A 42,548-nucleotide genomic window follows, 5' to 3' on the forward strand; every position below is an offset into this window, starting at 1 on the left:
CCTGTCCGTGCTCTTCCTGACGGCCGCCACGGCCTGGCTGCTGGGCGGCCTGTGGAGCGAAATCCTGCTGCGCACGGATGCCACCACGCAACTGAACCTGCTCACCGTCAGCGCCCTGAGCGTGGCCGCCCTGCTGGCGGCGCTGGCGCGGCGCGAACAATGGCATGCGCCGCGCGCCCTGCTGCTGGCCGTGCAGGTGCTGGCCGGCATGGTCATGCTGAGCCGCGCCAGCTGGGCCTGGGACCAGCACCCGGCCAACCTGTTCGACGGTTCCTTCCTCAGCGCCCTGCTGCTGGGCGCCGCCGCCTTTGCCAGCGCCCGTTTTCTGGCGCAGCGCGCGCGCGGCGGCGACGAACTGCTGGCCCTGGTCGCACGGCCCCTGCTGATCTGGAGCGGCTTGCTGTGGTTTGCCGCCATCCTCGTGCCGCTCGTCAGCTGGCTGCTGCGCCTGATCGACGGCGACTTGGAGCTGCAAGCGCATGCGGGCGAGCACTGGCTGGCGCTGTACCTGATCGCCGTGTCCATCACGACGCCCGTGTTCGCCATCCTGGCGCGGCGCCTCGATTGGCCGCAGTTGCGCTGGTTCAGCGTGGCCGCCTGGCTCGGCCTGGGCCTGTGGAACGCCAACCTGCTGCTGGCGCTATACCTGCGCGACTACCTGCCGACGGGCTTGAGCTGGCTGGCTCTGGCCTGCGCCCTGGTGGCCGGCGAATACTTGCTGCGAGCCTGGCCACAAGCGGGCTGGCAACTCGACGTGCGCGCGCAGCGTCTGCTGCATACGCTGCGCACGGCCGCGCCCTGGCTGATGCTGTGGCCCGTGGGCGCCATGCACGTCAACGCCTGGCTGGCTGGCCACGAAGGCAGCGTCAGCTCCGCCTGGGCCCGCTACTTGCCGGCCTGGAGCATGATGCTGGCGCTGGCCTGGCTGATCCGCCGCTGCGGAACAGGAGCCTGGCCGGTGGCGCCGATTGCCGCGTGGTACCGGCGCACCTTGATACCGCTGGGCGCGCTGTGGTCGCTGCTGCTGATCGTCGCGTGGAATATTGTCGACGACGGCGCCATGGCGCCCCTGCCCTATGTACCACTGCTCAATCCGCTGGACTTGAGCACGGGCTTTGCCATCCTGCTGGCCATCGCCAGCTACCGTTTATTCCCGGCCGGTCAGATCCCGCTGCCCGCCCTGTGGCAAGCGCGCTTGCCGGCCGTGGCCGCCTGCTGCGCGTATGGCTGGTTCAACCTGATGCTGCTGCGCACGGTCTCGCACTATCTGGGCGTGCCATACACCTTTGACGCCATGCTGGCCTCGCAGTTCGTGCAAGCGATGCTGTCGCTGGTGTGGAGCATCACGGCCCTGCTGCTGATGCGCCACGCGGCCCGCCAGCAGCGGCGCCAGCAATGGAGCATGGGGGCCGTGCTGCTGGGGCTGGTCGTCGTGAAACTGTTCCTGATCGACCTGTCGAACGTGGGCGGCATCGAACGCATCATCTCCTTTGTCGGTGTCGGCTTGCTGATGGTCTTGATCGGCTACCTGGCGCCCTTCCCCAAGGCTGCCGCGCCCGCGCCGGCCGAACCGCAACAAGGAGCCGCATGAAAGCCTTATTGATCTGTTGCAGTCTGCTGCTGGCAGGCGTCGCGCTGGCAGCGCCCGGCCAGGACCGGCCGCAGGACTATCGCTGGAGCATGCCCATCCAGGCGCCGGCCGGCGCGGGCATCGTCCAGCTATCGTTGCCCAGGGAAGTCTACCTGCACGCCAGCTCGGCCAGCCTGGCCGACCTGCGCCTGTTCGACGCCGACGGCAAGCGCCTGGCCTATGCCATCGGCGCGCCACCGGCGCAATCGGCCACGCAGCGCACGAACATTCCAGCCCGCATTTTCCCCGTGACGGGCGCGCCGACAACTGGCGATGGCTTGCAAGGCATCGACATCCGCACGGCCGACGATGGCCGGCTGCTGTCGGTCAGCACGCGGGCTGGCACGGCAGCGGCCACGACAGCGCTGCAGGCGCTGATACTCGACCTGGGCAAGCAAGCGCAAGACAAGCGTATCGCCGCCTTGCGCTTCACGCCGCCGGCCCGTACGGACAATTACAGTGCGCAAGTGCTGCTGGAAGTGAGCGATGACCTGAAGCAATGGGACGCCATCGGCACCACCACCCTGAATTGGCTCAGCAACAGCGACACGCAAACGCTGGCCAACGACAGCATCGCCTTTGCGCCGCGCGCGTTTCGCTATGCACGCTTGAGCTGGCAAGCGGGCGAACCGCTGGCCTTTGCCGCGATCACAGCGCAAGCCGTCAGCGAAACGGACATCGCCGCGCCGCGCGCCAGCGTCGTGCTGCAAGGCTTGCCCGGCAAGCAGGCGAATGAATGGCGCTACGCCACGCCCCTCGCCATTCCCGCCGACAGCATCGCCCTGCAATTGACGCAGACCAATACGGTACTGCCCGTGACTCTGGGCGTGTATCGCCAGAACAGCTATGTTCCCCGGCACCGGCTGCACCTGCGCCAGCAGGCGCGCCCCGCGCAAGGCGCCTATTTCGATCCCCTGCTGAGCACGACGTTTTACCGCATCGCCCTAGATGGCAAGGAACGGATCTCGGGCGACCTGGCCATGCCCGTGACGCAGACCGGAGAATGGGTACTAAAGACATCCACGGAACACCCGCTCTCCGCCGACAATGCACCCGCCTTGCGCCTGGGCTGGACACCAGCCACTGTCGTCTTCCTGGCCAGCGGCAAGCCGCCCTACCAGCTGGCATTCGGCAACAGCGACGCCGCCGCCGTGGCGCAGCCGCTGTCGCAGGTGGCGCCCGGCTTCAAGGCGGACGAGCTGCTGGCGCTGAAGACTGCCAGCGCCGGCCCGCTCAAGCCCAACGGGAGCGTGGCGGCGCCAGCCCCCGTCACAAAGGATGGGGCACCGTGGCGCCTGGCCGCGCTGTGGGCCGCGCTGCTGCTGGGCGTGGCCGTGCTGGGTTTTTTTGCCTGGCGCTTGCTGTCGCAGATGAAAGAGGAACAAGGAAGTGCCGACAAGCAGGAGCATTAGCCTGGCCGCGACATCGCCACCGCTACTGCCGCAGCAGCGCCTTGAACGTCTGCGGCATCCACGGCCGCGCCGCCAGCATGAAGCTGATGGCCAGGCGCTCATCGCCAGGCAGGCGCGCGTCTTCCTGGTGCTGCTGCGAAAACTCCACCGCCACTTGCTTCAAGCGCTCCAGCAAGGCCACCGTGGATTTCTTCGACAACATCACGTTCACCAGACGCAGCAACTCTGTTTCGCCATCGAATTGCGCATTGAGATAATCGCCATACGCTTCCTTTTTGAAATAGGTATGAATCGGGCCATTCGGTATCCACGCAAACGTACGTGCCACCAGCAGTTTGACCCGGTTATTCGGCAGCAGTTCCAGGAAACCGATCTTGTCGAGGCGCAGCAAATATTTGACGGCTTGCGCCTCGCTGATATCGTAAGTGGCAACGATCTGTTCCAGCGGCAACAGGTTCAGGGCGGACACGGCCACCACGAACAAGCGGGTGTCGTCGATGATTTCCTTTTCCTGCGCATACGTCAGCCCCGTGATCAGGGTGGGCGCGGCCTGCGCCGTCTGCACGGCCAGCGCCAGCTGCTGGAAATCGCTGCCGATGGCGACCAGTATCTGGTCCAGGCGCTGCAGGGTAAATTGCTTTTGCGAAAACATCCGCTTGACGCTGGCTTCGGACACGCCGATGCGCTGGGCCAGCTCGGCATACGTGACGGAGCGCGCTTTCAACAGGCGTTTCAAGGCTTCGATCAAGGCGTGGGTTTGCGGCATGCACTTCCTTTATAAAAATAGCATCGGTTCCAGCGGCAAAAAAAGTAGCGTTATACGCTACCTGCGGTATGCCTGCCCGCTACGAGTAGCGTTTTCATTGACCAATTGCCCTCAGTCTACAATGATGGCGTTGCCACTTGGCACACTTGAAGGAGAAACACATGAAACGCCTGATGCCCCTCTGCCTGTCCCTGTCGCTGTTGACGCTCTCCGTGGCCGCTCCCGGCCTGGTCCATGCCGCCGCCTCGGAGAACCTGTCGAAAGGCTCGCAAAACCTCAGCCAGGGTTCCGCCGTCGTCGTCGCAGGTTCCATGTCGATGCTGGTCGCTTCCGGCCAGGTGGTCGTCGCCAGCGTGGAAACGGTGGGCGAAGGCATCGTCATCGTGCTGAAAGGCGCGTCCGAAGCGGGCGGCGCTTCCATCCAGATGAGCACGCAAGCAGCCAAGGGCCTGTCGCTGGCGGCCGGCACCGTGGTCAACGTGGTGGCGCTGTCCACCGGCCATATGCTGGTTCTTTCCGGCAAGGCCATCGCCTTTATCCCGAACGAACTGGGCAAGGCCCTGCTGCACCACTCCAAAGTGTAAATCACCGATGAAAAGCCACTATCCCATGAAACATCTGCTCGCCATCGCCGTGCTGTGCGCCGCCACTCTGCATGTCCAGGCCGCCAACTCCGACACCACCAATGCCTCCGACAACGCCAGCATGGCCTCGGCCATCGTGCTGGTCGGCTCCATGTCGGTGCTGGCCGCCGCCGGTGAAGTCGTCATCGACAAGGTGGAAGACGTGGCCGACGGCAGCATCCTCGTGCTGAAAAGCGCGGCCAGGGGCGCATCTTCCGCCGCCACGGCCTCCGTCAAACTAAGCCAGAAGGCCACGCAAGGACTTTCGCTGGCAGCCGGCACGCTAGTCAAGGTGGTGGCCGTCTCGACGGGCCACATGTTGCTGCTGTCGGGCAAGGCCATCGCCTATGTGCCGAACGCGACCGGCAATGCCATCCTCCACCATTCGAAAGCGTGAACCCATGAAACGCCTGACCGTGATGATCATCAGCCTGGCCCTGGCCGGCGCCGCCCATGCGGGGCGCTCGTGCGAGGAAAAACCAACGGATGCGAGCACCCTCGTCAAATCGATGGAGCTGGCGCAAAAAACCCTGCAGGCGCTCGATGCCTCCGGCGCGCAAGTGGCGCTGGTGGCGCGCGCCGGCCAGGACCTGTCGAAGTATAATTTACGCTATTCGCACATGGCGCTGGCCTGGCGCGACCACCCGAAAGGACGCTGGCTGGTGGTGCATGAACTCAATGAGTGCGGCACGGCGCAATCGTCGCTGTACAACGAAGGCTTGGGCAATTTCTTCATGGACGATGTGTTCATGTATGAAACCCTGATCCTGGTTCCCGGCCAGGATACGCAGCAGCAACTGGTGCGCCTGCTGACCAGCAACACGCCCAAGCGCCTGCATGAGCCGCACTACAATATGCTGGCCTACCCGTTTTCCACCAAGTACCAGAATTCAAACCAGTGGGTGCTGGAAACCCTGGCCGCGGCCAGCAACGAGCCTGGCAAGATCGAAACGCGCGCCGAAGCGCAAGGCTGGCTGCGCAGCGCCAGCTACGCGCCGCAAACGCTGAGCATCCCCGCCGCCACGCGCCTGGGCGCGCGCATGTTCCGCGCCAATATCGCTTTTGACGATCACCCGTTCGAGCGCCGCATGACGCGCCAGATCGACGTCGTCACCGTCGACTCCATCGTGCGCTTCGTGCGCCAGCGCGAACCGAAGGCGCAGGAAATCGTCGTGCGGGGGAATTAAGGACGTTGCAGCACGGAAGAGGTGGCCAGGATGGCCACCTCGTCACCGTTAAAACACCCAGAGTTTATCGGCCGGCATGTGCAGCCAGTACTTGCCCGCTTCGAGCTTGTGGCGCGAATACGCGCGCAGGCTGATGTTCTCGGCACCGCCGCGCTCGAACAGGCATTCCCAGCGGTCGCCCAGGTACATGCAGGTCAGCAGCGGCAGTTCGATGGCGTTGTCCACCTGCGTGGCGCTGATCTTCACCTCCTCGACGCGGATCATGGTCGTCACTTCCGTGCCCACGTTGGCGCCGCGCGCCACGCCCTGCATGGAGGCGCCATCGATGAGCAGCCGCACCTGGTTGCCATCGCGCTGCACCACCTTGCCGGGCAGGCGGTTGTTACTGCCCATGAATTCGGCCGTAAACAGGGTGTCGGGCGTTTCATACATGCTTTGCGGCGTGCCCTGCTGCTCGATCTTGCCGTTATTGAGCAGCAGGATGCGATCCGAAATGGCCATCGCCTCACCCTGGTCATGCGTCACCATCAGGGCCGACAGGCCCAGGCGCACGATCAGTTCGCGCAGAAAGGCGCGCGCTTCCTCGCGCAGCTTGGCGTCCAGGTTCGACAGCGGTTCGTCGAGCAGTATCACGGGCGGGTTGTACACCAGTGCGCGGGCGATCGCCACGCGCTGCTGCTGGCCACCGGACAGCTGATGCGGATAGCGTTCGCCCAGGTGCCCCAGTCCCAGCTGCGTCAGCACTTCCTTGATGCGCGCGGCGATCTCCGCGCTGCCCATCTTGCGCAATTTGAGGCCGTAGGCGACGTTGTCGAACACGGTCTTGTGCGGCCACAGCGCGTACGACTGGAACACCAGGCCCAGGTTGCGATGCTCGGCCGGCATCTCGAAGTGTTTCGCGCCATCGTAGACATTGCGCTCGCCGATCTGGATGGTGCCCGCCTTCGGGCTTTCCAGCCCCGCGACGGCGCGCAGCAAGGTGGTCTTGCCGCTGCCCGAAGGCCCCAGCAAGGCGACCACTTCACCTTTTTTCAGGTGCATCGAAACACCCTTCAGTATCTGGTTGGCGGCAGCGCCGGTGCCGTAGTCCAGGTACAACTCATTGACGGTCAATTCATTCATGATGTGGTCTCAGTCTTTGTATTTAGTTATGTAACTTCACGCCGAAGCGCAGCGCGATGCCCAGGCCGATGGCCACCAGGGTGATGTTGATGAAGGACAGTGCCGCCACCAGGTCGGTCGAGCCGCCGGCCCACAGCGATACCAGCATGGCGCCGATCACTTCCGTGCCCGGCGAGAGCAGGTACACACCCGTCGAATACTCGCGCTCGAAGATCAGGAAGACCATCAGCCAGGCGCCCAGCAAGCCGTATTTGATCAGCGGCAGGGTGACGTCGCGCGTCACCTGGCCGCGGCTGGCGCCGACGGCGCGCGCCGCCTCTTCCAGTTCCGGCCCCACCTGCAGCAGCGCGGTGGAAATGAGGCGCATGCCGTAGGCCATCCATACCACCGAATACGCCAGCCACAGGGCGAAGATGGTCGAGCGCACTTCGCGCAGCACGGGGATCACATGGCCGCTCAGCCACAGGGCCACGCCGTTGTCCATGCCTTTCAACATGCCGTCCAGCCAGGCCGGTACGAACAGGAACACCCACAGGAACGACAGGCCGGCCAGGAGACCCGGCACGGCGCGCGGCACCAGCACGCTGTAGTCGAGCAGGCGCGTGATGCCGTCCTGCTTGCGGTGCATGGCCAGCGCGATGAAGCTGTAGCAACCCACGGCCAGCGCGCCGCCGACGACGCCGATCAGGATGGTGTTGACAATGCCGCGCACCAGCGATGGCTGGTCGAAAATGTCGCGGAAATGCTGCAGTGTCAGCACGTCGGCCAGGTGCACGCCTTCGCCCCAGTACTGCACGAAGGAGCGCAGCACGATGCCCGTCAACGGCAGGATGATGGTGAAGATCAGCCAGCCCGCCAGCAAGGCAAAGGCCAGCCACTTCCAGCGCCCCAGCGGCATGGCCTTGCTGCGCGCGCCCTTGCCCTTGATCGACACATACTTGTTGGCGGACTTGAGCAGCCAGCGCTGTATCATCACCAGCGGCATGGTCACCATCACCAGGCAGACGGCGACGGCGGCCATCAGGTGGTACGACGGCGTGCCGAGCTTGTTCGTCAGCTTGTACAGATAGGTCGGCAGCACCAGATGGCCTTCCGGATCACCGAGCACCAGCACCAGGCCGAACACCTCGAAGCCGAGGAAGAACACCAGCACGCCCGCATACGCGAGTGCCGGCATGATCATCGGCAGCGATACATTGAGCATCACCTGGATCGGCGAGGCGCCCGCCACGCGGGCCGCTTCCTCGACATCGGAACCGAGGCTTTTCAGTGCCGACGAGGCATACAGGTAGACGTGCGGCACGTGCGTCAGGCCGGCGATGATGACGATGCTGGTGAACGAGTAAATATTCCAGGGCACGAAGCCGAGCAGTTCCTTGGCCCAGATCGAGTAAAAGCCCACGGGCCCCATCGAGACGACGTAGCCGAAGCCCATCACCATCGGCGACACAAAAATGGGCACCAGCAGCATGGGCGCCACCCAGCCGCGTCCAGGCAAATCGGTGCGCACCATCAGAAAGGCCAGCATGCCGCCCAGCGGCACGGCGATGACGGTCAGGCCGAAGGCCAGCATCAGGCCATTCTTGAAGGCCATGGCAAAATCGGGATCATCGAAGATGAAACGGTAAGAGTCAAAGCCGAATTCGCGCACCGGCATGAAAAACGGCGCGTTCAAAAAGCTCTGGTAAAAAATCAGGAACAGCGGCAGGAAAATGGCGATCAGCGTGATCGTCACGACCACGCCGCGCGACCAGTTCAGGCGCGACAAGGGAGAGCGCGACCGTGCAGGCAGCGGCAAGATGGCAGTTTGCATGATGAATCCAATGAATGAAGGGTGCGGCAACCGTCCGCGGACACGCGCCTGCGGACGGCCAGGACGGCATTATTTTTTGCCGGCTGTCTCTTTCCATTGTTTCAGGAAGGCCATGCGCTTGGCCGGTCCCAGAAATTGCAGGATGATCGGGTGCACGGGAATCGGCTTGACGTTGGCCGCGCCGATTTGCTTGATCAGGTCAGCCGACGTGGTTTCGCCCGTGACGTCGGCGCGGATGGCGAACAGCTTGGCGCCGTTGGCGATGATGGTCTGGCCGCGGTGCGACAGGATGTAATCGAGCCACAGCTTGCTGGCGTTGACGTTCTTCGCGTTCTTGTTGATGAACTGCACGCGCGACAGGATCAGGGTGTAATCCTTGGGCAGCACCACGCCGATCGATGGGTCGGTCTTGGCGCGCACCAGGGCATACGAGCCCAGTACGTTGTAGCCGATCAGGTTTTCACCCGACGAGATGCGCTCCATCATGGTGCCCGTCGACGACTGCACGCGCACCTTGGCCGCACCAAACGCGTTTTGCAGCGCCAGGAATTGCGGGTATTCCTTGGCATCCTGCGCCATGAACATGAAGCCGACACCCGACTTTTCGATGTCGTAGGTGGTGACCTTGTCCTTGAATTTCGGCGTGGCGATCAGCTTGACGAAGTCATCGTGATTCTTCGGCACTTCCTTCGGGTCGAGCAATCGCTTGTTGTAGACGATGGCGGCCGGCTCGAACGTGGTGCCGTAAGCCTGGTCGTCCCACATGGCCCAGCCAGGAATCTTCGCCGCTTCGACCGATTTGTACTTGAGCGCATAGCCATCGGAGGCCAGGCGCATCTGCAAGTCCATCGCCGATGACCACATCACGTCGGCAGTGTTGCCGCCCGCCGCCACTTCGGAAATGAAACGGTTGTACACCTCGGTGGAATTCATGTCGTTGTATTCGACCGAAATGCCCGGATACAGTGCGCTGAAGTCCTTGATCAACGGCGCGGCGGCCTTGCTGTCGGTGGCGCTGTAGATCACCACCTTGCCTTCCTTCTTGGCTGCGTCGACGATCTTCTGGTAATCGGCCGGATAGCCGGGCGGCACTTGCGCAAAAGCGCCGCCGGCCAGGCTGGAAAACGCGGCGGCAATGGCGACTTGAAGCAGGGTCTTGGTTTGCATGGGGTTGTCTCCGTCTGTGAAATAGTTTTTTAAATGGGATGTCGTTCAGCGCATCAGGCCAAGCTCATTCGCCTGCCTCGCATACTCGTCGACCGCCTTCCTGACATACGCGGTCAGCTTCGGCCCCGTCAGGGCGAACGGGTACAGGCCTGCCTGCGCGCGCCATTCGGCGAACTGCGGCGTGGCCATGGCACGGTCAAAGGTGGCCACCCAGCGCTGGTAGTCCGCCTCGGGCACCTGCGGCCCCATCCACACGCCGCGGATGATGGGCCAGACCACGTCGACGCCCTGCTCGCGCGCCGTCGGCACGCCGGCCAGCACGCCGGGCAGGCGTTTTTCCGACAGCACGGCCAGCACGCGCGCATGGTTGGCGCTGGCGTTCAGGGTGGCTTCGGACGTGTCGCCCGAGACCACTTGCACATAGTCGGCCTGCATCGCCGTAAACACTTCGCCGCCGCCTTCGAGGGCGACGAAGCGCAGCACTTTCGGGTCGATGCCGGCGTGGCGCGCCACCAGCGCCATCTTCAGCCAGTCCTGGCTGCCGATGGTGCCGGAGACGCCGATCAGCACCTTGTCCGGATGCTGGCGCAGCGCGGCGATCAGGTCGGCCAGCGTCTTGTAGGGCGAATCGCTGCGCACGGCGATCATGCCGTAGTCGGCGCCCAGCGCCGCCACCCAACGCACGTCGCCCGCCTTGGCATTGCCGAACTTGCCCTGCGCCAGATTGAGCAGCGAGCCGCCCGAAAACGCCACCAGGGTGTTCGCTTCCGCGCGGCGGCGCTGCGAGCCCATCGAATGCCAGGCCACCGCGCCGATGCCGCCAGGCAGGTAGCTGATGCGCATGGAACCTGCCGCTGCTGTCACGCCCTCCTGCGCCAGGCCTTTCTTCGCCAGCTTGCACGTCAGGTCCATGGCGCCGCCCGGCTTGGACGGCACCACGCATTCGACCGGCGCTGGCGTAGCCACCTGTGCCCCGGCAAATACGGGCAGCAGGCATGGCAGCAACAGGAACAGGAGGCGCAGCATGGTCATGGCTTAGAAGCGGTGCTGGATGCCGGCGATCAGGCCGCGCTGCGTGTCGCCGAAACCGGCATCGTCGCGCGACAGGCTGACCAGCTGGTTGTGCTTGGCCTTGGCATACGCGCCGGCCACATACAGGTCCGTACGCTTGGACAGGGCATAGCGCACGCGCGCCACGTACATGATCGGATCGGCATCGAGGTTGGCGGCCACGTTTTTCACGTCCTGGTAGTAGATCACGCCCGTCAGGGTGATGACCGGCGTGGTCTTGTAGCTGACGCCGCCCCAGTACAGGGTGCCGCGCACATCAGGCTTGCCAGCTGCCGCCGGGTCGAGCTTGTAGTCGCGCGCCGCCGCCTGTACTTTCCACGGGCCGTCGTCGTACATGGCGCCCAGGTGGTACACGACGTTCTTGTCGCGCGCGCCGCCGGCGATGGCATTGCCGTTCACCCGCTCATACGTTGCCAGCAGGCTGACAGGACCGGCTTTGTAGGTGACGGCCGTCGACAGCTTGGCGCTGTCCGAGTTGCCCGTCGACTGTTCGCCGAAGCCGTACGATGCACCGTAGCTGAAGTCGCCCGTCTTGCCCGAGTACTTGACCATGTTGTCGAAGGCCGTCGTCATGCCGTATTTGCTCGGACCCGTCGCGTTGGCCGAGGTGGCCCACGAGTAGAACGGCGCATAGGCCATCGGATCGAACGGCAGCACGAAGTCATACACGGTGGTGAACGAGCGTCCCAGCACGACGCGGCCAAAAGCGCCTTCCAGGCCCACATTGGCCTGGCGCTTGAACAGCGCGCCATCGGCCGCGCCCGTGTCGACCAGGATGCCGCCTTCCAGATTGAACACGGCTTTCAGGCCGCCACCCAGGTCTTCACTACCCAGGATGCCCCAGCGCGAGGTGTTCATGCCGCCGGAGCTCACTTGCGTCATCGAGCTTTTGTTCGGACCGGCGTTGCTGGTATTGCTGATGCCGGCGTCCAGGCGGCCGTACAGGGTGACGTTCGACTGGGCGTGGGCACTACCGGCAGCGGCGAGCACCGCCATGGCGGCCAGCGAGAATGCAGTTTTGTTCATGTAAAGTGTCTCCCTCAGATATAGTTATTGGTGATATGCCTGATCCATTTCATGAATCAGGATCACACTATATGAGCGCCATCCTTTCAATTGGCTTTCAGCATGACAGGTGTCGCCGGCCAGCCACAACGGACATCAACATATTCATCGCCGCCCCTGCCACCAGGCTTACACTGCATCATTTCAACGAATGGCGGAGACCATGCGCATATTATTAGTGGAAGACCATCTGGAGCTGTCGCACTGGCTGGCAAAGGCCCTGCGCGACGCGCACCTGACAGTGGAGACCGCCCACAACGGCGCCGATGCCGACGCCCTGCTGCACACGCAGGAATACTCACTGGTGCTGCTCGACCTGACCCTGCCGAAGATGGACGGCCTGGACGTGCTGCGCCGCCTGCGCGCGCGTGGCGGCACGCGTGGCAAGACTCCCGTCATGATACTCACGGCGCGCGGCGGCCTCGATGACAAGGTACAGGGCCTGAACCTGGGCGCCGACGACTACATGGCCAAGCCGTTCGAGCTGGCCGAACTGGAAGCGCGCGTAAAAGCCCTGCTGCGCCGCAGCCAGGGCAACGAGGCGCTGGTGCACACCTGCGGCGCGCTCAGTTTCGACACCGTCACGCGCATGTTCAGCTATGCCGGCGCCCCTTTTCCCCTGACGCCGCGCGAACACGCGGTGCTCGAGGCGCTGATCACGCGCTCCGGGCGCGCCGTATCAAAGGAAAAGCTGTTCGACGAAGTCTTCGCGCTGGCCGACGACGTCAATCTGGACGCCATCGAACTGTACATCCACAGGGTACGTAAAAAACTTGAAAACGGCGTGGAAGCCGGTTCGCCCGACGGCGCCGTCATCACCACCTTGCGCGGCATCGGCTACCTGCTGCAGCCGCGCAGCGCCATGGCGCCGGCCACGCCAAAATGAAGGCGTACGCCCCACGCCTGCCCCTGTTCGAGCGCTTGCGCCGGCGCTGGACGCAGGGCCGGCCGTTGGGCAGCCTGCGCAGCCAACTGCTGCGCTGGCTGCTCATCCCGCTGGTGATGCTGGTGCTGCTCGACGCTTTTTTTGTTTACCGCAATGCGCTCGACGCGGCCGACATGGCCTACGACCGCTCCTTGCTGGCGTCGACGCGGGCGCTGGCCGAGCGCGTCTCCATCGTCGGCGGCAAGGTGGTGGCCGAAGTGCCTTACGTGGCGCTCGACAGCTTCGAGACCGACACCCTGGGCCGCATCTACTACAAGGTCACGGGCATCAACGGCGAACTGGTCTCGGGCTATGGCGACTTGCCGCCCGTGCCGAAAAACGTGCCCCGCTCGCAGAACTACCCGGCCCTGGTGCGCTTCTACCACGCCGACTACCACGGCAAGCCGATCCGCATCGCCGCCCTGCTGCAACCCGTGTATGACGACTCGATGCGCGGCATTGCCCTGATACAGGTGGCTGAAACGCTCGATGCGCGGCGCGGCCTGTCGAACCAGATCCTGTTCGATACCCTGAGCTGGCAGGCGGCGATGATACTGGTGATGGGCGCGCTCGTCTGGTTTGCCGTGCGCCTGGTGCTGCGGCCGCTGATGCGCTTGAAAACGGAAGTCGAGACGCGCGCCCTGTCCGACCTGTCCGACGTCGATCCCGCGCTGGTGCACAAGGAAATGCGCCCGCTGGTGAGCGCCATGAACGGCTCCATGTCGCGCCTGCAGCAACTGATCGCCAGCCAGCGCCGTTTCATCGCCGATGCCTCGCACCAGCTGCGCACGCCGTTGACGGTGCTGAAAACCCAGGCCGAACTGGCCATGCGCGAATGCGACCGCCAGGCCGGCACGCCGTCCGACATGGCTGCCCTGCGCGACGTCGTGCGCTCGATCGCCGCCACCACCGATTCGACCGTGCTGCTGGCCAACCGCCTGCTGACCCTGGCGCGCATCGAGCATGGCGGCGACAGCCTGGCCATGCATACCGTCCCGCTGCGTGACGTGGCGCAGCAGGTAGGGCTGGAAATGGCCATGGCCGCCGTCGGCAAGAATATCGATTTATCGCTGGAAGCGCCCGACGACGCGCCCGTACATGGTCAGGCCGTGCTGCTGCACGAACTGCTGGCCAACCTGGTCGACAATGCCCTGCGCTACACGCCGCAGGGCGGCAGCGTGATCCTGCGCGTGCGCGCGGCGCAGGCAGGGAACGGACACGGCGCCGTGCTGGAGGTGGAAGACAGCGGCGCCGGCATCGCGCCCGCCGAACGCGAACGGGTATTTACGCCATTTTACCGGGTGGGCGCGGCACTCGAGAGCAACCCTGGCGGCGCCGGGTTGGGCCTGGCCATCGTGCGCGACATCGCTGCCCTGCATGGCGCCAGTCTGGAACTGGCGACGGCCGCCAATGGACATGGGTTGAAGGTCAGCGTGCATTTCAACGCCGAAGCATGACGGCTGGTGCCAATATGCATTCCATATTATCTGTTGCCTAAAAACAACGGATGCTTTATTTCTAATATTTTTAAGATAATTGCCTTACACAAACATATTCATCCCTATACAATTCGGCTCCCATTAAGCGGCGAGACAGTCTCTCCGCATTAATTATCTAGGATTAATATGAAAAAGCAATTGTTTGCAGTAGTCGTCGGCGCCGCCCTGGCATTCCCTTTGTTTGCACAAGCTGAAAACATTTATGTCGGCGCGAATGTCGGCCGTTCGGAATTGAAATTGTCGGGCGACGAAGTTTCGGGCAAAAAAAACAAAACCGGCTTTAAAGTGTACGCTGGCTACGATTTCACGCCTAACTTCGGCGCAGAAGCCGGCTACGTCAATTTCGGCAAACTGAAAGAAAGCGAAGGCAAGGAATCGCTGAGCGTGGAATCGAGCGCTTTCTACGCAGCAGCCACGGCTACGCTGCCACTGAACGCTGAATTCTCGCTGTTTGCAAAAGCTGGCGTTACGCAAAACCGTACCGAAGTCAAATTGAACCTGATCGGCTTCAACGCCAGTGGTTCGAAAAACAAAACCGCCGCCATGTTTGGCGTCGGCGCTGCTTATAACATCAATAAAAACCTGTCGGCCGTTGCTGAATATGAAAACTTCGGTAAAACGCTGAGCCAAGATGGCATGAAAGTGAAAGCCGACCTGCTGTCGATCGGCCTGCGTTACAAGTTTTAATTCACGCTCGCGCGCATCAGAATCAAGCCGTTGTTAACGGCTGATAAAAAAAACCGGCTATACCGCCGGTTTTTTTATGGGCGAATGGCGTGCAGGCGGCATGGATGCTAAGATCGCGCCCTGAGATTTTAATGAAGGCCCCGCCATGATGACCAAAGAAGATGTAAGCGAACTGTTTGCCAATATCGCCGAGAACGCGCCGTGGGATTTATCCCAGCCGCTGCTGTGGGGCTATTACTTCACCAACCCCACTTCCGAACCGCTGGAGCAGGCCGCCACCCTGCTGGCGCTGCAGGGCTACCGCCCCGTGGAACTGTACCAGCCCGAACTGGACGACCCGGCCGCCGCGCCCGTGTGGGTGCTGCACGTGGAACAAGCGGAGGTGCACAGCGTCGACAGCCTGCACGCGCGCAATGGCGAACTGATGGTATTTGCCCAGGAAAACCAGCTGGCCAGCTATGACGGCATGGATGTCGGTCCCGTCGGTACCGCAGCGTAGGTCGAATCAGGTCCGAAGGACCGTCATCCCACAGCACCATCGGCCACGCCAACAATGTTGTCGGATTACGTGCGGCCTTGCCGCACTAATCCGACCTACATCACAAACGAAAAACGGCGCCCGCGGGCGCCGTTTTGCGTGGATCGCTGAAACGATCAGCTGAGGTTTTCCAGGCGGATCTTGGTGACCGTGCCCACCACGCTATTCAACGCTTCCATCTTTTCGATGGCGGCCGTGACGTTCTTTTCCTGCGTCTGGTGCGTCAGCATGATGATGTCCGTATGCGTCTCGCCCTCGGCCGGCTCCTTCTGCAGCATGGCGTCGATCGAGATGCCGCGTTCGGCCAGGATGCGCGTCAGGTCGGCCAGCACGCCCGGCTGGTCGGCCACGTGCATGCGCAGGTAGTAGCTGGTGGTGATTTCCGACATCGGCAGGATGTCGATGTTGGTCATCGCGTTCGGCTGGAACGCCAGGTGCGGCACGCGGTGTTCCGGGTCGGCCGTGGCCAGGCGCGTGATGTCGACCAGGTCGGCGATCACCGACGAGGCGGTCGGCTCGGCGCCCGCGCCGCGGCCCGAGTACAGGCTGGCGCCGACGGCGTCGCCATGCACCAGCACCGCATTCATGGCGCCTTCCACGTTGGCGATCAGGCGCTTGGCCGGGATCAGGGTCGGATGCACGCGCAGCTCGATGCCTTCCACGCCATTGACGGTGGCGCGCTTGGTGATGCCCAGCAGCTTGATACGGTAGCCCAGCTGCTCGGCGTAGCGGATGTCGACGGCGTTAAGGTTGCTGATGCCTTCCACGTAGGCCTTGTCGAACTGCACCGGGATGCCGAAGGCGATGGCCGACATGATGGTGGCCTTGTGTGCGGCATCGACGCCCTCGATGTCGAAGGTGGGATCGGCTTCCGCGTAACCGAGTTCCTGCGCCTGTTTCAGCACGGTGGCAAAATCGAGGCCCTTGTCGCGCATCTCGGACAGGATGAAATTGGTGGTGCCGTTGATGATGCCGGCGATCCATTCGATGCGGTTCGCCGTCAAGCCTTCGCGCAACGCCTTGATGATGGGGATGCCGCCGGCGACGGCCGCTTCGAAGGCCACCATCACGCCCTTGTCCTGGGCGGCGGCAAAGATTTCGTTGCCATGCACGGCCAGCAGGGCCTTGTTGGCCGTCACCACGTGCTTGCCGTTGGCAATCGCCTGCAGCACCAGGGTTTTCGACAGGTCGTAGCCGCCGATCAGTTCGACGACGATGTCGATCTCGGGATCGTTGACGATGAGCATCGGGTCATTGACGACCTTGCAGGCGCCGGCGACCAGCGCTTCGGCGCGCGCCACGTCGCGCACGGCGACGGCGACGACTTCAATGCCGCGGCCCGCGCGGCGCTTGATTTCTTCCTGGTTGCGTTTCAGGACGCTGAACGTGCCGTAACCGACATTGCCCAGGCCCAGCAGGCCGATCTTGATGGATTTCATAGTTGTGCTTGACTGCTCATAAGTGGCGCCCCCTTTGGGCGGCGCCAGGTTGATCGAGATTGCTGCTGCTGGCTGCTTCAGCCCTTGCCGTGACGCTTGCGGTAACCTTCGAGGAAGCGCGCGATGCGCCCCATGGCCTCGGTCAGGTCATCGGAGTTGGGCAGGAAGACGACGCGAAAATGGTCGGGCGCGATCCAGTTGAAACCGGTGCCCTGCACGATCAGGACCTTCGCCTCGGCCAGTAATTCATAGGCAAACTGCTGGTCGTCGGCGATCGGATAGATCTCCGGGTCCAGGCGCGGGAACATGTACAGCGCGGCCTTCGGCTTGACACAGGTGACGCCCGGGATATCGGTCAGCAGCTTGTGCGCCAGGTCGCGCTGTTTCAACAGGCGCCCGCCGGGCCCCACCAGGTCTTGTATGCTCTGGTAGCCGCCAAGCGCCGTCTGGATGGCGAATTGCCCCGGCGCGTTGGCGCATAGCCGCATCGAGGCCAGCATGTTGAGGCCCTCGATGTAATCTTTTGCGTGGCGCTTTTCGCCCGAAACCACCATCCAGCCGGAACGGTAGCCGCAGGAGCGGTAATTCTTCGACAAGCCGTTCATCGTGATGAACAGCACGTCGTCGGCCAGCGAGGCGATCGACACGTGCTCGGCTTCGTCGTACAGCACCTTGTCGTAGATCTCGTCGGCGAAAATGATCAATTGGTGCTGGCGCGCCAGGTCGACGATCTGCTGCAGCACGGAAACCGGGTACAGCGCGCCGGTGGGATTGTTCGGGTTGATGACGACGATAGCCTTGGTTTGCGGCGTGATCTTGCGGCGCATGTCCTCGATGTCGGGATACCACTCGTTCTGCTCGTCGCACACATAATGCACGGGATTGCCACCCGACAGGCTGACGGCGGCCGTCCACAGCGGGTAGTCGGGCGCCGGCACCAGCACTTCGTCACCGCTGTTGAGCAGGGCGTTCATCGACATGACGATCAGTTCGGAAGCGCCATTGCCCAGGTAAATGTCATCGATGGTCACGCCGGCGATATTCTTGCCCTGCGTGTAATGCATGACGGCCTTGCGTGGCGCGAACATGCCTTTCGAATCCGTATAGCCGGCCGCATTCTGCAGATTGAGCATCATGTCGCGCACGATTTCATCGGGCGGATCGAAGCCGAACACGGCCAGATTGCCGATATTGAGCTTGGTGATCTTGTGGCCTTCTTCTTCCATTTGCCTGGATTTTTCCAGGACCGGGCCGCGGATGTCGTAGCAGACGTCCGCCAATTTATTCGATTTCTGAATCGGTCGCAAAATAAATCCCTGTCGTGATGCGGCGCGGCCGGCCTACGCTTGCAGCATGAAAGCCGCGCCAGAACTGTGAACCCGTGAGACTGCAATGCGAAAACAACCATTCTCGCCGAAAGCAGGCCATTTTATCAAATTAAACATGGCAAATTGCAGCATTTCTCGCCGTTTATGCCACGCTGCCCGGCACGCGCGTGCTTTTCCCAGCGGACGCTCTTCATCTTCTCTTAATCTTCGCCTACTACTATGGCAAGCACCGCCAGCCACTGTTGCGCCAAAAAATTGTCCATAGATTGCAAATTGGAAAGGATGTTGCTTTTCAGTCGCTCTTTTCTGTCATTTATGGCATGCTTACGCCCTTGGCCGCAGCGCGCATCCGGACAGCGCGCGCACCGATCAACCGACACGAACAGCCCCGACATCGCCATGAAACTGCATGCCAGCAGCACCCAACAATACCAAACCGTCACAGGCTACGATGAAAATGGCGTGGAGATCAATGCTCAGCCGTACAACTACAGCCTGATCGTCATGCCGGAAATGCCGCCACGCGCGTGGGAAGTCGACAGTTTCGAAGAATTGACCGAGGCGCATTTCGCGCAAATCCTCGCCGACGCGCCCGACGTGGTCATCCTCGGCACGGGCGAGCGCCAGCGTTTCGTGCATCCGAAGCTGACGGCCGCGCTGACCATGCGCCGCATCGGCGTCGAGTGCATGGATAGCCAGGCAGCCTGCCGCACCTACAACATCCTGATGGGCGAAGGCCGCAAAGTCACCCTGGCCCTGATCCTGGCTCCCGGTGCAGGCAGCGCCACATGAAAATCAACGTCAACGAACTGCACAGCTCGCGGCTGCTGATGTGGTCCCTGCTGGGCATCTTCATCGTTGTCACCCTGTATGCGCTGGGCGTGCGTACCCTGGTGCCGCCCGACGAGGGCCGCTACGCCGAGATGGCGCGCGAAATGTTCGTCACGGGCGACTGGATCACCACGCGCCTGAACGGCATCAAGTATTTTGAAAAGCCGCCCCTGCAAACGTGGATGAATGCACTCAGCTTCGCCGCCTTCGGCCTGGGCGAATGGCAGGCGCGCCTGTGGACGGGCCTGTGCGGCATCATCGGCGTGTGCATGACGGCCTATGCCGGCAAGAAAGTCTTTGGTCCGCGCGTGGGCTTGTATGCCGGCCTGGTGCTGGCGTCGAGCCTGTTCTGGCTCGCTTCCGGCCAGATCAATTCGCTGGACATGGGCCTGTCGGGCATGATGAGCATCGTGCTGACCAGCCTGCTGGTTGCCCAGCGCGACGAGGCCGCCCCCGCCGAGCGGCGCAACTGGATGCTGCTGTGCTGGGCAGGTATGGCGCTGGCCGTGCTGGCCAAGGGGCTGATCGGCATCGTGCTGCCGGGCGCCGTGCTGGTGCTGTATTCGCTGTGCGCGCGCGACTGGCGCATCTGGACCCGCTTGCATCTGGTCAAGGGCTTGCTGGTGTTTTTCGCCATCGCCACGCCATGGTTCGTGCTGGTGGCCCTGCGCAATCCGGAGCAACCGCATTTCTTCTTCATCCACGAGCATTTCCAGCGTTTCCTGATGAAGGGGCACAAGCGCGAAGGCGCCTGGTACTACTTCCTGGTCCTGCTCATTCCCGGCATCCTGCCATGGATAGGCGTGCTGCCGCAAAGCCTGGCTGCCGCCTTCAAGCGCCAGGAAGGCACCTTCCAGCCCCGTTTGATGCTGCTGATCTGGGCCCTGTTCATCACTTTCTTCTTCAGCTACTCGACCTCGAAGCTACCCGGCTACATCGTGCCCATCTTCCCCGCTCTGGCGCTGCTGATTGCGCTATTCCTGGAGTCGGCGTCGCGCCGCCAGCGCATGCTGGCCGCCGGCCTGCTGTGCGTGCTGGGCGCGGCCATCCTGATCGGCGGACCGATCGCCTTCAGCAAGGCCAGCGCGCGCGACGCGGAAGCCCTGATCGCGCTCAAGGGTTACCAGCCATGGCTGATGGCTGCCGGCTTCTTCGCCCTGGCAGGCGGCGCCCTGGCCTTGCTGCATGCGCGCCAGCTGCGCCGCGACATGACCGTGCTGACGATTGCCGGCGCCGGCTTCCTGGCCACGCACTGCATCCTGGCCGGCTCCGAACTGTATGGCCAGAACCGCGCGGGCACCGACATGCTGCCACAGATCCAGGCCGAACTGACGGCCGATACCAAGCTCTATTCGGTCGGCATCTACGAACAGTCGCTGACGTATTATCTGCAGCGGCCCGTGATCCTCGTCGATTACTGGGATGAGTTCACGTTTGGCCTGAAACAGCAGCCGGAACTGTCCATTCCGACCATCGAGCCTTTCATCACGCGGTGGACGAACGATGCCAACGCCGGCGTGCACGACATGGCCATTATCAGCCTGAACCGTTACAAGGAATTGCAACAACGTGGCGTGCCCATGCGTGTCATTGCCGAAGATGCACGCCGCATGGTCGTTGCCAATAAATAAATGCTTAAAAGGGTGCGAGGCGGCATGCATCGCACCCCGGCTGGCCCTGCCCCCGCATCAGCAGGATTTTTCACCGCTGAACCGGCGATGCCGCCATACTGACAAGATAAAATAGCCATGCCTGCCGGCGGCCTTTGACCGCACTGGCAGCCTCGGCGACGCCGATACCCTGACAGAATACAGACCCAAGAACCGCGCCCATGACCTCTACCCTGCCCTTTTTGCCTTTTTCCAAACCCACCATCGATGAAGCGACCATCGCCGCCGTCGGCGAGGTGCTGCGCTCGGGCTGGATCACCAGCGGCCCGAAAGTACAGGCCTTCGAAGCCCAGCTGTCCGAGTATTTCGGCGGACGCCCCGTGCGCACCTTCAATTCTGGTACCTGCACCATGGAAATCGCGCTGCGCATCGCCGGCATCGGCCCCGGCGACGAAGTCATCACGACGCCCGTGTCGTGGGTAGCGACGGCCAACGTCATCATCGAAGTGGGCGCCACGCCCGTGTTTGCCGATATCGACCCGGTCACCCGGAATATCGACCTCGACAAACTGGAAGCGGCCATCACGCCACGCACCCGCGCCATCATCCCCGTCTACCTGTCGGGCCTGCCTGTCGACATGGACCGCCTGTACGCGATTGCTGAAAAGTACAATTTGCGCGTCGTGGAAGACGCGGCGCAAGCGTTCGGCTCCACCTGGAAAGGCAAGCGCATCGGCGCGTTTGGCGACTTCGTCTCGTTCAGCTTCCAGGCCAACAAGAACATCACCACGGGCGAAGGCGGCTGCCTCGTCCTCAACAACCTGGAAGAAGCCAGGCTGGCCGAAAAATACCGGCTGCAGGGCGTCACGCGCAGCGGCGTCGACGGCATCGACGTCGATGTGCTGGGCGGCAAATACAACATGAGCGACATCATGGCCGCCATCGGCCTGGGCCAGTTCGCCAATATTGAGGCCATCACGGCCCACCGCCGCGCGCTGGCACGCCATTACTTTGAGCAATTCGGCAGCGACTTCGAAGCGCAGAGCGGCGCCCAGCTGCCCGTGCAGGACTTTGAAAACAGCAACTGGCATTTGTTCCAGATCATCCTGCCCGACAATGGCCCCGGCACGCGCGCCGCGTTCATGCAGCAAATGGCGCAGCAAAACGTGGGAACGGGCTATCATTACGCACCGATCCACTTGTTTACCATGTACCGCGAACGCGGCTTTACCGAGGGCATGTTCCCCGTCTCGGAAAAGATCGGCCGCCTGACCGTGACCTTGCCGATGTTCTACGCCATGACGACACAGGACGTGGAACGCGCCGTCGCCACCGTCAAATCCATTCTCATCAAGTGAGCAGCGCGCCGATGAAACCTGAACTGTCCATTATCATTCCGATCTACAACGAGCAGGATGGCCTGGCCAGCCTGTTCGCGCGCCTGTATCCCGCGCTGGACGCCTTGCAGACGAGCTACGAGATCATCTTCATCAACGATGGCAGCCGCGACAATTCGGTGGCGATCCTGGCGGAACAGTTCCGCCAGCGCCCGGACGTCACGCGCGTCGTCCTGTTCAACGGCAATTACGGCCAGCACATGGCCATCCTGGCCGGTTTTGAAGCCTCGCGCGGGCAAATCATGATCACGCTCGACGCCGACCTGCAGAACCCGCCCGAGGAAATCGGCAACCTGGTGGCAAAGATGCGCGAAGGCTACGATTACGTGGGCTCGATCCGGCGCAAGCGGCAAGATTCCGCCTGGCGCACCCTGGCGTCGAAAATGATGAACCGCCTGCGTGAAAAGATCACGAATATCAAAATTACCGACCAGGGCAACATGCTGCGCGCGTATGGCCGCAATGTGATCGACCTGGTCAACCAGTGCGCCGAAGTCAACACCTTCGTGCCCGCCCTGGCCTACACGTTTGCCCGCAAGCCCACGGAAATCATCGTCGAGCACGAGGAACGGGCTGCCGGCGAGTCGAAATACTCGCTGTACAGCCTGATCCGCCTGAATTTCGACCTGGTCACGGGCTTTTCGCTGATTCCCCTGCAAATTTTTTCCATGCTGGGCATGCTGCTGTCGGTCAGCTCCGCCCTGCTGGTGATCTATTTGCTGGTGCGCCGCTTCCTGCTGGGCGCCGAGGCACAAGGCGTGTTCACCCTGTTCGCCATCGCCTTCTTCCTGATGGGCGTGATCCTGTTCGGCATCGGCCTGGTGGGCGAATACGTGGGACGCATCTTCCAGCAGGTACGTGCCCGTCCCCGCTACGTGGTGCAAACCATCTTGCAGGATGGCATGGTCCAGGCGGAAGCCGAGGCGCCATCGTATGTGCGCCTGGAAAAGCGCCAGGTGGGCCGCTGATGGGCGCCCCACGCGCCGTCGTCTTCGGCTACCACAATGTGGGCGTGCGCTGCATCAAGGTGCTGCTCGCTGGCGGCGTCGATATCGCCCTGGTCGTCACGCACGAAGACAGCCCCACGGAAAACCTGTGGTTCGAATCCGTCGCCAGCCTGTGCCAGGCCGAAGGCATCCCGTACATCACGCCTCCGGACGCGCGCGCGCCCGAATTGCTGGCGCAGGTGCAGGCGGCGGCACCAGACATGCTGTTCAGCTTTTACTACCGTCACATGCTGCCCGCCAGCATTCTGGAGGTGGCACCCGCCTACAATATGCATGGCTCGCTGCTGCCGCAGTTCCGCGGCCGCGCACCCGTCAACTGGGCCGTGCTGCATGGCGCCACGCAGACGGGCGCCACCCTGCATGAAATGACGGTCAAGCCCGACGCCGGCGCCATCGTGGCGCAAACGGCCGTGCCCATCCTGCCCGACGACACGGCCTTCGAAGTGTTCGGCAAGGTCACGGTCGCGGCGGAACAAACGCTGTGGGCTGTGCTGCCGGCCTTGCTGGACGGTACGGCGCCGCGCCAGTTGAACGATTTGCGCCAGGGCGGCTATTTTGGCGGGCGCAAGCCGGAAGACGGCCGCATCGACTGGAAGTTACCCGCGCAACAGGTATACAACCTGCACCGGGCCGTCGCCCCCCCCTATCCCGGCGCGTTCACCGAAGTCAATAATATCGTTTACATCATCGAAACCGCCCGTTTGAGCAAGCGTTCCGCAGGAAGTTTGCCAGCGGGCTTGGCGGTAGTGGATAATTGCATCTTTGGCGTCTGCGGAGACGGCCGCATGCTGGCCATTTCCGCCCTGAGGGCTGCCGGGGAGCCGATTTCGGCTCAGCAATTGCAAGCAAGTCTGACCGCCCGCGTCAGCACACACTGATATCACTCAAGAGAATCTCACATGAAAAAAGTCCTCATCTTAGGCGTCAACGGCTTCATCGGCCACCACCTGTCCAAGCGCATCCTGGAAACCACCGACTGGCATGTCTATGGCATGGACATGAACACGGACCGCATCACGGAACTGCTGGAAGATGACAACTACAAGTCGCGCATGCACTTCTTCGAAGGCGACATCACGATCAACAAGGAATGGGTCGAGTACCACGTCAAGAAATGCGATGTGATCCTGCCGCTGGTCGCCATCGCCACGCCGTCGACCTACGTCAAGCAGCCGCTGCGCGTGTTCGAGCTGGACTTCGAAGCCAACCTGCCGATCGTCCGTTCGGCCGCCAAATACGGCAAGCACCTGGTGTTCCCGTCGACCTCGGAAGTGTATGGCATGTGCCACGACGAGGAATTCGATCCGGAAAACTCGGAACTGATCTGCGGCCCGATCAACAAGCCGCGCTGGATCTATTCGAACGCCAAGCAGCTGATGGACCGCGTGATCTGGGGCTACGGCATGGAAGGCTTGAACTTCACCCTGTTCCGTCCCTTCAACTGGATCGGCGCCGGCCTGGACTCGATCCACACGCCAAAAGAAGGTTCTTCGCGGGTGGTGACGCAATTCTTCGGCCATATCGTGCGCGGCGAGAACATCTCGCTGGTCGACGGCGGCGCGCAAAAACGCGCGTTCACCTACATCGATGACGGCATCGATGCGCTGATGCGTATCATCGCCAACAAGAATGGCATCGCCAGCGGCAAGATCTACAACATTGGCAATCCGGTCAACAATTACTCGATCCGCGACCTGGCCGGCATGATGCTGACCCTGGCTGCCGAGTATCCTGAATACGCCGAAGGCGCGAAACACGTGAAAATCGTGGAAACCACTTCGGGCGCCTACTACGGTGCCGGCTACCAGGACGTGCAAAACCGCGTGCCGAAAATCACGAATACCTGCGAAGAACTGGGCTGGGCGCCAAGCACCACCATGGCCGATTCCCTGCGCAATATCTTCGACGCCTACCGCAGCCAGGTAGCCCAAGCCAAAGCCTTGATGGATTAATGTTGAGCAAGCCGTTCCTGACCCTGAAAATCGACGTCGATACCTATCGCGGCACCCGTGAAGGCATGGGCAATCTGGTGCGCATGCTGACCGCGCACCAGGCCAAGGCCACCTTTCTGTTCTCGCTGGGCCCCGACCACACGGGCTGGGCCCTGCGGCGCGCCTTGAAGCCTGGCTTTTTCAGCAAGGTGTCGCGCACCTCGGTGGTCGAGCACTACGGCTTGAAAACATTGATGTACGGCACTTTGCTGCCGGGCCCCGATATCGGCAAGCAATGCGCGGCGCAATTGCGCGCCGTGCGCGATGCCGGTTTCGAGTGTGGCATCCACACCTGGGACCACACCCTGTGGCAAGACAACGTAGCCAAGCGCAACGCCGCCTGGACCATCACCATGATGCGCAAGGCCGCCAACCGCTACGAACAGGTGTTTGGCACCAAGCCGCACACGCACGGCGCGGCCGGCTGGCAAATGAATGTCAGCGCCTTTGTCGAACACGACACGGCCGGCTACCGCTTTGCCTCCGATGGCCGCGCCATGCTCGACGCGCGCGGTGCCATGGCGCAGCCGTCGCAAGGCCCGCACCGCGTGCGCAACGGCAACACCATCCTGCAATGCGTGCAATTGCCCACCACCCTGCCCACCCTGGATGAGTTGCTGGGCTGCGAAATCGACGGCAAGCTGATCACGACCGGCAATGTTGCCGCGCATATCTTGTCGCTGACGGCGGATAATCCCCGCGACCACGTATATACCTTGCACGCGGAACTTGAAGGACAGAAACTCGCCCCCATTTTCGAACAACTGCTGGCTGGCTGGAAAGCCCAGGGCTACCAGTTTGCGGCGATGGGCGATTATTATGAAAAGATAAAAGAGTCGGACTTGCCCGTTTGCCCCATCACCTGGGATGAGTTGCCCGGACGTTCGGGACGCCTGATTGTGCAGGGCAAAGCGGCCTGAATGCTGTATTGTTGCACCTGGATGCGTTGCCAGATTAAAAAAACAGCGCTGATGATCACCGTTCAGGAGAGAACCTGTGGCTGATAGCCAATCCCTCGTTAGCATACCCGACTTTTGTGCCGCCATGACCAGCGGCAAGACCTTTCAGTTGCTGGGCCGTCCGGCCAAGGCCACGGTGCTGTTTTTCTATCCCAAGGACAACACCCCCGGCTGCACCACTGAAAACATCGCCTTCCGTGACGCGTATGCGCAATTTGTCGCCGCCGGCGTGGAAATCTACGGCATCAGCCGCGATTCCCTGCGCTCGCACGAAAGCTTCAAAGCCAAGCTGGAACTGCCATTCGAGCTCATTTCCGACCCGGACGAAGCCGTTTGCCTGCTGTTTAACGTCATGAAGATGAAACAGATGTATGGCAAGACGGTCCGTGGCGTCGAACGCAGCACGTTTGTGATTGACGCCCAGGGCCGATTGGTGAAAGAATGGAGAGGCGTGAAGGTCGCAACTCACGTGGAAGAAGTGCTGGAATTCGTGGCGCGTCTGAATTGATCATCTGTTCTGATCGCATGCGCGTTGTCGGCATCCAGCCAGCTTGGTTCGACATTAGCTCAACCGCAGTTCAGTTCACGGTACCTATCGCCATTTTGAGTCAACGAAGCGCCTCCACCCACTCCGCCAGGCGGGCCTGCAGCCCGCCGATGGCGTCCATGACCAGCCATGTTGCCGGCCTCCCGGCAGTCTCTCGTCCTGTAGCATTGTTGTTCCCCCGCATCCACCCCATGAGAAGTGCCGCCAGAAGCTGGCTGCCCATGGGCGATTCATTCCAGAAATTTTTTGATTGAGATCCTGATGCCACTGCCAAAATTACCGAGCAAGCCAGCCACCATCCTGGCCACCCAAGATTACCCAACCGCAGGCGCAGCGCGCCCGGCCACCAAAACCCCGGCAGCCAAGAAAGTGGCTGCACCGATCATTGAAGCGGCGATCGCCGAAGTTGCCAAGCCGGTCCGCAATGCGGCCACGAAGATCAAGCAAGTGGCGGCCCTGATGGTCGCCAAGCCGGCGCCTGCGCCGGTTGCGGCCGCGCCGGTCGCCGTTGCCGCGCCTGCGGCGAAAGCCAAGCCTGCGGCAAAAGGCAAGGTCACGCCGATCAAATCCGTCAAGCAAGCCGAGCAGCCGCATCCGGCCAAGCACAAGGCTGTCGAAGTACAGCTCAAGTCGTCCGCCAGCCGCGCTGCCGACCAGCGCGGCATCCGCAAGCTGTTCGTGCTCGACACGAACGTGCTGATGCACGACCCATCGTCGCTGTTCCGCTTCGAGGAACACGATGTGTACCTGCCGATGATGACCCTGGAAGAACTGGACAACCATAAAAAGGGCATGACCGAAGTGGCGCGCAACGCCCGCCAGGTCTCGCGCACGCTCGACGCCCTGATCAGCAACACGGACGACGACGCCATCGAGCAAGGCATCTTGCTGTCCAAGCTGGGCAACAAGGACGCCAAGGGCCGCTTGTTCTTCCAGACGCGCCTGCAAAACGCCGACCTGCCAGCGGGCTTGCCAGTCGGCAAAGCCGACAACCAGATCCTCGCCGTCGTGCGTTCGCTGGAATCGGAACAGGATGGCCGCCCCGTCGTGCTGGTGTCGAAAGACATCAACATGCGCATCAAGGCGCGTGCCCTGGGCTTGCCGGCCGAAGATTACTTCAACGACCATGTGCTGGAAGACACGGACTTGCTGTACTCGGGCATCGTGCAGTTGCCGGACGACTTCTGGAACAAGCACGGCAAGGACATGGAATCGTGGCAGGAAAGCAAGAATGGCTACAGCTCGACGTTCTACCGCGTGACGGGCCCGTTCATTCCATCGCTGCTGGTCAACCAGTTCATCTACCTGGAACCGAAAAACGGCGAAACACCGTTCTACGGCCAGGTGAAACAGATCAACGGCAAGACGGCCGTGCTGCAAACCCTGCGCGACTTCAGCCACACGAAGAACAATGTGTGGGGCGTGACGGCGCGCAACCGCGAGCAGAACTTCGCGCTGAACTTGCTGATGAATCCGGAATGCGACTTCGTCACCCTGCTGGGCCAGGCCGGTACCGGCAAGACCCTGCTGGCCCTGGCCGCCGGCCTGGCGCAAGTGCTGGAAACCAAGCTCTACAATGAAATCATCGTCACCCGCGTGACGGTGCCCGTCGGCGAAGACATCGGTTTCCTGCCAGGCACGGAAGAAGAAAAAATGTCGCCATGGATGGGCGCCTTCGACGACAACCTGGAAGTGCTGAACAAGTCCGACTCCGATGGCGGCGAATGGGGCCGTGCGGCAACGCAAGACCTGATCCGTTCGCGCATCAAGATCAAGTCGCTCAACTTCATGCGCGGCCGCACGTTTGTGAACAAGTTCCTCATCATCGATGAAGCACAGAACTTGACGCCGAAACAGGTCAAGACCCTGGTCACGCGCGCCGGTCCCGGCACGAAGATCCTGTGCCTGGGCAACATCGCGCAGATCGACACGCCGTACCTGACGGAAGGCTCGAGCGGCCTGACCTACGTGGTTGACCGCTTCAAAGGCTGGACCCACAGCGGCCACGTCACCCTGGCCCGCGGCGAGCGTTCGCGCCTGGCCGACCACGCCAGCGAAGTGCTGTAACGTGCTGTAACTTTAGCGGGCGGCGCAAGCTGCCCCAGTCATTCGAAGCCCCGGCTGCAGCGATGCAGGCGGGGCTTTTTCGTGTGCGCAACTTTTTCCTGCGACATGTTCTAATACCGCTCTCTTTCCTCCAGAACACCGTATCCGATGCCTCCCGCCTTCCAGCTGCTGCTGTGCCTCCTCATCTTCATGTTGATCCACATTTCCGTCATGGCGGCCTGCGCCATGCTGCTCGGCATCACCGTGCGCAGCATCAGCTACGGCGTGGGCCCGACCTTGCTGACGCTGGGAAAAATGAAGGTCAAGCTGCTGCCCCTGGCCGGCAATGTGGTGCTGAAAGATACGCGTGAGGAAACGCTGTATGACGACGACCCCTGCCTTGACGCCTATAACTTCCAGCCGTTGTGGAAGCAGTTCGTGTTGCCGCTGAGCGGCGTGGTCGTCTTGCTGGCCTTGTCGCTGGGCATCATGGGCGCCTCGGGCTGGGAACGCTTTGTCGCCGCCTTCGGGCAAATCTTCCATGGCGCGCTGGCGCCGTTGTCGACGGCGCAGGAACTGCTGGGTGAAGGGGAAACGTTTGCCCGCACGCACGGCTTTGCGCTGGTATTCGCCCTGTTCTCATTGAAACTGTGCGCCTTCAACCTGCTGCCGTTTGCCGGCTTGAACGGTGGACAGGCATTGCTGACCCTGGCGCGCGGCGGCAAGCCGTATGTGGAGTGGGAAGAGACGGCAGCAAAATGGCTGTTGCTGCCGGGGTTGGCGATCTTGCTGGCGTGGGCGGCGGCACTGGCCGTGTATTGCTGGCGCGCGCTGGGGCTGTAATCGCACAGCCCCAGCTGCTTACAGCCTGGTACAGCCTAGAAATTCACCTTCAGGCTCAACAGGGCTTCGCGTTCCGCGCCACGGAAGATGCCGCCAAAGTATTTTTTATCGAATACATTGCCGATATTCAGGGCCAGGCGGTAGCGCGCCGTTTCGTAGGCCACGGCGATATCGGCCAGGGTGTACGGATCATTCATGTACTGCGCATTGGCCACGCCATTGTAGGGCGAACTGCCACGGTAGCGCAGGCCGCCGGCGAGCATCAGGCCGGGCACGGCCATGGGCCTGTAGTCGAGCCAGACGCTGGCAGCATGACGTGTCGTCTGCAGGGTCTGGCGGCCGATTTCATAGGCGTGGTTGCTCTTCGTCGTGCGCGGGTCAAGGTAGGTGTAGCCGGCCAGCACGCTCAGCTCGGGCAAGGGTTTGAACGTGCCTTCCAGTTCCACGCCCGTCGAACGCACCTCGCCCGTCTGTATCGACGAACGTGGGTGCAGCGGGTCGGGCGTCGTGACATTCGTCTGCGCCAGATCAAACAACGACGCCGTCAGCATGGTCGATGTGTCCGCAGGCTGGTACTTGATACCCAGCTCCACCTGCTTGCCCTTGCGTGGCTGAAAAGCCTTGCCGTCAAAGTCGCGGCCCGTGGCCGGGTCGAACGAAGTGGCATAGCTGGCATACGGCGCCACGCCATTGTCGAACAGATACAGCACGCCGGCACTGCCCGTGGTGGCATGGTCATCGATGCGCGTCGTCGCGGCATTGACCTGCGTGCTGCGCGCACGGTCGTGGCGCAGGCTGGCGTTCGCCACCCATGGTCCCAGTTTGAACTGATTCAAGGTATAGATGCCCGTCTGCTTGAGATCAGTATCCGTATGGTCGAGTTCAGGCGCGGCGATCGCCTGATGGTACACCGGCAAATAAATATCCAGGTTCGGCACGTCCCAGCCGAAGCCCAGGCCGTCATTCTCTTTGTATTTCAGGTAATCGATGCCCGCCACGAACCGGTGTTCGATCTCGCCCCAGCGAAAGTCCTTCTGCGCGCGGCTGTCCACCGTCCAGGTCTTGCCGTCCACTTTTTCCGCCAGGCTGCCGCGCGTGGCCGTGCGGCCGTCCGCCAGCAAAGCCATGGCGTAGATATGCTGGTAGTCGACCTTGATGGTGGCATAGCGCAAGTTTTGCGTCAGCTTCCAGCCATTTCCTGTTGCATGCTCGAACATATAGCCGAGGGCGCGCGTATCGCGGTCGAAATAGTCGAAGGACGGGTCGCCTGCCGTGCGGCTGACGGGCAAGTCCTTGATTTGCGGATAGACAAACAGGCTGGGCCACCATGGTTTCGGCGTGCCCCGCTCTTGCGAATACGTGCCCAGCACGGTCAGGCTGGTGCGCGCCGAGATGTCCCAGCGCAGCGAGGGCGAGATGGAAACGCGGTTGTTCTTCGACTCGACGGGACGGTCGTCGGCATCGCGGCCCGTCAGCGTGACGCGGTACAGCAAGTCATCCTTGCCCGCGACGGCGCCGCCCAGGTCGGCATTCATCTGATAGCGGTGGTAGCGGCCTGCGGAAACGCCCACGCTATTGACGTGGTCGGCACTCGGCAGCTTGGAAGTGACATTGATCATGCCGCCCGGGCGTCCCTGGCCGTAGAAGACGGACGCGGGCCCCTTGATGACTTCGACGCTGTCGAGGTCTTCCATTTCGCTGTTCCAGGAACCATAACTGCCCGCCGACAACAACTTCAAGCCATCCTGGTAGTACGAACTGCCATCGCTGAAGCCGCGGATGGTGGCGCCCGACATGCGCACGTCGGCGCCCGTCACATCCGTCAGCACGCCCGCCGTATAGGCCAGCGCCTGCTCGATGCTTTTCGGCGCCTGCGTCTTGATCTGTTCACGCGTGACGACGGAAATGGCGCGCGGCGTCTCGATCAATGGCGCGCCCATCTTGGTGGCGGCCACGCTGATGGGCACATAAGCGCGCGACACCGTGCCCTCGCCCGCGTCCGCCGCCGCCTTGACGGTAATCAATGGCATGACGGCGTCGGGCGCCTTGCTGGCCACGGCGGGCGCGGCGCGCAGCACGTAGCTGCCCGCCTCCAGTTCGACTGCCTGCAAGCCCGTGCCCGCCAGCAAGACGGCCAGGGCAGCCTGCGGCGTGTACTGGCCTTGCAAGCCGGCCGTGCTCTTGCCGCTGGCCTGTTCGGGTGTGTAGCTGAGCAGGACATTCGCGGCGCTGGCCAGGCTGCGCAGCGCGGGCGCCAGCGGACCGGCAGGGATGCTGTAAGCCAGGCGCGTAGCGCCAGCCTGCTGGGTATTGGTGGCTTGCGCCTGCGCCAGGACCGGCATGGCAGCGTACAGCGCCAGGCTGCACACGGCCAGCGACACGGCACGGGCAATGGAAAGGATTTTCGGTGTGGAAATATGGTGGCGCTGCTTGCGACTGACGGACATGGTGTAAAGCCTCTCTGGTGACTGCTGAAATGGTTCCCCTACTTAGCAGGTGCCTTGAGAATACGAATCGGTCAGGCTAGACACGAAAAAACAATGCCTGCCGGCAGCATCGACTGGCCGGCAGGCATGCGCTGTACTGCGGCGATCAGTTCACGCGTTTGGCCGGCATATCCTGCCCCTCCTGACGCAACACCAGTTGTTGCGTCTTGCCATCGGCATCCTTGCTGAAGCGCACTTCCGCATCGACTTCATTCGAAAAGAAAGCCGTCTCGCTCATCGGCAGCATGGCCAGCTTGCGAAAACCCGTCACCTGGGCGAAGAACTTGTCGCCTTCGCGCGTCACTTCCAGGTAGACCTCGGGCGCCAGCGCATACTTGCCCACGTAGGCATCGAATTGCGCCGTCGTCATGGCGACCACCGTACGCGCCGGCTTGGCGGCGCTGGCGCGCTCGTGCACCGACTTCGATTCGCCGCCATCGTTGAGGATCAGCTGCGCCTCGCCCTTCGGTCCCCGCTCGAATTCGGCCGTGGTGAGCGTATTTTCAATCAGGAAACCATTTGGCGAATACGCCAGCATGCGTTGCGCCGGGCGGCCCGTGCGCTGCAGCAGCAAGTTGCCCTCGAAGTTGCGGATCGTGTAGCCGGCCTTGTCGTTGATGGCGTACACGCCCGCATAGGCGTCCAGGATGGCGGGCTTGAGCGTAATGACCTTGATTTCGGGATACGGCCGGCCCACGGCGACGGCGGCCGCCTTGCGCGCCACCACGTCCGGGTCGACCAGGCCCGTGTCCGAATTCTCCAGCACGGCCACGTAAACTTTTTCCTTGGGCAAGCGCATCGCATAGGTGGCAAAGCCATTGATGCCGCCGCCATGGTGGATGACGGGCGTGTTTTGCCAAGTGCCCAGCATCCAGCCATAGCCGTAGCGGGTGGCCTTGCCATCGTTCAGTTTTACCGGCGTGAACGCTTGCTGCCAGGTGGCGGCCTTGAGCAACTTGCCGTCCGAAATGGCCGCATCCCAGCGCGCCAGGTCGTCCACGGTGGAGACGAGCGCGCCAGCCGCATACGGCTGCGTCATGCTCAAGGGCAGGTTCGGCACATACGCCTCGCCCGAACGGATATGTCCGGTCGCGCGCTTGCCCGGCTGGCGCTCGCGGCCTTCATAGGCCGTGTCGTTCATGCCCAGCGGCACGAATATCTGTTGCTCCATGAAAGTGGCATACGGCTGGCCCGCAGCCTTTTCGATGATGGCGCCCAGCAGGAAATAGCCGGAGCTGCTGTAGCGCCACTGCGTGCCCGGCTCAAAATCGAGCGGATCGTTCTTGAAGAAATCGATCATCTGCGCCACGCTCAGGTCTTTCGTGCTGTTGGGCACGAATTCAGGCTTGACCGTATAGTCGTGGATGCCGGAGGTGTGCGCGAGCAGCTGCGCGATCGTGATTTTCTTGCCGTGGGTCGGATAGTCGGGCAGGAATGTCGTGATGTCATCGGTGACGGCCAGCTTGCCCTGGTCCGCCAGCAGCAGGATGGCGACGGCCGTGAATTGCTTGGAAATGGAGCCCAGGCGCAGCGACATGTCGGGCGTCAGCGGCTGGCCATCCTGCACGCTGGCCAGGCCATACGCCTTGCGCAACAGGGGCTGTCCATCCTTGACGACGATGACGACGGCGCCCGGTTCGGTGGACTTGTAATACGGCGCGATGCTGGCATCGATGTGCGCTGCAAGCGCCTGCTGCCGGGCACTCAGTGGAGCGGGCTGGCCGGCCAAGCTGGCAGGTGTTTGCAACAGGATCAGAGTGGCGAGGCAGATGCTGGAAACTTTAAACATGCAAATCACTTTCATAGGAAGGATCACAAGCTGGCCATGCCCCTGGCGGCGGCTATCGGGATGGTTGATTTGCCTTAGGAAATATTTCCATTTAGCTCACTCAGCCTAACAGACACGCCGTGCGTAAATCTCCCCATTTGTCACATTGGAAATTGCATGTCCGCTTGACGCTATGTTTTTTTGCTCACCTGTCGTATGCTCGAAGCTCTGTCTTAACGCAATCGGCCAAGGAACCAGCATTTTTTCATTCGACACCTGCGGCAAGCACCTTGCCCTGTGGGCGATCCGCGCCTACCAACGCTATGTATCGCCCCGAAAAGGCTTTAGCTGTGCCTACCGCGTGCTGACGGGGCGCGACAGTTGCTCCGCCTACGGCTACAAGGTCATCGCACACCATGGCTTGCGCCCGGGACTGGTGCTGTTGCAACGGCGCCTGCGCGCCTGCGGCGCACGCCATCGCCAGCATCTGGCGCTGCATCCGCAGGCGCGGCGCAGCGCGCGCCGCCACGCCCAGGCGGGGTATTGCGACTGCGACGTTCCCTTGGTCGACTGCGCCTGCGACTGCGCCGACGTGGCAAATGTGCTGAGCTGCGATTGGCCGGGGCGCAACAAACATACAAGCTGGTTTCGTAACAGCTATACAACAAGCGAGACATTGAAACAGCAGCAGGCAGCACACCGCAAGAAGATCAGGCAGAGGCAAGATACGGAGAACTGAAATTCACACAAATACTTACAAATGAAATATTCATTCATGAAGTGAATAACCGCTATCGCCACTGTGAATTGGCTGGAAACAGGTCTGCGACCTATACTCAAGCCGTCTCCCCTACATTGTTTCCCATGCACACCCTGCTCAGCCCGCACACACAGCGGGCTTTTTGTTCCCGGCATTTGCCATTCTGTCTTTCCCCTCTTACCGATCACCAGCTCCAAACCGGGAGCACAGCATGATCGTGCGCGAGCGTCCTTCGGCGCTACGGCTGTTCCTGGTGGTGCGCGGCTCCGTCCTGCCGCGCATCCGCACTACCCTCATCGTCAACACCCTGATCGCCACCCTGGTCACCTGGTGCCACGGCACCCTGTTCGATCACAAGGTCATCCTCACGACCATCCCGTTTACCCTGATCGGCTTACCGCTGGCCATCTTCCTGGGCTTTCGCAACACGGCCGCCTACGACCGCTACTGGGAAGCGCGCAAGCTGTGGGGCGAACTGGTGTTGCGCAGCCGTAATTTCTCGCGCCAGTGCCAGACCATGATCCGCAGCGATACGCCCGCCCACGCCCGGCTGGGCCTGGACGATGTGCGCGTACGCATGATCTACCGCACCATCGCCTTTTGCCACGCCTTGCGCCACCAGTTGCGCGACACGCGCGGACCGGACGACTTGCAGCCGCTGCTGCGCCCGGCTGAATGGGAAGCGGCATGCAAGACCTCGAACCCGTCCGACTACCTGATGCTGCAGATGGGCCATGATCTGGCCGACTGCGTCCGGCAGGGGCGTATCGACAGCATCCTCACCGCACAGATCGATAACACGGTCTCGGCCATGGTAGCGGCGGGCGCCTCGTGCGAACGCATCCGCAGCACGCCGATTCCGTTCTCGTATTCGCTGCTGCTGCACCGCACGGCTTATCTGTACTGTTTCCTGCTGCCTTTCGGCCTGGTCGATTCGCTGGGTTTCATGACCCCGTTCGTCGTCGCCATCGTCGCCTACACCTTCTTTGGCCTCGATGCCCTGGGCGACGAGATCGAGGAACCGTTCGGCGAAGATGCCAACGATTTACCGCTGTCGGCCATGTGCCGCGCCATCGAAATCAGCTTGCGCGAATCCGTGCAGGATGAGAATGTGCCGCCCCCCATGCAAGCTGACGATTTTCTGCTGAATTGATCCACACCCAGCTTTTCCCTTGACCTTACCATCGGGGGAAGGCTTACAGTGGAAGCACTTAATCATTCAGGGAGTGCTTGCATGTATCAGTTACAAGTTGAAAACATGAGCTGCGGCCATTGCGTCGGCTCGGTCACGAAAGCGGTGCAAGGCGTCGATCCTGCCGCACAGGTGCAGATCGACCTGGCCAGCAAGCGCGTCACGGTGGAATCGCCCGCCGAACTGGGCGCCATCAGCGCCGCCATCGTGGAGGCGGGCTACCCCGTCACCAGCGCACAATAAGCGACACGCACACAGAACAGCCGGCCCTTGCGCCGGCTGTTTTTTTATCCGTCCAGCTCGGGGTAGTGCCGGAAGATGCCTTCTTCAGTGAACGCAATTCTGCGCTTCGACTGCAGATAACGGGCGATGTTCGGCCGCGCCGCCACCGTATCGTGCAATTCCTGCAAGGCAGGATAGGCGGGTGCCAGACGCGCCATGGCTTGCGGAAACGCATAGCGCAGGCCGGCCAGCATCTGGAACAGCGACAGGTCGCCATACGTGAGTCTGGCCCCCACCAGATAAGGACCACGGCTGTTCAGCAAGACCTGGGTGAAGTAATCGAGGAATTTGGGCAAACGCGTGGCGCGGAAATCCGCGCTGCGCAGTATGGCCGCCTGTTTTTGCTCTTCGTAATATTGATTCATCGATAGCGGATGGTGCGTGTCGTGCACTTCCGTCAGCCAGTCGGCCATCGTCAGTTGCAGCTGGTTCAGCCACAGGCGGCCGCTTTCCGCGCGCGGCGCCAGGCCCAGGCGCCGGCCCAGATACAGCAGGATACTCGTGGTCTGGCCGATCAGCACCTCGCCGTCGCGCAGCACGGGCGGCGCGTAGGCGGCATGTGGCGTACTGTCGCCCTCGAGGCATGCCAGCATGGCCGGCATGCCCTGTCCCTAGTGCTCGGGCAAGCGGGTGATGTCGCGGTAGTCGGCGCCCGCCTCTTCCAGGGCCAGCCGGATGAATTCGCCACGCCCCTGTATCGTGGGCCAGTAGTACAGTGCATACGCCATACCCCACCTCCGTTGATTTACATCAATGGCAACATGGTTTCGCTTCCGTGTCACCAGCCAGCCCCAGGCTTTGCAAGATGGGGCAATCAGGCTTGTCATCGCCATGGCACGATTGCGCCAGGTGGGCCAGGGTGTCGCGCATTTCCGTCAGTTCGGCGATGCGCTTGTTGAGCTCGGCGACGTGGGCCAGGGCGATGCCTTTCACGTCCGCGCTGGCACGCTGGTCGTTTTGCCACAGCGACAGCAGTTCGCGGATTTGTTCCAGCGAAAAACCCAGCCCCCGCCCGCGCTTGATAAAACGCAGGGCGTGCAAGTCGTTCGGCGTGTAGATGCGGTAACCCGCGTCGCTGCGCGCGCTGGGTTTGAGCAAGGTAATGCTTTCGTAGTAGCGTATCATTTTTGCCGATACGCCCGTTTCGCTGGCTGCCTGGCCAATATTCATCCTTGTGACTCCTTGGTATGCGCGCTAGCTGCATGACTGCGGGCTTTCCAGCGGCGCAGCAACAGGGCATTGCTGATCACGCTGACGGAACTGAAGGCCATCGCCGCGCCCGCCACCATGGGGTTGAGCAGGCCGAAGGCGGCCAGCGGAATGCCGATCATATTGTAGATAAATGCCCAGAACAGATTCTGCCGTATCTTGCTGTAGGTGCGGCGCGAGATATCGATGGCATCCGCCACCAGGGCCGGATCGCCACGCATCAGCGTGATGCCGGCCGCATGCATGGCCACATCGGTACCCGTCGACATGGCGATGCCCACGTCGGCGGCCGCCAGCGCAGGTGCATCGTTGATGCCGTCGCCCACCATGGCCACCCTGGCGCCCGCGCCTTTCAATGCGGTGATTTTAGCGGTTTTATCGGCCGGCAGCATTTTCGCCGCCACCGTGTCGATGCCCAGCAGCTTGCCGACGGCGTCGGCGCTGCCTTGGTTGTCCCCCGTCAACATCACCGTGCGGATGCCCAGACTGTGCAAATGAGCAATGGCCGCCTGCGCATTCGGCTTGACCTGATCGCTGAAGGCGAACAGTCCCAGCAGTTCCGATCCCGAGGCCAGCCAGGAAATCGTGTTGCCCGTGTTTTCCAGGGACAAGGCCTGTGCCGCCAACGGCGTCATGTTCACGTGCAATTCCTGCATCAACCGCGTGCTGCCCAGTTTGAGGTCCAGGCCATCGACGTGGGCCGCCAGGCCGCGGCCCGGCAAGGCCGACAGCGCCGTGGCTGGCAAGGCTTCGATATGGCGCGCACTGGCCGCATCCAGCACGGCGGTGGCCAGGCTGTGCTCGCTGCCGCGCTGGATGCTGGCCGCCAGTTGCAGCAACCGTGCATCCTCAATGCCATGCGCATGCAGGGCCGCCAGGGCAGGTTTGCCGATGGTCAAGGTGCCCGTCTTGTCGAACACGACGGTGTTGACGGCGTGCGCCACTTCCAGCGCTTCCGCATCCTTGATCAGGATGCCGTAGCGGGCGGCCACGCCCGTGCCGGCCATGATGGCCGTCGGCGTGGCCAGGCCCAGCGCGCAGGGGCAGGCGATGACCAGCACGGCCACGGCATTGATGATGGCGTTTTCCAGTTCGCCGGTCGCAAACCACCAGCCCAGCATGGTCAGCAGCGCCAGCACCAGCACCACTGGGACAAAAATCGCGCTGACCTTGTCGACCAGATGCTGGATCGGCGCCTTGGCTGCCTGCGCGTCTTCCACCAGGCGGATGATGCGAGACAGGGTCGTCTCGCTACCCACGGCTTGGGTGCGTACCAGCAACAAACCATCGGCATTGATGGCGCCGCCCGTCACCTTGTCGCCCGGATGCTTATCGACCGGCAAGCTTTCGCCCGTGATCAGCGATTCGTTGACCTGGCTGGCGCCTTCCACCACGACGCCATCGACGGCCACCCGTTCCCCAGGGCGGATGACCACCAGGTCACCTACTTTCACCTGCTCCACGGGCAAGTCGATCTCGATGCCGTCGCGCCGTACGCGGGCCGATTCCGGACGCAGGACTTGCAGCGCGCGGATGGCCGAGGCCGTCTGGCGCTTGGCGCGGCTTTCCAGCCATTTGCCCAGCAACACCAGCGTGATGACGACGGCTGACGCTTCGAAGTACAGGTGCGGCAAGATCTCGCCCGCCGTCAGCCATTGATAGACGGACAAGCCATACGCGGCGCTCGTGCCCAGCGCCACCAGCAAGTCCATATTGCCGCTGCCGGCGCGCGCCGCCTTCCAGCCCGCCTTGTAGAAGCGCGCACCAAAGTAAAACTGCACGGGCGTGGCCAGGGCGAATTGCAGAGCGCCTGGCAGCATCAAATGGATGCCGGCCCACTCTAGCAGCATGGGCAGCATCAATGGGAAAGCCAGCACGGCCGCGAACGCCACTTTCATGCCGTCGCGGTTGGGCACGGCGGCAGGCGCGCTGGCCTGACTGACGGCGGGCACCGTGGCGGCATAGCCGGCCTTGTCGATGGCGGCAATCAGGGTGCCCGCTGCCACACCGCCCGTCACCTTGATGCGTGCGCTTTCCGTGGCCAGGTTGACGCTGGCAAGCAGCACGCCCGGCACTTTCAGCAAGGCTTTTTCCACCCTGCCCACGCAAGAGGCGCACGTCATGCCGGCGATGTTCAGGTCAATCTCGCGCTGCGCTACCGTATAGCCGGCCTTTTCCACGGCCGCCTGCAAGGTAGCCAGGGGAATCGGCGTATCGGAACTGATTTTGGCCACTTCGGTGGCCAGGTTAACGCTGGCCTGGGTCACGCCGGGCACGGCGGCCAGGGCTTTTTCCACGCGGCCCACGCACGAGGCGCAGCTCATGCCTTCGATGGCCAGCGCCTGCGCATGCGCGGCGGCGGGAGGGGAAGTGGCGGGAGCGAGTGCACTCTGGTTCATGGCAGATCCTGTACGAAAGATTAACTAATAGGGTCAGGATCTGCTATCCCATGATGGGAAGGTCAAGCCCTATTTGCAAGGTGTGCAGGGCTTGCTGGAAACAGCTTAGCGCACCACGCAATCGATGGCGGCAGGCTTGCTGCCGCCTGCAGCGCTACCTGAGCTCGATGGCGACGCTGAAAAGACTGGCGGCGGCGTGAACTTGATGCCGGGATCGACGGGCAACAACACGGGCGGCTGCCTGAAGTTGGGCGTAAAGCCGAACTGGCCGGGGGCAAAGCTTTGCACGCCAGCAGGATTGCTCACCTGAATCAAGCCATCAAGCACGTGTACATACAGGCCGGGAGCCAGCCCTTGCACTGCCGACGGCGACGCCGCTGGCAGCGGCAGTGGCGAGGGAGCAACATACGTGGCAACAAACGTCGTGCCGCGAATGCCGATGGTGGCCGCCGGCGTCTTCATCTCGAAGCGCTCCTTGTTGCGCTTGCCCAGAAGTCCCGTGACGGAACGCAAGCCCCCCTTGAGCAAGCTGAAGATGGCGTGATCGCCATCGGGCTGCTCGGCCGTGTAGCTGAATTGCTCGATCACGAAACTGGTATTCGGTTTCAAGGTGATTTCGCTATTGTCGATCAGCTTGATCAAGGCATAGGTCTCTTTTTCCGTCAGCAAGGTGTCGCCCTGCTCAACCTCGGACTTGATGGCCAGGATTTTCACCTTGCCATCCGCCTTCTTGGCCATCAGCGGACCACTCAGCTGCATCACCGTGCCCGCCACCTGTCCGGCCCAGGCGTGCGCGCCCAGGCACATCAGGGCCAGCCACAACAAGGCCTTAGTTGCAGAACGTTTTTTTAATAGAGTCATTGTCTTTGTATCCTGTTGATTTAACTATGCCGCCGGCACCATTCTTGTCCTCCGGTACCTTGTCATCAGGCTTGGCTGGCGACAAGGAAGCGAGTGGGACGTTCGCACGCTCAGCCTGCTTGATGATGCTCAAGGTGTCATTGACGGCGACGTTGATGACGTTGACGATGGACTTGTCGATGGCCGTGGCGGGCAGGAAGATGACGTCCGGCATGGCCACCGCGCCGTTCGGTGCCAGCAAGCTGACGTTGGCGCGCTGACGGTTGATGCGCACGCCCGCTCCACCCGTGATGCTGCCCGTTTTCGCCAGCACGCTCATGCTGGCAGCTGCCGGCAAAGTGACGCTGGCCGTGTCCGCAAAGCGCACATAGCCTTCCGCACTGGCGCTGAAATTGCCGCCGCCGAGGACTTTGGCATTGCCTTCGACACGAATATCGCCTCCAGCCACCAGGCTGATGTCGCGCGCCGCCGCCAGCTGCGCGCCATCGCCCAGCACCACGTCCGTGCTGGCATTGAGCGCAATGTCATTGCCCGCGATCTTGCCGTTGACGGTGACGGGGCTGTGCGCCGTCACGCTTACGTTGCCGCCATTCGCATTGATATTGCCAGCATTGACGCCACCCGTGTTGTCGATGGCGATATTGCCCGCGCCCGTGACCAGCGTTCCCAGGGTCAGCGTACCCGGCGCCGAGGTATTGTTCAGCGCAATGCCCCCCCCTGTACTATTGCTGGCAGTAAAACTGCCCACCTGGTTGCCCGTATTGCCCAGCACGATGCCATTTTTCGCCTGCGCCGTCAGGCTGCTGGCGAGCAGCGCACCGTCCTGGCCGATGGCGCCGTTCAGTGCGCTCAGCCGCACATCGTTCGCCGTCAGACTGGCGAAGCGCAAGTCGCCCTGGGCTTGCGTAATGGCCAGCTGGCCCGCCAGCCTGATGGCGCCGGCCGCCTGGCTGAAGCTGTTGGCGACAAGCAAGTTGCCGTTGCCGCTCAGCACGCCGCCACCTTGCGCGTAACGGTCCGCCGACAGGCTGCCGTTCAGCAGCAAGCTGCCACCGTTGATTTCCAGGCCGGCCAGGCCGCTCAGCGCGGAGAGGTCGAGCGCGCTTTCACCGAGGGTCAGACTGCCGCCCGTCAGCAGCAAGCCCGTTGCGGAAGTCAGGTTTTTCAGGATGGTACTGCCGGCCGCCGCGCTGTACGTGACGATGCCGCTGCTGTGCGTAAAATCGACGCCCAGCACGTTCGCGCCTTCGGGCACCACACCGCCATCCCAGTTGGCCGCATCGCTCCACAAGCCGTTGCCGCTGCCCACCCAGGTGGACAACTGCTTCTGGAAAATTGTTGCCTGTGTCGTGCCACCGGTCGTCTCCAGCGTGTAGTTGCCCGCATCGGCGCCCGCCAGGCGGAAGCCGCTGGCCGTCACCAGCTTGCCGGCGCCTGCGTTCTTGTCGGAAAAGTTGCCGTTGCCGCCCACCACGCTGACCATATCCTGGCCCAGCACGCCGTTCGCCGACGCGCTGACGGCCGCGTTGGTGGTGCCGTCATACACCTTGCCGGCTGCGCTCAAACCTGCCAAGCTCAGGCTGGCGGGCGTAATGCTGGCCAGCAAGCCTGTCGGCAAGACGATGAAGTAATTGCCCGCATCGGCGCCCGTCAGCGCCGCGCCGCTCAGCTGCACCGCCTTGGCCGCCCCCACGTTTTTGTCCGCAAAGCTGGCCATGGCAGAGACCGTCAAGCTGTCGCCGGCGACACGGTCATCGCCCAGACTCAGCAGCGCACCCGTCGTGCCATCGTAGACCTTGTTGCCCGCCACGCCGGACAAATTCAGCGCGCGCGCGCCGATATCGGCCGTGGTGCTGCCCGCATTGCTGCTAAGCACGTAGTTGCCCGCATCGCCACCACTCAACGCCACATTCGTCACATTCACGGCCTTGCCGGTTCCCGCGTTCCTGTTGCCAAACGCGCCATTGCCGCTCACGCTCAAGGCGTCGCCCTGGATGCGGTCGTCGCCAAAGTTCACTTGCGCGCCCGTCGTGCCGTCATACGTCTTGTTGAGACCAGTAAAACTCACGTTCAGGGTGCGCGCCGCGA

General features: G+C 62.4%; 36 protein-coding genes and 1 pseudogene (1 of these 37 only partly in view). 22 read left to right on the forward strand and 15 right to left on the reverse strand.

Going from position 1 to position 42,548, the window contains the following annotated elements:
• A protein-coding gene (locus O0882_RS02160; protein ID WP_289944978.1) for a DUF2339 domain-containing protein crosses the window boundary here: on the forward strand, window positions 1-1,591 show its 3' portion. The gene continues 1,568 nt to the left of window position 1, outside the view; 1,591 of the gene's 3,159 nt are visible here — the last part of the coding sequence; its start codon lies off the left edge, out of view; it ends in the stop codon at window positions 1,589-1,591.
• On the forward strand, window positions 1,588-3,042 hold the full coding sequence (locus O0882_RS02165) for a DUF3999 family protein (RefSeq protein ID WP_289944980.1): 1,455 nt from the start codon (window positions 1,588-1,590) through the stop codon (window positions 3,040-3,042). The genes O0882_RS02160 and O0882_RS02165 overlap by 4 nt, the downstream gene beginning before the upstream one ends.
• Before the next feature lie 22 nt (window positions 3,043-3,064).
• Here the strand turns inward: O0882_RS02165 and O0882_RS02170 are convergent, their stop codons facing one another.
• On the reverse strand, window positions 3,065-3,808 hold the full coding sequence (locus O0882_RS02170; protein WP_289944981.1) for a helix-turn-helix transcriptional regulator: 744 nt from the start codon (window positions 3,806-3,808) through the stop codon (window positions 3,065-3,067).
• 161 nt (window positions 3,809-3,969) lie between these two features.
• On the opposite strand from O0882_RS02170, the gene O0882_RS02175 reads away from it, so the two are divergent.
• Genes O0882_RS02175 through O0882_RS02185 form a run of 3 tightly spaced genes read left to right on the forward strand, consistent with a single transcriptional unit; the run spans window position 3,970 to window position 5,618 of the window.
• Window positions 3,970-4,392, forward strand: coding sequence for a hypothetical protein (locus O0882_RS02175; protein ID WP_289944983.1), 423 nt, complete (start codon window positions 3,970-3,972; stop codon window positions 4,390-4,392).
• 25 nt (window positions 4,393-4,417) lie between these two features.
• A complete protein-coding gene (locus O0882_RS02180; protein ID WP_289944985.1) occupies window positions 4,418-4,828 on the forward strand; it encodes a hypothetical protein in 411 nt (136 codons plus the stop codon).
• A 4-nt stretch (window positions 4,829-4,832) separates the two neighbouring features.
• Window positions 4,833-5,618, forward strand: coding sequence for a DUF2145 domain-containing protein (locus tag O0882_RS02185; protein ID WP_289944989.1), 786 nt, complete (start codon window positions 4,833-4,835; stop codon window positions 5,616-5,618).
• Window positions 5,619-5,666: 48 nt separating this feature from the next.
• Here O0882_RS02185 and O0882_RS02190 read toward each other — a convergent pair whose 3' ends face one another.
• The 5 genes from O0882_RS02190 to O0882_RS02210 form a co-directional block, all read right to left on the reverse strand.
• Complete coding sequence (locus O0882_RS02190) at window positions 5,667-6,740, reverse strand: ABC transporter ATP-binding protein (RefSeq protein WP_289944990.1); 1,074 nt, start codon at window positions 6,738-6,740, stop codon at window positions 5,667-5,669.
• Between the two features lie 22 nt (window positions 6,741-6,762).
• The gene (locus tag O0882_RS02195; RefSeq protein ID WP_101482233.1) at window positions 6,763-8,553 is read right to left on the reverse strand and encodes an iron ABC transporter permease; all 1,791 of its coding nucleotides are present in this window, start codon (window positions 8,551-8,553) and stop codon (window positions 6,763-6,765) included.
• 69 nt (window positions 8,554-8,622) lie between these two features.
• On the reverse strand, window positions 8,623-9,720 hold the full coding sequence (locus O0882_RS02200) for an ABC transporter substrate-binding protein (protein WP_289944992.1): 1,098 nt from the start codon (window positions 9,718-9,720) through the stop codon (window positions 8,623-8,625).
• 45 nt (window positions 9,721-9,765) lie between these two features.
• Window positions 9,766-10,746 carry a tripartite tricarboxylate transporter substrate-binding protein gene (locus tag O0882_RS02205; protein WP_289944993.1) on the reverse strand — a complete coding sequence of 327 codons (981 nt, stop codon included), beginning with the start codon at window positions 10,744-10,746 and terminating at the stop codon, window positions 9,766-9,768.
• A gap of 9 nt (window positions 10,747-10,755) precedes the next feature.
• Complete coding sequence (locus tag O0882_RS02210; RefSeq protein ID WP_289944995.1) at window positions 10,756-11,817, reverse strand: porin; 1,062 nt, start codon at window positions 11,815-11,817, stop codon at window positions 10,756-10,758.
• Between the two features lie 202 nt (window positions 11,818-12,019).
• Here O0882_RS02210 and O0882_RS02215 point away from each other — a divergent pair, with 202 nt between their 5' ends.
• The 4 genes from O0882_RS02215 to O0882_RS02230 all read left to right on the forward strand — a co-directional run bounded on the left by O0882_RS02215 (window position 12,020) and on the right by O0882_RS02230 (window position 15,466).
• Complete coding sequence (locus O0882_RS02215) at window positions 12,020-12,742, forward strand: response regulator (protein ID WP_096238615.1); 723 nt, start codon at window positions 12,020-12,022, stop codon at window positions 12,740-12,742.
• A complete protein-coding gene (locus O0882_RS02220; RefSeq protein ID WP_289945004.1) occupies window positions 12,739-14,238 on the forward strand; it encodes a sensor histidine kinase in 1,500 nt (499 codons plus the stop codon). Before O0882_RS02215 ends, O0882_RS02220 begins: the two co-directional genes overlap by 4 nt.
• A gap of 168 nt (window positions 14,239-14,406) precedes the next feature.
• Entirely contained in the window at window positions 14,407-14,967 is a 561-nt protein-coding gene (locus tag O0882_RS02225; protein WP_289945006.1) for an outer membrane beta-barrel protein, read from the forward strand.
• Window positions 14,968-15,112: 145 nt separating this feature from the next.
• Window positions 15,113-15,466, forward strand: a complete 354-nt coding sequence (locus O0882_RS02230; protein ID WP_289945008.1) for a ribonuclease E inhibitor RraB — start codon at window positions 15,113-15,115, stop codon at window positions 15,464-15,466.
• A gap of 155 nt (window positions 15,467-15,621) precedes the next feature.
• Here O0882_RS02230 and O0882_RS02235 read toward each other — a convergent pair whose 3' ends face one another.
• Both O0882_RS02235 and O0882_RS02240 read right to left on the reverse strand, forming a co-directional pair.
• Window positions 15,622-16,944, reverse strand: a complete 1,323-nt coding sequence (locus tag O0882_RS02235; RefSeq protein WP_071076140.1) for a homoserine dehydrogenase — start codon at window positions 16,942-16,944, stop codon at window positions 15,622-15,624.
• Between the two features lie 77 nt (window positions 16,945-17,021).
• Complete coding sequence (locus O0882_RS02240; RefSeq protein ID WP_289945013.1) at window positions 17,022-18,251, reverse strand: pyridoxal phosphate-dependent aminotransferase; 1,230 nt, start codon at window positions 18,249-18,251, stop codon at window positions 17,022-17,024.
• A gap of 420 nt (window positions 18,252-18,671) precedes the next feature.
• On the opposite strand from O0882_RS02240, the gene O0882_RS02245 reads away from it, so the two are divergent.
• The 10 genes from O0882_RS02245 to O0882_RS02290 all read left to right on the forward strand — a co-directional run bounded on the left by O0882_RS02245 (window position 18,672) and on the right by O0882_RS02290 (window position 29,503).
• Window positions 18,672-19,064 carry an Mth938-like domain-containing protein gene (locus O0882_RS02245; protein WP_289945016.1) on the forward strand — a complete coding sequence of 131 codons (393 nt, stop codon included), beginning with the start codon at window positions 18,672-18,674 and terminating at the stop codon, window positions 19,062-19,064.
• Window positions 19,061-20,734, forward strand: coding sequence for a glycosyltransferase family 39 protein (locus tag O0882_RS02250; RefSeq protein WP_289945018.1), 1,674 nt, complete (start codon window positions 19,061-19,063; stop codon window positions 20,732-20,734). The genes O0882_RS02245 and O0882_RS02250 overlap by 4 nt, the downstream gene beginning before the upstream one ends.
• A 200-nt stretch (window positions 20,735-20,934) precedes the next feature.
• Window positions 20,935-22,071 (forward strand): DegT/DnrJ/EryC1/StrS aminotransferase family protein, encoded by a 1,137-nt coding sequence (locus tag O0882_RS02255; protein ID WP_289945019.1) that lies wholly within the window; start codon window positions 20,935-20,937, stop codon window positions 22,069-22,071.
• Window positions 22,072-22,082: 11 nt separating this feature from the next.
• Window positions 22,083-23,078: a glycosyltransferase gene (locus tag O0882_RS02260; RefSeq protein ID WP_289945020.1), complete on the forward strand. Its 996-nt coding sequence runs from the start codon at window positions 22,083-22,085 to the stop codon at window positions 23,076-23,078.
• Window positions 23,078-23,995, forward strand: a complete 918-nt coding sequence (locus tag O0882_RS02265) for a formyltransferase (protein WP_289945021.1) — start codon at window positions 23,078-23,080, stop codon at window positions 23,993-23,995. Before O0882_RS02260 ends, O0882_RS02265 begins: the two co-directional genes overlap by 1 nt.
• Before the next feature lie 21 nt (window positions 23,996-24,016).
• Window positions 24,017-25,069 carry a bifunctional UDP-4-keto-pentose/UDP-xylose synthase gene (locus O0882_RS02270; protein WP_282406514.1) on the forward strand — a complete coding sequence of 351 codons (1,053 nt, stop codon included), beginning with the start codon at window positions 24,017-24,019 and terminating at the stop codon, window positions 25,067-25,069.
• Window positions 25,069-26,028 carry a polysaccharide deacetylase family protein gene (locus O0882_RS02275; RefSeq protein WP_289945026.1) on the forward strand — a complete coding sequence of 320 codons (960 nt, stop codon included), beginning with the start codon at window positions 25,069-25,071 and terminating at the stop codon, window positions 26,026-26,028. The genes O0882_RS02270 and O0882_RS02275 overlap by 1 nt, the downstream gene beginning before the upstream one ends.
• 76 nt (window positions 26,029-26,104) lie before the next feature.
• Window positions 26,105-26,575, forward strand: a complete 471-nt coding sequence (locus tag O0882_RS02280; RefSeq protein WP_289945028.1) for a peroxiredoxin — start codon at window positions 26,105-26,107, stop codon at window positions 26,573-26,575.
• A 300-nt stretch (window positions 26,576-26,875) separates the two neighbouring features.
• Window positions 26,876-28,681: a PhoH family protein gene (locus O0882_RS02285; protein WP_289945030.1), complete on the forward strand. Its 1,806-nt coding sequence runs from the start codon at window positions 26,876-26,878 to the stop codon at window positions 28,679-28,681.
• 147 nt (window positions 28,682-28,828) lie between these two features.
• Complete coding sequence (locus O0882_RS02290; RefSeq protein WP_289945032.1) at window positions 28,829-29,503, forward strand: site-2 protease family protein; 675 nt, start codon at window positions 28,829-28,831, stop codon at window positions 29,501-29,503.
• A gap of 35 nt (window positions 29,504-29,538) precedes the next feature.
• Here O0882_RS02290 and O0882_RS02295 read toward each other — a convergent pair whose 3' ends face one another.
• Window positions 29,539-31,950, reverse strand: a complete 2,412-nt coding sequence (locus tag O0882_RS02295) for a TonB-dependent siderophore receptor (RefSeq protein WP_289945034.1) — start codon at window positions 31,948-31,950, stop codon at window positions 29,539-29,541.
• Window positions 31,951-32,095: 145 nt separating this feature from the next.
• Window positions 32,096-33,778 carry a serine hydrolase gene (locus O0882_RS02300; protein ID WP_289945035.1) on the reverse strand — a complete coding sequence of 561 codons (1,683 nt, stop codon included), beginning with the start codon at window positions 33,776-33,778 and terminating at the stop codon, window positions 32,096-32,098.
• Between the two features lie 172 nt (window positions 33,779-33,950).
• Between O0882_RS02300 and yidD the strand changes: the two genes are divergently transcribed.
• The 3 genes from yidD (at window position 33,951) to O0882_RS02315 (ending at window position 35,952) form a co-directional block, all read left to right on the forward strand.
• Window positions 33,951-34,496 (forward strand): membrane protein insertion efficiency factor YidD, encoded by a 546-nt coding sequence (yidD, locus tag O0882_RS02305; protein ID WP_289945037.1) that lies wholly within the window; start codon window positions 33,951-33,953, stop codon window positions 34,494-34,496.
• 232 nt (window positions 34,497-34,728) lie between these two features.
• Entirely contained in the window at window positions 34,729-35,670 is a 942-nt protein-coding gene (locus tag O0882_RS02310) for a bestrophin family protein (protein WP_289945040.1), read from the forward strand.
• Between the two features lie 81 nt (window positions 35,671-35,751).
• Window positions 35,752-35,952, forward strand: a complete 201-nt coding sequence (locus O0882_RS02315; RefSeq protein ID WP_099762867.1) for a heavy-metal-associated domain-containing protein — start codon at window positions 35,752-35,754, stop codon at window positions 35,950-35,952.
• 44 nt (window positions 35,953-35,996) lie between these two features.
• Here O0882_RS02315 and O0882_RS02320 read toward each other — a convergent pair.
• From O0882_RS02320 to O0882_RS02340, 5 genes and pseudogenes are all read right to left on the reverse strand, one after another.
• Window positions 35,997-36,719: pseudogene (locus tag O0882_RS02320) on the reverse strand (glutathione S-transferase family protein).
• Window positions 36,720-36,741: 22 nt separating this feature from the next.
• Entirely contained in the window at window positions 36,742-37,161 is a 420-nt protein-coding gene (gene cueR / locus O0882_RS02325; RefSeq protein WP_141170287.1) for a Cu(I)-responsive transcriptional regulator, read from the reverse strand.
• On the reverse strand, window positions 37,158-39,599 hold the full coding sequence (locus O0882_RS02330) for a heavy metal translocating P-type ATPase (protein WP_289945043.1): 2,442 nt from the start codon (window positions 39,597-39,599) through the stop codon (window positions 37,158-37,160). Before O0882_RS02330 ends, cueR begins: the two co-directional genes overlap by 4 nt.
• Window positions 39,600-39,704: 105 nt before the next feature.
• Window positions 39,705-40,460, reverse strand: a complete 756-nt coding sequence (locus tag O0882_RS02335; RefSeq protein ID WP_289945045.1) for a FecR family protein — start codon at window positions 40,458-40,460, stop codon at window positions 39,705-39,707.
• Window positions 40,429-42,548, reverse strand: a 2,120-nt coding sequence (locus tag O0882_RS02340) for a YDG domain-containing protein (protein WP_289945046.1), incomplete at its 5' end; no start/stop codon positions are given. The genes O0882_RS02340 and O0882_RS02335, both read right to left, overlap by 32 nt.

The sequence above is a fragment of the Janthinobacterium sp. SUN073 genome (assembly GCF_030397665.1).
Lineage (GTDB): Bacteria > Pseudomonadota > Gammaproteobacteria > Burkholderiales > Burkholderiaceae_D > Janthinobacterium.

Coding starts and splice junctions, on each gene's coding strand:
- O0882_RS02225 (WP_289945006.1), top strand. CDS start 14,407: ATGAAAAAGCAATTGTTTGCAGTAGTCGTCGGCGCCGCCCTGGCATTC.
- yidD (WP_289945037.1), top strand. CDS start 33,951: ATGTTTTTTTGCTCACCTGTCGTATGCTCGAAGCTCTGTCTTAACGCA.
- O0882_RS02170 (WP_289944981.1), bottom strand. CDS start 3,808: ATGCCGCAAACCCACGCCTTGATCGAAGCCTTGAAACGCCTGTTGAAA.
- O0882_RS02215 (WP_096238615.1), top strand. CDS start 12,020: ATGCGCATATTATTAGTGGAAGACCATCTGGAGCTGTCGCACTGGCTG.
- O0882_RS02190 (WP_289944990.1), bottom strand. CDS start 6,740: ATGAATGAATTGACCGTCAATGAGTTGTACCTGGACTACGGCACCGGC.
- O0882_RS02255 (WP_289945019.1), top strand. CDS start 20,935: ATGACCTCTACCCTGCCCTTTTTGCCTTTTTCCAAACCCACCATCGAT.
- O0882_RS02330 (WP_289945043.1), bottom strand. CDS start 39,599: ATGAACCAGAGTGCACTCGCTCCCGCCACTTCCCCTCCCGCCGCCGCG.
- O0882_RS02270 (WP_282406514.1), top strand. CDS start 24,017: ATGAAAAAAGTCCTCATCTTAGGCGTCAACGGCTTCATCGGCCACCAC.
- O0882_RS02220 (WP_289945004.1), top strand. CDS start 12,739: ATGAAGGCGTACGCCCCACGCCTGCCCCTGTTCGAGCGCTTGCGCCGG.
- O0882_RS02250 (WP_289945018.1), top strand. CDS start 19,061: ATGAAAATCAACGTCAACGAACTGCACAGCTCGCGGCTGCTGATGTGG.
- O0882_RS02200 (WP_289944992.1), bottom strand. CDS start 9,720: ATGCAAACCAAGACCCTGCTTCAAGTCGCCATTGCCGCCGCGTTTTCC.
- O0882_RS02195 (WP_101482233.1), bottom strand. CDS start 8,553: ATGCAAACTGCCATCTTGCCGCTGCCTGCACGGTCGCGCTCTCCCTTG.
- O0882_RS02310 (WP_289945040.1), top strand. CDS start 34,729: ATGATCGTGCGCGAGCGTCCTTCGGCGCTACGGCTGTTCCTGGTGGTG.
- O0882_RS02245 (WP_289945016.1), top strand. CDS start 18,672: ATGAAACTGCATGCCAGCAGCACCCAACAATACCAAACCGTCACAGGC.
- O0882_RS02290 (WP_289945032.1), top strand. CDS start 28,829: ATGCCTCCCGCCTTCCAGCTGCTGCTGTGCCTCCTCATCTTCATGTTG.
- O0882_RS02275 (WP_289945026.1), top strand. CDS start 25,069: ATGTTGAGCAAGCCGTTCCTGACCCTGAAAATCGACGTCGATACCTAT.
- O0882_RS02230 (WP_289945008.1), top strand. CDS start 15,113: ATGATGACCAAAGAAGATGTAAGCGAACTGTTTGCCAATATCGCCGAG.
- cueR (WP_141170287.1), bottom strand. CDS start 37,161: ATGAATATTGGCCAGGCAGCCAGCGAAACGGGCGTATCGGCAAAAATG.
- O0882_RS02300 (WP_289945035.1), bottom strand. CDS start 33,778: ATGTTTAAAGTTTCCAGCATCTGCCTCGCCACTCTGATCCTGTTGCAA.
- O0882_RS02335 (WP_289945045.1), bottom strand. CDS start 40,460: ATGACTCTATTAAAAAAACGTTCTGCAACTAAGGCCTTGTTGTGGCTG.
- O0882_RS02175 (WP_289944983.1), top strand. CDS start 3,970: ATGAAACGCCTGATGCCCCTCTGCCTGTCCCTGTCGCTGTTGACGCTC.
- O0882_RS02205 (WP_289944993.1), bottom strand. CDS start 10,746: ATGCTGCGCCTCCTGTTCCTGTTGCTGCCATGCCTGCTGCCCGTATTT.
- O0882_RS02265 (WP_289945021.1), top strand. CDS start 23,078: ATGGGCGCCCCACGCGCCGTCGTCTTCGGCTACCACAATGTGGGCGTG.
- O0882_RS02165 (WP_289944980.1), top strand. CDS start 1,588: ATGAAAGCCTTATTGATCTGTTGCAGTCTGCTGCTGGCAGGCGTCGCG.
- O0882_RS02315 (WP_099762867.1), top strand. CDS start 35,752: ATGTATCAGTTACAAGTTGAAAACATGAGCTGCGGCCATTGCGTCGGC.
- O0882_RS02180 (WP_289944985.1), top strand. CDS start 4,418: ATGAAACATCTGCTCGCCATCGCCGTGCTGTGCGCCGCCACTCTGCAT.
- O0882_RS02260 (WP_289945020.1), top strand. CDS start 22,083: ATGAAACCTGAACTGTCCATTATCATTCCGATCTACAACGAGCAGGAT.
- O0882_RS02210 (WP_289944995.1), bottom strand. CDS start 11,817: ATGAACAAAACTGCATTCTCGCTGGCCGCCATGGCGGTGCTCGCCGCT.
- O0882_RS02285 (WP_289945030.1), top strand. CDS start 26,876: ATGCCACTGCCAAAATTACCGAGCAAGCCAGCCACCATCCTGGCCACC.
- O0882_RS02295 (WP_289945034.1), bottom strand. CDS start 31,950: ATGTCCGTCAGTCGCAAGCAGCGCCACCATATTTCCACACCGAAAATC.
- O0882_RS02185 (WP_289944989.1), top strand. CDS start 4,833: ATGAAACGCCTGACCGTGATGATCATCAGCCTGGCCCTGGCCGGCGCC.
- O0882_RS02235 (WP_071076140.1), bottom strand. CDS start 16,944: ATGAAATCCATCAAGATCGGCCTGCTGGGCCTGGGCAATGTCGGTTAC.